59 protein-coding genes, 1 tRNA gene and 1 pseudogene (2 of these 61 only partly in view) are annotated in these 55,163 nt (G+C 63.0%); 49 read left to right on the plus strand and 12 right to left on the minus strand.

Annotated elements, in window-relative coordinates; genetic code table 11:
• The 3 genes from ACSQ3J_RS01645 to ACSQ3J_RS01655 all read left to right on the plus strand — a co-directional run.
• On the plus strand, positions 1-463 hold the 3' portion of the coding sequence (locus ACSQ3J_RS01645) for an AAA family ATPase (RefSeq protein WP_436038553.1). It extends 548 nt beyond the left edge of the window; the window shows 463 of its 1,011 coding nt (coding positions 549-1,011); the start codon falls outside the window, past its left edge; its stop codon occupies positions 461-463.
• Between the two features lie 52 nt (positions 464-515).
• Entirely contained in the window at positions 516-3,059 is a 2,544-nt protein-coding gene (locus tag ACSQ3J_RS01650; protein ID WP_436038554.1) for a S8 family peptidase, read from the plus strand.
• Positions 3,060-3,434: 375 nt separating this feature from the next.
• Entirely contained in the window at positions 3,435-4,046 is a 612-nt protein-coding gene (locus tag ACSQ3J_RS01655; RefSeq protein WP_436038555.1) for a hypothetical protein, read from the plus strand.
• 70 nt (positions 4,047-4,116) lie between these two features.
• On the opposite strand, the gene ACSQ3J_RS01660 is transcribed toward ACSQ3J_RS01655, so the two are convergent.
• The 5 genes from ACSQ3J_RS01660 to ACSQ3J_RS01680 form a co-directional block, all read right to left on the minus strand.
• Entirely contained in the window at positions 4,117-4,686 is a 570-nt protein-coding gene (locus tag ACSQ3J_RS01660; RefSeq protein WP_436038556.1) for a hypothetical protein, read from the minus strand.
• Positions 4,683-5,870, minus strand: coding sequence for a toll/interleukin-1 receptor domain-containing protein (locus tag ACSQ3J_RS01665; RefSeq protein WP_436038557.1), 1,188 nt, complete (start codon positions 5,868-5,870; stop codon positions 4,683-4,685). The genes ACSQ3J_RS01660 and ACSQ3J_RS01665 overlap by 4 nt, the downstream gene beginning before the upstream one ends.
• Positions 5,867-6,469, minus strand: coding sequence for a TIR domain-containing protein (locus ACSQ3J_RS01670; RefSeq protein ID WP_436038558.1), 603 nt, complete (start codon positions 6,467-6,469; stop codon positions 5,867-5,869). The genes ACSQ3J_RS01665 and ACSQ3J_RS01670 overlap by 4 nt, the downstream gene beginning before the upstream one ends.
• A 105-nt stretch (positions 6,470-6,574) precedes the next feature.
• Positions 6,575-7,051: a TIR domain-containing protein gene (locus ACSQ3J_RS01675; RefSeq protein ID WP_436038559.1), complete on the minus strand. Its 477-nt coding sequence runs from the start codon at positions 7,049-7,051 to the stop codon at positions 6,575-6,577.
• Positions 7,052-7,402: 351 nt separating this feature from the next.
• Complete coding sequence (locus ACSQ3J_RS01680; RefSeq protein WP_436038560.1) at positions 7,403-8,500, minus strand: GTP pyrophosphokinase; 1,098 nt, start codon at positions 8,498-8,500, stop codon at positions 7,403-7,405.
• 516 nt (positions 8,501-9,016) lie between these two features.
• Here ACSQ3J_RS01680 and ACSQ3J_RS01685 point away from each other — a divergent pair.
• Together ACSQ3J_RS01685 and ACSQ3J_RS01690 are read left to right on the plus strand one after the other, a co-directional pair.
• On the plus strand, positions 9,017-11,068 hold the full coding sequence (locus ACSQ3J_RS01685; protein ID WP_436038561.1) for a ParB/RepB/Spo0J family partition protein: 2,052 nt from the start codon (positions 9,017-9,019) through the stop codon (positions 11,066-11,068).
• A 135-nt stretch (positions 11,069-11,203) separates the two neighbouring features.
• Positions 11,204-11,620 (plus strand): hypothetical protein, encoded by a 417-nt coding sequence (locus tag ACSQ3J_RS01690; RefSeq protein WP_436038562.1) that lies wholly within the window; start codon positions 11,204-11,206, stop codon positions 11,618-11,620.
• Here the strand turns inward: ACSQ3J_RS01690 and ACSQ3J_RS01695 are convergent.
• On the minus strand, positions 11,598-12,155 hold the full coding sequence (locus ACSQ3J_RS01695) for an AAA family ATPase (protein ID WP_436038563.1): 558 nt from the start codon (positions 12,153-12,155) through the stop codon (positions 11,598-11,600). The two genes, ACSQ3J_RS01690 and ACSQ3J_RS01695, sit on opposite strands and share 23 nt — an antisense overlap.
• 929 nt (positions 12,156-13,084) lie before the next feature.
• Between ACSQ3J_RS01695 and ACSQ3J_RS01700 the strand changes: the two genes are divergently transcribed.
• The 20 genes from ACSQ3J_RS01700 (at position 13,085) to ACSQ3J_RS01795 (ending at position 31,350) form a co-directional block, all read left to right on the plus strand.
• A complete protein-coding gene (locus tag ACSQ3J_RS01700; RefSeq protein ID WP_436038564.1) occupies positions 13,085-13,408 on the plus strand; it encodes a DUF736 domain-containing protein in 324 nt (107 codons plus the stop codon).
• Positions 13,409-13,797: 389 nt separating this feature from the next.
• Positions 13,798-14,640: a DUF932 domain-containing protein gene (locus ACSQ3J_RS01705; protein ID WP_436038565.1), complete on the plus strand. Its 843-nt coding sequence runs from the start codon at positions 13,798-13,800 to the stop codon at positions 14,638-14,640.
• 299 nt (positions 14,641-14,939) lie between these two features.
• Positions 14,940-15,194, plus strand: a complete 255-nt coding sequence (locus ACSQ3J_RS01710; RefSeq protein ID WP_436038566.1) for a transcriptional regulator domain-containing protein — start codon at positions 14,940-14,942, stop codon at positions 15,192-15,194.
• A 46-nt stretch (positions 15,195-15,240) separates the two neighbouring features.
• Positions 15,241-15,732: a DUF2285 domain-containing protein gene (locus ACSQ3J_RS01715; protein WP_436038567.1), complete on the plus strand. Its 492-nt coding sequence runs from the start codon at positions 15,241-15,243 to the stop codon at positions 15,730-15,732.
• A 191-nt stretch (positions 15,733-15,923) separates the two neighbouring features.
• Positions 15,924-16,193 carry a helix-turn-helix transcriptional regulator gene (locus tag ACSQ3J_RS01720; protein WP_436038568.1) on the plus strand — a complete coding sequence of 90 codons (270 nt, stop codon included), beginning with the start codon at positions 15,924-15,926 and terminating at the stop codon, positions 16,191-16,193.
• Entirely contained in the window at positions 16,194-17,345 is a 1,152-nt protein-coding gene (locus ACSQ3J_RS01725) for a replication initiator protein A (RefSeq protein WP_436038569.1), read from the plus strand.
• The gene (parA, locus tag ACSQ3J_RS01730) at positions 17,342-17,995 is read left to right on the plus strand and encodes a ParA family partition ATPase (protein ID WP_436038570.1); all 654 of its coding nucleotides are present in this window, start codon (positions 17,342-17,344) and stop codon (positions 17,993-17,995) included. Before ACSQ3J_RS01725 ends, parA begins: the two co-directional genes overlap by 4 nt.
• Positions 17,992-18,246: a hypothetical protein gene (locus ACSQ3J_RS01735; RefSeq protein ID WP_436038571.1), complete on the plus strand. Its 255-nt coding sequence runs from the start codon at positions 17,992-17,994 to the stop codon at positions 18,244-18,246. Before parA ends, ACSQ3J_RS01735 begins: the two co-directional genes overlap by 4 nt.
• On the plus strand, positions 18,243-18,764 hold the full coding sequence (locus ACSQ3J_RS01740) for a DUF2840 domain-containing protein (RefSeq protein WP_436038572.1): 522 nt from the start codon (positions 18,243-18,245) through the stop codon (positions 18,762-18,764). Before ACSQ3J_RS01735 ends, ACSQ3J_RS01740 begins: the two co-directional genes overlap by 4 nt.
• Entirely contained in the window at positions 18,761-19,318 is a 558-nt protein-coding gene (locus ACSQ3J_RS01745; protein ID WP_436038574.1) for a S26 family signal peptidase, read from the plus strand. Before ACSQ3J_RS01740 ends, ACSQ3J_RS01745 begins: the two co-directional genes overlap by 4 nt.
• A gap of 68 nt (positions 19,319-19,386) precedes the next feature.
• Positions 19,387-19,722, plus strand: coding sequence for a DUF736 domain-containing protein (locus ACSQ3J_RS01750; RefSeq protein WP_436038575.1), 336 nt, complete (start codon positions 19,387-19,389; stop codon positions 19,720-19,722).
• A gap of 4 nt (positions 19,723-19,726) precedes the next feature.
• On the plus strand, positions 19,727-20,653 hold the full coding sequence (locus tag ACSQ3J_RS01755) for a lytic transglycosylase domain-containing protein (RefSeq protein ID WP_436038576.1): 927 nt from the start codon (positions 19,727-19,729) through the stop codon (positions 20,651-20,653).
• A 1,168-nt stretch (positions 20,654-21,821) separates the two neighbouring features.
• On the plus strand, positions 21,822-23,000 hold the full coding sequence (locus tag ACSQ3J_RS01760; protein ID WP_371414566.1) for a DUF3363 domain-containing protein: 1,179 nt from the start codon (positions 21,822-21,824) through the stop codon (positions 22,998-23,000).
• A gap of 191 nt (positions 23,001-23,191) precedes the next feature.
• Positions 23,192-23,881: a CerR family C-terminal domain-containing protein gene (locus ACSQ3J_RS01765; protein ID WP_436038577.1), complete on the plus strand. Its 690-nt coding sequence runs from the start codon at positions 23,192-23,194 to the stop codon at positions 23,879-23,881.
• Positions 23,881-24,894 (plus strand): secretion protein HlyD, encoded by a 1,014-nt coding sequence (gene hlyD, locus ACSQ3J_RS01770; RefSeq protein ID WP_436038578.1) that lies wholly within the window; start codon positions 23,881-23,883, stop codon positions 24,892-24,894. The genes ACSQ3J_RS01765 and hlyD overlap by 1 nt, the downstream gene beginning before the upstream one ends.
• Entirely contained in the window at positions 24,891-26,618 is a 1,728-nt protein-coding gene (locus tag ACSQ3J_RS01775) for an ATP-binding cassette domain-containing protein (protein WP_127966050.1), read from the plus strand. Before hlyD ends, ACSQ3J_RS01775 begins: the two co-directional genes overlap by 4 nt.
• Positions 26,615-27,742, plus strand: coding sequence for an ABC transporter permease (locus ACSQ3J_RS01780; RefSeq protein ID WP_127966051.1), 1,128 nt, complete (start codon positions 26,615-26,617; stop codon positions 27,740-27,742). The genes ACSQ3J_RS01775 and ACSQ3J_RS01780 overlap by 4 nt, the downstream gene beginning before the upstream one ends.
• Positions 27,742-28,863, plus strand: a complete 1,122-nt coding sequence (locus tag ACSQ3J_RS01785; protein WP_164876624.1) for an ABC transporter permease — start codon at positions 27,742-27,744, stop codon at positions 28,861-28,863. The genes ACSQ3J_RS01780 and ACSQ3J_RS01785 overlap by 1 nt, the downstream gene beginning before the upstream one ends.
• A 3-nt stretch (positions 28,864-28,866) precedes the next feature.
• A complete protein-coding gene (locus tag ACSQ3J_RS01790) occupies positions 28,867-30,276 on the plus strand; it encodes an efflux transporter outer membrane subunit (protein WP_164876625.1) in 1,410 nt (469 codons plus the stop codon).
• 183 nt (positions 30,277-30,459) lie between these two features.
• Positions 30,460-31,350, plus strand: coding sequence for a LysR family transcriptional regulator (locus ACSQ3J_RS01795; RefSeq protein WP_127966052.1), 891 nt, complete (start codon positions 30,460-30,462; stop codon positions 31,348-31,350).
• Here ACSQ3J_RS01795 and ACSQ3J_RS01800 read toward each other — a convergent pair.
• Positions 31,333-31,554 carry a helix-turn-helix domain-containing protein gene (locus ACSQ3J_RS01800; RefSeq protein WP_127966053.1) on the minus strand — a complete coding sequence of 74 codons (222 nt, stop codon included), beginning with the start codon at positions 31,552-31,554 and terminating at the stop codon, positions 31,333-31,335. The two genes, ACSQ3J_RS01795 and ACSQ3J_RS01800, sit on opposite strands and share 18 nt — an antisense overlap.
• A 206-nt stretch (positions 31,555-31,760) precedes the next feature.
• On the opposite strand from ACSQ3J_RS01800, the gene ACSQ3J_RS01805 reads away from it, so the two are divergent.
• From ACSQ3J_RS01805 to ACSQ3J_RS01815, 3 genes are all read left to right on the plus strand, one after another.
• Positions 31,761-32,060, plus strand: a complete 300-nt coding sequence (locus tag ACSQ3J_RS01805) for a DNA -binding domain-containing protein (RefSeq protein ID WP_127966054.1) — start codon at positions 31,761-31,763, stop codon at positions 32,058-32,060.
• Positions 32,061-32,177: 117 nt separating this feature from the next.
• On the plus strand, positions 32,178-34,169 hold the full coding sequence (locus ACSQ3J_RS01810; protein WP_127966055.1) for a conjugal transfer protein TraG: 1,992 nt from the start codon (positions 32,178-32,180) through the stop codon (positions 34,167-34,169).
• Between the two features lie 12 nt (positions 34,170-34,181).
• Positions 34,182-34,616: a CopG family transcriptional regulator gene (locus ACSQ3J_RS01815; protein ID WP_127966056.1), complete on the plus strand. Its 435-nt coding sequence runs from the start codon at positions 34,182-34,184 to the stop codon at positions 34,614-34,616.
• A 28-nt stretch (positions 34,617-34,644) separates the two neighbouring features.
• On the opposite strand, the gene ACSQ3J_RS01820 is transcribed toward ACSQ3J_RS01815, so the two are convergent.
• The gene (locus ACSQ3J_RS01820) at positions 34,645-34,974 is read right to left on the minus strand and encodes a hypothetical protein (RefSeq protein WP_127966057.1); all 330 of its coding nucleotides are present in this window, start codon (positions 34,972-34,974) and stop codon (positions 34,645-34,647) included.
• 201 nt (positions 34,975-35,175) lie between these two features.
• Here ACSQ3J_RS01820 and trbB point away from each other — a divergent pair, with 201 nt between their 5' ends.
• The 14 genes and pseudogenes from trbB to ACSQ3J_RS01890 form a co-directional block, all read left to right on the plus strand.
• Positions 35,176-36,192, plus strand: a complete 1,017-nt coding sequence (gene trbB, locus ACSQ3J_RS01825; RefSeq protein ID WP_127966058.1) for a P-type conjugative transfer ATPase TrbB — start codon at positions 35,176-35,178, stop codon at positions 36,190-36,192.
• Positions 36,189-36,521, plus strand: a complete 333-nt coding sequence (locus ACSQ3J_RS01830) for a TrbC/VirB2 family protein (RefSeq protein ID WP_127966059.1) — start codon at positions 36,189-36,191, stop codon at positions 36,519-36,521. The genes trbB and ACSQ3J_RS01830 overlap by 4 nt, the downstream gene beginning before the upstream one ends.
• The gene (locus tag ACSQ3J_RS01835) at positions 36,521-36,802 is read left to right on the plus strand and encodes a VirB3 family type IV secretion system protein (protein WP_127966060.1); all 282 of its coding nucleotides are present in this window, start codon (positions 36,521-36,523) and stop codon (positions 36,800-36,802) included. The genes ACSQ3J_RS01830 and ACSQ3J_RS01835 overlap by 1 nt, the downstream gene beginning before the upstream one ends.
• 13 nt (positions 36,803-36,815) lie before the next feature.
• Positions 36,816-39,254 carry a conjugal transfer protein TrbE gene (gene trbE / locus ACSQ3J_RS01840; protein WP_436038579.1) on the plus strand — a complete coding sequence of 813 codons (2,439 nt, stop codon included), beginning with the start codon at positions 36,816-36,818 and terminating at the stop codon, positions 39,252-39,254.
• Positions 39,251-40,024 carry a P-type conjugative transfer protein TrbJ gene (gene trbJ / locus ACSQ3J_RS01845; protein ID WP_436038581.1) on the plus strand — a complete coding sequence of 258 codons (774 nt, stop codon included), beginning with the start codon at positions 39,251-39,253 and terminating at the stop codon, positions 40,022-40,024. The genes trbE and trbJ overlap by 4 nt, the downstream gene beginning before the upstream one ends.
• A gap of 15 nt (positions 40,025-40,039) precedes the next feature.
• A complete protein-coding gene (trbK-alt, locus tag ACSQ3J_RS01850; RefSeq protein WP_127966063.1) occupies positions 40,040-40,378 on the plus strand; it encodes a putative entry exclusion protein TrbK-alt in 339 nt (112 codons plus the stop codon).
• Position 40,379: 1 nt separating this feature from the next.
• Positions 40,380-41,684, plus strand: a complete 1,305-nt coding sequence (gene trbL / locus ACSQ3J_RS01855) for a P-type conjugative transfer protein TrbL (RefSeq protein WP_127966064.1) — start codon at positions 40,380-40,382, stop codon at positions 41,682-41,684.
• Entirely contained in the window at positions 41,684-42,367 is a 684-nt protein-coding gene (trbF, locus tag ACSQ3J_RS01860) for a conjugal transfer protein TrbF (RefSeq protein ID WP_127966065.1), read from the plus strand. The genes trbL and trbF overlap by 1 nt, the downstream gene beginning before the upstream one ends.
• Positions 42,364-43,440 carry a P-type conjugative transfer protein TrbG gene (trbG, locus tag ACSQ3J_RS01865; RefSeq protein ID WP_127966066.1) on the plus strand — a complete coding sequence of 359 codons (1,077 nt, stop codon included), beginning with the start codon at positions 42,364-42,366 and terminating at the stop codon, positions 43,438-43,440. The genes trbF and trbG overlap by 4 nt, the downstream gene beginning before the upstream one ends.
• Entirely contained in the window at positions 43,437-44,690 is a 1,254-nt protein-coding gene (locus ACSQ3J_RS01870) for a TrbI/VirB10 family protein (RefSeq protein ID WP_419951263.1), read from the plus strand. Before trbG ends, ACSQ3J_RS01870 begins: the two co-directional genes overlap by 4 nt.
• Positions 44,687-44,929 (plus strand): DUF2274 domain-containing protein, encoded by a 243-nt coding sequence (locus ACSQ3J_RS01875; RefSeq protein ID WP_436038582.1) that lies wholly within the window; start codon positions 44,687-44,689, stop codon positions 44,927-44,929. The genes ACSQ3J_RS01870 and ACSQ3J_RS01875 overlap by 4 nt, the downstream gene beginning before the upstream one ends.
• 213 nt (positions 44,930-45,142) lie before the next feature.
• Positions 45,143-45,361, plus strand: coding sequence for a hypothetical protein (locus tag ACSQ3J_RS01880; RefSeq protein WP_436038583.1), 219 nt, complete (start codon positions 45,143-45,145; stop codon positions 45,359-45,361).
• Positions 45,362-45,507: 146 nt separating this feature from the next.
• On the plus strand, positions 45,508-45,906 hold the full coding sequence (locus ACSQ3J_RS01885) for an HVO_A0114 family putative DNA-binding protein (protein ID WP_127966070.1): 399 nt from the start codon (positions 45,508-45,510) through the stop codon (positions 45,904-45,906).
• Positions 45,903-46,943: pseudogene (locus ACSQ3J_RS01890) on the plus strand (recombinase family protein); the annotation flags it as partial. The gene ACSQ3J_RS01885 and the pseudogene ACSQ3J_RS01890, both read left to right, overlap by 4 nt.
• Positions 46,944-47,165: 222 nt before the next feature.
• Here the strand turns inward: ACSQ3J_RS01890 and ACSQ3J_RS01895 are convergent.
• Positions 47,166-47,378 (minus strand): hypothetical protein, encoded by a 213-nt coding sequence (locus ACSQ3J_RS01895; RefSeq protein ID WP_436038584.1) that lies wholly within the window; start codon positions 47,376-47,378, stop codon positions 47,166-47,168.
• 141 nt (positions 47,379-47,519) lie between these two features.
• Positions 47,520-47,609: transfer RNA gene (locus ACSQ3J_RS01900), tRNA-Ser, on the minus strand.
• A gap of 355 nt (positions 47,610-47,964) precedes the next feature.
• On the opposite strand from ACSQ3J_RS01900, the gene ACSQ3J_RS01905 reads away from it, so the two are divergent.
• Positions 47,965-48,144: a hypothetical protein gene (locus ACSQ3J_RS01905; protein WP_060503618.1), complete on the plus strand. Its 180-nt coding sequence runs from the start codon at positions 47,965-47,967 to the stop codon at positions 48,142-48,144.
• An 88-nt stretch (positions 48,145-48,232) separates the two neighbouring features.
• Here the strand turns inward: ACSQ3J_RS01905 and ACSQ3J_RS01910 are convergent, their stop codons facing one another.
• Positions 48,233-50,455 (minus strand): caspase family protein, encoded by a 2,223-nt coding sequence (locus ACSQ3J_RS01910; RefSeq protein ID WP_060503619.1) that lies wholly within the window; start codon positions 50,453-50,455, stop codon positions 48,233-48,235.
• Between the two features lie 330 nt (positions 50,456-50,785).
• Here ACSQ3J_RS01910 and ACSQ3J_RS01915 point away from each other — a divergent pair, with 330 nt between their 5' ends.
• The 4 genes from ACSQ3J_RS01915 to ACSQ3J_RS01930 all read left to right on the plus strand — a co-directional run bounded on the left by ACSQ3J_RS01915 (position 50,786) and on the right by ACSQ3J_RS01930 (position 53,481).
• The gene (locus ACSQ3J_RS01915; RefSeq protein WP_060503620.1) at positions 50,786-51,142 is read left to right on the plus strand and encodes a PilZ domain-containing protein; all 357 of its coding nucleotides are present in this window, start codon (positions 50,786-50,788) and stop codon (positions 51,140-51,142) included.
• Between the two features lie 97 nt (positions 51,143-51,239).
• Positions 51,240-51,653, plus strand: a complete 414-nt coding sequence (locus ACSQ3J_RS01920; protein WP_060503621.1) for a DUF2177 family protein — start codon at positions 51,240-51,242, stop codon at positions 51,651-51,653.
• 136 nt (positions 51,654-51,789) lie between these two features.
• Positions 51,790-52,224, plus strand: a complete 435-nt coding sequence (locus tag ACSQ3J_RS01925; RefSeq protein WP_244482033.1) for a PilZ domain-containing protein — start codon at positions 51,790-51,792, stop codon at positions 52,222-52,224.
• Positions 52,225-52,359: 135 nt separating this feature from the next.
• Positions 52,360-53,481 (plus strand): pyridoxal phosphate-dependent aminotransferase, encoded by a 1,122-nt coding sequence (locus ACSQ3J_RS01930; RefSeq protein WP_060503622.1) that lies wholly within the window; start codon positions 52,360-52,362, stop codon positions 53,479-53,481.
• A gap of 61 nt (positions 53,482-53,542) precedes the next feature.
• Here the strand turns inward: ACSQ3J_RS01930 and ACSQ3J_RS01935 are convergent, their stop codons facing one another.
• Positions 53,543-53,809, minus strand: a complete 267-nt coding sequence (locus ACSQ3J_RS01935; RefSeq protein ID WP_060503623.1) for an SEL1-like repeat protein — start codon at positions 53,807-53,809, stop codon at positions 53,543-53,545.
• Positions 53,810-54,348: 539 nt separating this feature from the next.
• Here ACSQ3J_RS01935 and ACSQ3J_RS01940 point away from each other — a divergent pair.
• Positions 54,349-54,690, plus strand: coding sequence for a DUF2147 domain-containing protein (locus tag ACSQ3J_RS01940; RefSeq protein WP_060503817.1), 342 nt, complete (start codon positions 54,349-54,351; stop codon positions 54,688-54,690).
• Positions 54,691-55,052: 362 nt separating this feature from the next.
• Positions 55,053-55,163 carry the 5' portion of a hypothetical protein gene (locus ACSQ3J_RS01945; protein ID WP_037107006.1) on the plus strand. 63 nt of this gene lie beyond the right edge of the window, so only the first 111 of its 174 coding nucleotides appear in the window; the start codon lies at positions 55,053-55,055; its stop codon lies beyond the right edge, outside the window.

Raw genomic sequence — 55,163 nt, forward strand, 5'->3', positions numbered from 1 at the left:
CGTTTATCTCCTTGATGAGTTCGACGCGATCGGTGCCCGCCGGGGAGATCCCAACGACGTGGGCGAGATTCGGCGCGTCCTGAACTCCGTCCTGGCGTTCATGGAGGAACCAAATTCGACTGATAGTCTCGTGTTGGCGGCGACAAATCATGTCGAGATACTGGACGAGGCCTTGGCCCGACGGTTCGACGAAGTGATCGAATACACATTACCGGATGCGGCCTCCGCTCGGGCCATCGTCGAGCGCCGCCTCGGAAAATTCAAGTTCGCAGCCAAATCGTGGGCGTCGCTTGATGCCGTGCTGGAAGGCCTCAGCCAGGGCGAACTGGTGCGGGCGGCGGATGCCGTCGTCAAGGACGCCATTCTTGAGGGCGCATCAAAGGCTTCTCCCGACGCGCTACGTGGCGCCTTGGAGAACCGCCAGACGCTGAAGGGAAAGTTCCGTCGTCAGCCCGGCCGGTAGGCAGGCTACACCGATCGGATTGAACGGAACGCGCATGAACAAGTAGGGACATATGGCGGAGCCTGATAACCACGACACGAGAAACCGTCCGCATATCCCGATCGATCTCTTCCGTGAGACAGCGGCCTATACTTATCCGGCCCGCAATCAAGATCGTAAGCCGCTTCGTGGCGACTATGCCGCGCACGCCACCCGACTTCTCGACCAGCTCAGCGCGGCTCTGGGTGACACGCCACAGGCCGGAGCGGATTCCCGTCTTTCTGTCCAGGGCCTGAAGCCAGGAACGATCGTCGAAATTACGACGCTTCCGCCGGCCGAAGATTCCCGAACCAAAGCCGTCAAAATTCCAACGGCTGTAGAGTTTCCAACGCAAGACGTGGTCGTGCTTCGTTCCGAGCGGAACGATGATCGCACGGAAAGCGCCTTACTCTTCGTGCCCGACGACGCGCGAAACTTTCTGCAAGGCCGGATTGCTGACTACGGTCGCGATCCGGGCAATCAACGCCGCCCCGATGTCGAACGCTTCGAGGTAGTTGAGGAAGTCCGCGCGATAGATACCGGTTCACTGTTTACCGGCGAAGTGGACCTGACGGCACCGGACATCATGTGGTGGGAACTTTGGGTCCGCCAGCCAGTGGCATTGGCAGATCGCATCGCGAGTGCCGCACGGGCTGCAAACGTCGACGTCCACGGCGACCGCCTCCTTTTCCCTGACACCACGGTCCTTTTCCTTCACGCCGCCGCCGCGAACGTCTTGGCCTTTGCGACAAGGGTGCCAGGCGCTATCACGGAAATCCGCCGAGCGACCGGAACGATCGAACCATTCCTCGATCGTGGTGCGACAGGCCTTGGCCAACACGATTGGGCCGACGAGTTGGCGCAACGCGTCGAGGAACCGGCAGCACATACACCTGTCGTCTGCACGCTCGACACCGGCATTGCCGCCGCCCATCCCTTGATCGCAGCCGGACTTCGCGGCGCGTGGGCTTACGATGCGGCTTGGGGCGCGGACGATGACCAGCCGAATGGCGGCCACGGCACACCGCTTGCGGGTCTAGTCCTCTATGGCGACCTTGAACCATTCATGAACGACACACGCCCGGTAGTGCTGACACATGGCGTCGAGTCGATGAAGCTGCTGCCGCCGCACGGTTTTCCGGCTACCAAGCCACCCAGCTACGGCGTCGTGACGCAAGGCGCCGTCGGCCTGGTTGAAATCGAAAGCCCGGACGTCCTGCGTAGTTTCTGTATCGCCACCTCCGCGACAGATTTTCCTCCAAGCCGACCATCGACCTGGAGCGGCGCGATCGATCAGATCGCCGCTGGCGCAATGCCTGGCGAGGCAGATGATAAGGTGCCGGCAGCCGAGCGGCCCAAGCGCTTACTTGTCGTGGCGACCGGGAACGTGTCTGGCGGGATGGCAATAGATGTTCTGCCGTCCCAGCCGCTGGAAGATCCCTCACAGAGTTGGAACGCCCTGACCATCGGTGGTTTCACCCGCAAGGAGCAATCACCGGCACCGCCGCCGGTGCTGAGTTCGGCTGTCCCAGCCAATCATCGCAGTCCATTCAGCCGTGGATCGCAATCCCTTCCCGACGACCTGACGCCCATCAAGCCCGAAGTCCTGTTTGAGGCTGGCAATATGATGTCCGATGCTACAGGATTTTGTGGTTGGGACCCGTCGGTGTCACTCCTCTCGGTGGGGTCGGATGTGGCGACGGAGCCGCTGGTGCCGTTCTGGGCAACCAGCGCGGCGGCAGGCATGGCGGGTAACTTCGTAGGAAGGTTGCAGGCGGCGCGACCCGATCTTTGGCCGGAAACGCATCGTGCGCTGACGGTGGATTCTGCGCGCTGGCCTGAACCGATCCGCAAGAAGTTCATCGGACGTGGCGCGCATTGGAAAACTGGTTCCAAGACCCAGAAGCAGCAGCATCTTCGCGAGTTCGGCTATGGCGTGCCCGACCTTGAGCGCGCGATCCTCTCGGCACAGAACGACGCGACCTTGGTCGCTCAAGCCGAGATCCAGCCTTTTGCCATTGGCGCGGACGGCAGGACCGGTGTCTTCAACGAGATGCACTTCTACGATCTGCCATGGCCAAGGGCCGCGCTGGAGAAGCTCGAAAACGAAATCGTCACAATGAAGGTTACGCTCTCCTATTTCATCGAGCCGAACCTGACCGGTAAAGCTGCAACAAGACCCGATACTTACCGCTCCTTCGGTCTACGCTTCGATATGAAGAAGCGTACAGAGACAGACGCCCGTTTCCGTAGCCGCATTTCGGCCAGTCAGGCGAAGGACGGCACGGAAGCCGATGGCGAGACGAGTTGCTGGCTGTTGGGACCGAAGGCCGTGCAAGCCGGTTCCTTACATTGTGATCTCTGGCGCGGGCGGGCGATCGACCTGGCTGGACATGATGCCATAGCCGTCTATCCCGTCGGCGGTTGGTGGAAGTCGCATGCTGGGCAGAAGCGCATCGCGGACAAGGCACGCTATGCGTTGGTGATTTCGATTTCCGCACCGGGACATAGCATCGACCTCTATTCGGAAATTACTACCTTGGTTGAAGCTAAGGAGATCGAGGTGCTGCTCGGCTGAAGCTGCCAACCGGCAGCAAGCACAATTTTGACTGCTGGCCACACCGATCCGTGTCGGTCTATTGGGTACAGGAACAAGCATGCGGCGTTTTCGAACATTGCCAGGAGATTTCGACGCGCGATGCTATGGCCTTGAACCTGTTCAGGATCAATGGGACGATCAGGTCAAAAAGCTTCACGGAGAGAACCAAGCTCGAACAATCGAGGGATTGAAGGCCGAGTTCGGTGTTTGGGGTTTCGAACGGAAACTGGCCGATTTTATCGCCATTGGCGTGAAACCATTCTCCGTCCAGAGTTACCACAACGCCTTCTTCGATCAGACGCGACGCGCTTTTGTTCAAGGGCCTACTATCCCGCACTTATCGGTGCATGCGCTTTGGGTGAGCGCATTCTCAACCACCTCGTCCTTGATCTGCGCGACGACTACTCTCACACTGCCGAGCACGCCGATGTCGCTTCGGATGCCAGCTTCTCGAACTGGCGACGGATGATTGTTGCCCTGTCTGCCTGGGGCGTCATTGATGCAGAGGTGGCGATCCTGTTTCGGACCCTGTCAGGGCTCCGGCACCGATCCGTTCATTTCAATCCCAAGACGTACGACAGCGTGCGCGAAGACGCTCTAAATGCGATCACCACCTTGCGCGATATTTTGCAGAAGCAGTTCTCGGCGTTCGGTCCCCAACCCTGGTTCATGCCGGGTACGCCGGGGGTTTGCTTTATCGCCAAGGACTACGAAGAAAATCCCTTCGTGAGGCGGTTCATTACTCCGAGTGCTGTCTATGTTGGACCACTGCATAACACTCGCATCACCGAGAACGGTTCCTGGCAGTTCGTCGATTGGCCGCCCGACGTCTATGGAGCCGGCGAAATTAGCGACGAGCAGTATCGACAGGTGTTCAACGACCGAACACCTGAGTCGCTTGTCCCCCTCGATGGTCCGCACGTCCCGGCAACCATTCTAGGGCCTGACGATGTCTTGCGACTGTGATTCTGCACCGGGGGAGCGGCTGCCATTTCCAGACCTTCCGGGGGCGAAAACCACCACAGATTTCCGGACGTTAGACGGACGGCAGGAGTTTCCGACGGAACAAACTGGAATAGGTCCGATCGCGCGCTAGGATCGGATCATATCCTCCCCTGTCGTAAACGATCTTGGCTGCGGCCCCCGTGGTTGAGAGCGGCAGCACAGCGGCGTTAGGGTGGCGCTCAACGAATAAGTCATTCTCTTCGTAGATGCCCTCCATGCCGCCGACGATCACTGCCGCGCTGAAACTGCGACTGTCGATCATTGCGCGCCTCATCGCCGTCAAGCTAGCCGTTCGGTCGTTCCCCACAGCGGGCACCATCTGGACATTGACGAAGTCTGCAAGTTCGGGGGGCAAACGCCCCGCAAACAGCTTGCTTTGATAGATTGCCAACCGGTCACGATCGAGGTTGGCCTCGCGGGCGAACAACGCCAGCAGTGGCGTAATCGCTGGATGGCCGCCGCATGTAATTCGTCCGATCGGCAAAACCACTTCGACCAGCGCCTTGATTGCCTCTCGGATGGCGAGAACGTCAGCGGTATCAAAAAACACTCGATCACGCTCAGGCAAGGGCACACTAGCAGACAGGAATATTTCAATCATATCAGCAGCTCCTTCAGCAGCTTCGGAGCCTTCGACATCTGCACGGCTCGGATTGGCAAATGGGAGTCAAGCCAGTCGAGATGAGATAACCACGTATTTAGTATGCCCCGGTTGTCGTAGATCATCCAGATCTCTCTTGTCTCAACAGCGGGATCGGTGATTGCCTCGAATACTTCGTTGATCCGGTCGGAAGTGGGAATTCCTACAGCTGGTACAATCGCGAGCGTCCGACTGGCTGCGGCCTTGAGAGCAATCCAGCCTTCAACCTGGACAGTGGGATCAAGCCCTTCGTCGCGCGCAGCGTCGCAAAAATTATCGACGAGGTATCGATGGCGCGCAGCAATTGCTGGAGCGCGCAATCGTTCGACCTCGTCGCAAATTCTCGTCACCAGCGCTTTGGTTGCCCAGCGCCCCCGCATTGGAAGAAATCCAACGAAATCGCTCCGCCGAAGTTTCATAAAGTGGCTGAAGGACGAAGCAGGATCTTCCTTTTGCCCCGGCCACAGTAAGTGCAGGATTTGAACATTGGTCGCGTTTGCGCGTGCCAGCTCTTCTGCGGTCCAGCGGCCTTCTCGAAATCCGGGCGTGTCGATCAGCACCACGACATCGGAATCCGACATTCTGTGCCAGAGCTGCGATTGGAAGTCTGCGGCCGGAGGCACCGATCGCACGTCGATAAAGACATCAAAGCCTCTGGCATCGAGCGCGTCATACAGCCGATCAGCCAGCGGCTGAGACCCCGTTCGCTTGTAGCTGATGAACAATCGCCGCTCACGCCGCAGCAGCCGGAATGTCTCAAGGATGAGCGTGACAAGCCGGTCGATGCCTTCGTCATTGGGTCCCAATACGATCGCATTGACATGCCTGAGCTGCGGCGGAATTTCTGCATGTACCACGGACAAATCCGAGACGACCGGAGCGATCACTATCGAGTCGCCGATCAACTCAGTCACAAGCCCGGTATCAGCGATGTTTGCCGGTGAGCCAAAAAAGACCGCCATCGTTGGCGCATTTAGGCTGCGGGTAGAGGCGTCTACATGGTTGAGGAATTTGATCGCGTTCGCCGAAATTCCGAGGCCCTGAAGCGCCAGCTCGACGCTACGGCGCAGGCGAGAACCATGTCTGTCGGCTGCGCCCAGCATGACGACTTGGTAGGGTGACGTTATGCCGGAAACATTGCTCATCGGCCGGCCAATCCGGCAGCAGTTTCAATCCAGCCGCCAATGTTACTCCTGCCATTCTGGCCTGAGAAGTCGTAGCTCATGCAGTGGGTTGAGAGCTGGACGACAGTGCTGGTTTTCGGCGCGTCGAACCAAAGATCTCCTTCAGGAATCGCAAGTGTGTAATCTGCGTAGGCGACCCACTTTCCACCCTTCCATTCGGCGAGATATATGCCGCGATCGGTTTTATAAAGTCCCATCTGCGCCAGAGGATCGGCACCCTTCGTAGATGTCTCTTTATCTTTATTCTGGACGCCGTGGATGTAAACGGTAAGCAAGCCGTTGCCCTTGATGATGCTGCGAGCAATCTCGTAGCGCACCCACCGCCGCGACCATGTGTCAGTCCCAGCAAGTACACAGGTGACGGAGGTATTTTCCAATCCCTTGCGGAGAAAGGTTTTCAGCGCGTCATCCCCCTCCTTTTTCGAGGCTTCGAACACGCTGTTGTCAAAGAAACCCCGACTTTCCTCATCGGCTTCTCTCACGACCCAACTGTTGCGGACATTCCACGCGCGCCAGACATCCGGGACATAGTGGAAGGAAAAGAATGTTTTGCGCGGCATTTAACCCTCAACCTGCTTAATTATGCCCGTCCCAACTCGGCCCCAATCCAGGCGCCGCCCCGATACGCGACTTCCGACGCTGGGGACGACGCCCGCTCAACTGGTTCAGCGTGCTTTCACGGCGTCGCTCACCCAAGTTTCGATGTTTGTCTTGATGTGGTCGTACACATTCGTGCTGGTGGTGTATGGCGGATCATACACTTTGCCAGTCACAGCCACCCCATCAACAGTAAGGCCTGTGAACGGATTAGATCCCTTCGACGCCTGGTTGCCGTCCGAGTCCTTCAGATTGTGGACATGAATGGCCAGAACGCCCAGTCCATCTTTCCAAGCTTTCTTGATCTCGTGCTTGACCCACCGACGACCGGCCGTCTTCTCCCCGACGAGCACGACAAGGCATTCCTTGCCTTTCATGTTGTCGGCTATCCATTTTTCAATGGCGTCGTCGCCCTTCTTCTTGATCTCTTCCCATTTATTCGATTCCAGCAATGGCTGTTCTTCGATGGCCCCGATCTGCCGGACCTGTGATACACGCCAGCTATCCGGCTTGTAATGAAAGCTGAGAAAACACTTCTTCGCCATAACGCCTCCCTTTTTTCGTTTGAACATCGAGAGATAGCACCTTGGGTTGAGATTTGCGACCCGCTGCGCAACGGAAATCGACCGTTCTGGCGCTATGGGCGTTCAATGTTGTGGATCACTTTACTCATCAACCGGCCGCAGCACGAATGTAACCACGCTGATTCAAGTACTTTCGGCGATAAAACTAAAAACCATGGCCCATATCCACGCTGCTAATATCGTTATTTAAGCGATTACCCGTTTGATTAAATAAGGGGTGAGCTTAAGTAAGCGCGATTTATTATAATTCGCCCTAGTCAGCGGCCGGATATGCAAGCTCGGCTTTTAAGGCACGACAGTCACACCACCATGTCAGCCGACCTCAACGGCGGGTTCGTGGTCCGCGCGCCAGACATCGAAGCTTTCGCGTGCCCTGTCGGTCAGAAGCGATGCAAACACGTCGGGATCGCCTGCATAGAGACAATGCCGCATGACCGTAAACGGATTGAGCGGAGTACCCTCGGGGCGAGCCTCGAAGTCGGCTTTGTAGCGCCGCACCTCGCCAATCGTCTCACGGAGGTAGAAGTTGAACTTGCCCCGGCTGATATCGGGCTTGAGGTCGATGACCTGCTGCGTGAAGCCATCCACCTTGTGCGGCTCGAAATCCTGCCCAGGGAAAAAATGCTTCGCAATGCGCAGCAGGCTGAAGGCGTTAAGCGGGGAATATTTACGAGGCGCGGCATCAACGACAGCTTCCGGCTCGGCAGGAACGACGGCCGACTCTTCCTCGATCTCGGCATAGGCATCGGTCCGCTCGATCTCTTCGGCCGTCCCGTCGCGAATGGCGCGGAACTCCCGATCAGCCAGTTCGAACAGGGCGGCGAGCGTGTTAATGCGACGTTTCAAACCATTCGGGATCGACTTCTTATATTTGATCTTGTGATCGAGAATGCTCCAGGAATCCTGAACCACTGTCCGAATCTGAAGTTCAAATGGATAGTCGGCATAGGCGGCATATTCCTTCAGCGTCCTTCGACCCTCGCTCAGGCGCAGATCGAGATGCAGACCCTTGTATCCGAAGGCATCCGCCGTTTCCTCCATCTGCGCTGTCTTGTCGGTGACACCCAGCACGTCGAACTCGGCCGATATGAGAGATTTCACCCGCTCGACATCGTCCTCATAGAAACAGACGATGCGCAGCCCGATCAGATCGGAGATGTGGTCGCGTATGGCATAAGCCGTCTTCGTGCTTTCCAGCCCCGTCTGATACTTCAGCCGGAACTTGCTCAGGCATTCCTCACGTTCCTTGATCCGCCCTTCGACCTTAGCGCCCGCAATCGCTGCATCCGTGGCGAGAAGGGAACCTATCATGGTGATGAAGGCGTTCCGGGCCGCTTCCATCGTATCCCACGAGGCGTCGTAGAATTCGCGAAAGACGACTTTCTCGGTTTCGTAGTCCTGCGACGCCATCTCACCCCCAAGTGTTGTTGTGATAACCCTACGTTGAGATCTGCCCGACGCAAATCCTCCGCCGCGATTAATCATCATGATTGAGGGGGAAAGCCTTCCCCTGCGGTCGAGCCAGGGTCTCGTCCGACCCCTTCTGCGGGGACACCCCGCAACGCCCCGAGACGATACGGCGATCAGGGTCTCATGAGTTTGGGCATCGAAGGCCTCGCACCCTGATCCAGTTTTTCTCCCGGCTCCCGCTGACGCTCACGCCGGGCGGTTTGCTTGGGGGCGCTGCCCCCTGGCGCGGTCAAGGGTAAAGCGCCGGCGAGCCGGCGCCGTCCGGGGTGGTCTCCCCAACCTTCCGCGCGGATGCGATGTTCAGCACATCCGTCATGACGGACATCCGCTTGTGCAGGTCGGGTGATCCCCCTCCACCCCGGCCGCCCTTGCCCTTGCACCCCCCGGTCTCGCCGACGGGCAGGGTTTCAGCGCGGCGCTTCGCTGCGCGAAACCCAAGCCCATAGGAGAAAGACCATGACGACCCCTGCCAATGAGACGACCGCCATCCCCGTTGCCGTGACCGGCGCGGAGGTGTTCATCCCGCTCAACAAGCTCAAGAAGCACCCGAACAACGCCCGCAAGACGCCGCACAGCGAGGCGTCCATCGAAGCGAAGGCGGCGAGCATCCACGCCAAGGGCATCCTGCAAAACCTCGTGGTGGAGCCGGAGGTTGACGCCGAAGGAGCCGCGACCGGCTTCTATCTGGTCAGCATCGGTGAAGGCCGCAGGCTGGCGCAGTTGCTGCGTATGAAGCGCAAGCAGATCAAGAAGACGGAACCGATCCGCTGCGTCATCGACACCGTGAACGACGCCAGCGAAATCAGTCTGGACGAGAACGTCACCCGCGAAGACCTCTCGCCCGCCGATCAGTTCGAGCGCTTCCGCGAGCTGGCCGAGACGCGCGGTTGGGGCGCGGAGGAAATCGCAGCCCGCTTCGGCGTGACGGCCCATGTCGTGCGCCAGCGGATGCGCCTTGGCGCTGTCAGCCCCAAGCTGATGCAGGTCTATCGCGACGGTGGCCTGACCTTGGAGCAGTTGATGGCCTTTGCCATCGTGGACGATCCGGCCCGGCAGGAGCAGGTCTATGAAAACCTGTCGTGGAACAAAGACCCGTCAACCATTCGCCGCGACCTGACCCGGATGCACATCGCGGCGACGGATCGGCGGGCGGTCTTCGTTGGCGCGGAGGCGTATACCGAAGCGGGCGGCGTGATCCTGCGCGACCTGTTCACCGAGGATCGCGGCGGCTTCTATGAGGATGCCCCGTTGCTCGACCGGCTGGTCATCGAGAACCTCCTCGAAATCGCGGAAAGCGTGAAGGCCGGGGAAGGCTGGAAGTGGGCGGAGGTCCATATCGACTATCCGCATGGCAACGGTCTGCGCCGCACCTATCCGCATCCGGTGGCGCTGTCGGGGGAGGACGAGGCCGCCTATGCCGCCGCGCAGGCCGACTATGACGCGCTGACCGAGCAGTATGACAGCGCCGAGGAACTGCCCGATGACGTGGATCAGCGGTTCGGGGAGTTGGAGGCCGAGATCGAGCGTATCGACGCGCTTCGCCATGCCTATGAAGCGGACGAGATCGCGCGGGGCGGTGTGTTCGTCATCCTCTCCCATGACGGCGAAGCCCGCATCGAGCGCGGCTTTATCCGGGCCGAGGACGAGAAGCCGGAACCCGAAGGTGATGTGGACGGTGACAGCGGCAGCGTGGTGGACGGCGTTCGCGTCAACAGCGATGGCGAGATCATCGAGGATGGCGACCATGACGAGGACGGCCACTCGGTTCCCGTGTCGGAGGCCGAGGACGAGGACGCCGGGGATGCGGGCAAGCCGCTGTCGGACCTTCTTATCCGTGACCTGACCTCGCACCGGACGCTGGGCCTTCGCCTTGCCTTGGGCGAGCAGCCGGACATGGCGCTGATCGCCGTCACCCATGCGCTGGCGGCGCAGACCTTCTATCGCGGCGTGGATGCCGCCTGCCTCGAAATCCGCCCGACCAGCAGCTTCCTTGCATCCCATGCGGACGGGATCGAGGACACCGCGGCGGGGAAGGCGCTGGCGGATCGTCACGCCGGATGGGCGGCGGACATGCCGCGCGATGTGGCGGACCTGTGGGACTTCGTTGCCGGTCTGGACCATGCCAGCGTCATGGCGCTGTTCGCCCATTGTGCCTCGCTCACCGTCAACGCGGTCAAGCAGCCTTGGGAGCGCAAGCCCCACGCCCATGCGACGGCGGACAAGCTGGCGACGGCGGTGGCGCTCGACATGACGGCGCACTGGACGCCGACCGTGCGAACCTATCTCGGTCGCGTCACCAAGGCGCACATCCTCGCCGCCGTGCGCGAAGCCGTCAGCCACGCGGCGGCGGAGCGGATCGCGGGCTTGAAGAAGACGGACATGGCGGGGGCTGCCGAGCAGCTTCTGGCCGGAACCGGCTGGCTTCCCGCCGCCCTGCGAACGGCGCGGCCCGCGTGGCTGAACGAGCAGCAGCTGGACAGTGACACTTTCCAGATCGCCGCCGAGTGAGGACCGGGCCGGGATCGCATCAGCGGTCCCGGCCTTTCACCCGCCAAAATTCCGGTCGCGCGGTGTCCACCGCGCGACCGGCTGACCTCGACTGTCCGATGACGGCGACCGTCATCGGGGCTATGGAGAACCATCATGATCGCCGTGATGTTGATGAGCGTGGCGCTGATCGCGGGACTGTGCGTCCTGGCCTATACGCTCGCCGTCTATGCGCTGCCCTTCATGCTCGCCGTGGAAGCGGCGCGTTTCGCATACGCCACCGGCTCCGGCCTGATCGGCGCGGGTCTCGTCGGCCTCGTCATCGGTGCCGTCGCCTATGGCCTGCTGGTGTTCGCCTTCACCTCGCTGCGCTCGCCGGTTCTGCGCCTGATCGTGGCGCTGGTCTTCGCCGCGCCCGCCGCCGTCGCGGGATACGCCCTTATCCACGGCATCACGCGCGAGGCCGTGCCGTCCGAAATCTGGCGGCAGATCTTCTGTATCATCGGCGGCGGTGTCGTCGGCGTGTCGGCGCTGTTGCGGTTGGCGCCACCTATGAACGGACCGCCGACCTGATACCGGACGAAAGAGACGCCAGAACGAAATCGGCGCGAGCCGACACCGAAGTTTTCGGCAGGGTGACGACCTCGTATCCCAAGGCCGGTATGACCATCGCGAGCCGTCGATACTCGGCCAGCCCCGTCTTGAAGCCGTGTTGGCGCTCGCTGTCGGCTTCGTAAATCTCCGGCCATGGCGGGGCCATGAAAACACGCCGATGATACCGATGCGCCGCGCAAAGCGTTTCCAGAACGGTATCGCCCGTCAAAGCATCGAGAGCCGACGCCGCATCGATCAGCCCACGGTCGAAAAAGACCCAGCCCGAAAGCGCGCGTGCGGACTGCCGGTCGGCCAGCGCCATCTCGATCGCGCGACGGGCGAAAGCTGCCGGATCGGCCCATGGGAGCGCCTTACGGTCGCCCGCCAGTTCCTCGCTCACGATGCGGCGGCCGGGCTCTTCGACGACATTATGTCCGCGCGCGCAAAGCTCCGCCAGAAGAGTCGATTTTCCGCCACCCGAGCAGCCGGAAAGCAAGACGAAATTATCAGCCAATGTGGATTCCCCTTTCCATGATGCTGGCAACCGGCGGCGCAGTAGAGCTGTTGCGCGGTTATTTGACGGTGGGAGATGCGCTCGGAGTTTCCTCGACAAGCGTGCTATAAGGTAACGCCTTACTTCGATGGTCGCAATCCAGGCAACACCAGACAAGTCGTCCGAATACGAGAAACGTCGATAGCGAGGGCGTTGCCCTGCGGGCCGCGCTTTCGGCAGCGCCGGAACCCCGCCTTCGTCGAGTTTCCGCCATTCGGCTTCAATCGCTAACGCGAAGAGCGGCGGTCGGCGGCCCCTTTCCGATGATGAAGCCCCGCTCGGGGGAGCGCGGGTGCGGCGGTAGCCGTTCACAGCGGCGGCGGCAGGACCATGACGGCGGTCTCTCTGTTCTCGGCATCGACACTTTCGGCCGGGTTGCGCGCGTAGAATCGGAGATCGCCCGTTGGCGAGAGCGGTCCCGTCACTGCGGCAGGTGATCGTCTCCGGCCTTCCGAAGCCGGCGTTATGAAGACGGGGGAGGATCGGGACGCGCAGCAATCCGCCGGTGAACGATGGACGGGCCTTGCCGTCGAAGGTCAGGGGTAAGGTTGACGCGGCCGGAGGTTCACCACCGATTTCGGGTATGGCGCGGAGGCCGACCGCCACCAGTGCCGTGTTCCTCGGATTTCCCTGTCAGCCACGCCCACGGCGTCCTCGAATGGATTGGGTCTGACCGAAGACCGGCTGCGCCTCGCTCGTCTTCCCGCAACGTCCCCCGCCAGCTTTTTTCCGCCGCGCGCGGGCGCGCTTTGCATCGCGAAGCAAAAAAGCTGTCGCCGGCCGCCGTCCATTGCATTTCCGCCCTTCGGGTGCGGGGCCGAGCGTCCCCGGTCGCACGACCACCATCGAGGCCGCGATAGGCGCGGCCGGATGCGAAAAGGAACACGACAATGGCGACCATCGGCACCTTCACCAAGAACGAAAACGGCTCGGCTGGCTTCACCGGCGCGGTCAAGACCCTGACCCTCAACGTCAAGACCGTGAAGTTCGTCCCCACCGAGGGCGACAGCGAGCGCGGCCCCGACTTCCGTATCTTCGCCGGGGCCACGGAATTTGGTGCGGCCTGGAAGAAGACGGCCCGCGAGACGCAGCGCGAATATCTCTCCGTCAAGCTGGACGATCCGAGCTTCCCCGCACCGATCTACGCCAGCCTGGTCGAGGGCGAGGATGGCGAAGCCCATAACCTCATCTGGTCCCGCCGCAACGGCGACTGAGCCGGACACGTCCCGAAGCCTCGCTCACCCGAGCGGGGCTTCGTCATGGTCATGGCCACCACCGCCTGTCAGGGAATACGGCGATCAGGATGTGCTATTTTCAGGGTTTGCGGCTTGGCACATCCCGATCAGATCCTGATGCCCGGCGCCCGCTGGCGCTCATGCCGGGCGGGTCTGGCTAGGGGCGCTGCCCCCGCGCGGTGCAAGGGATCGCTGACGCTCGTCCGGGCCGGTGTCCCCGGCCTTCCTCCACGTCGTTCCTCCGTTCCGTGCAGGCCGGGTGATCCCCCTCCGGCCCGGCCGCCCTTGCACCTTGCTACCCCGGTCTCGGCGACGGCCAGGGTTGCAGCGCAGCGCTGCGCTCCAACCCAGACCCACGGAGACAGATCATGTATCATCAACTCGCCACCCGGTTCGGCCGCAACAGCCACCAGATCAGCGGGCGCGAAGCCCTCAACAACGACGCCCTTTACCGCCACGTCCCGTCCGTGTTCGCCCGCGAGGCCCATGACAGCCGGTCGGACCGCTATGTGTACGTCCCCACCATCGAGATCGTGGAGGGGCTGCGGAAGGAAGGATGGCTTCCGTTCTTCGCCGTGCAGTCCGTGCCGCGCGACGGGAGCCGCCACGGCCACGCCAAGCATATGCTGCGCCTTCGCCGGGATGACGGCATCGGCAAGCCCGAGGCGGCGGAGGTCATCATCGTCAATTCCCATGACGGAACGTCGGCCTATCAGATGTTCGCAGGCGTGTTGCGGTTCGTCTGCACCAACAGCATGATCGCGGGCGAGCGCTTCGAGGAGGTCCGCGTCCCCCACAAGGGCGGCATACAGGATCAGATCATCGAAGGCGTCTATACGGTCGCCGAGGACTTCCCGCGCCTGATCGACGCGACCGAGACGATGAAGGAGACGCGCCTGTCGCCGGATGAACAGCGCGTGTTGGCCGAGGCCAGCCTTGTTGCCCGCTATGGCGAGGACGAAAGCCCCGTCTGCCCCGATCAGATCATCGCCCCGCGCCGCCGCGAGGATGTCGGGCAAAGCCTGTGGAGCACGTTCAACGTCATTCAGGAGAACATGATACGCGGCGGGCTGGAGGGGCGGCGCACCAATGCCGAGGGCCGTATCCGTCGCAGCCAGACTCGCCCCATCAACGGCATCGACCAGAATGTCGGGCTGAACCGCGCGCTGTGGACGCTGGCCGAAGGGATGCAACGCCTGAAACGCGGATGATCGTGGAGCCGTGCAGCCGGGTTTCCGGTTGCACGGCTTTCGTCATCTCCGGCTATCCGATTTTCCGCCGATCCGTGGCCCCGGATCGGCGGCGCGGCCGTGTCGTCGCCACGGCCGCCGCTCGCCGGGCTGCGCCCGGCTCGCCAGATCGACTTTTCCATGTTAAGTAATCATTAGCCAATATTGATCGTATTGCGCGATCTACATATGCGATAACGCTGACTTCAAAGCATATCCCAAGTTGTGGACACTTCGTCTTTCCAGCGCTGATCCCATGCTGGAAGAAAAGAGGTGACGCCATGCCGAGTTCTGATTGGCGCTCGCCGGCCGCCTATGGACATGCCCAGAGCATTCCTGCCGCCGGCTTCGCTTGGGAATATCTCCGTCGCGACGACGAGTATCGCCGCGACTTCCATCGCCTGAAGCGGAAATCCCGCCACGACACCGAGGCGCAGACCGCGTTCTCCAACCGCTGGGGGTTGCGATTTCGCGGCGGACCCGGACCAGCCCGCCGATCGCGCATCGCTTTTCTGGACGCCGTCGCTTCAGCCTGACGCCTTCGAACTTCGCCCCTCAGGCGATCCGCCCGGTGACTTCGCCATGCCCGTCGTGCTGCCGGGGCTTTCCGGTCTCGCGGCACGATCGGCCATCGACGCCGACTGGCACGGTCTCTGGCACGCATCGGGCGGGGAGCATCGCTTCTGGCTCGCTCAGCCGCCATCATCTGGACCGACGACCTTCGTCGTCATCCTGCCGCTCGACACCCTGTTCGAGTTGCGCGCCGAAGCGGCGTTGCGCTTCTGGCTGGCGCTGTCCGGCCGCCCGCCCGGCGACCGGCGGCACGACCTTCCGCCGCAAACCCGCGACCGGCACATCCTGATCCTGCGCGCGCTCGACGCAAAACTGGCCGGGGCCAGCTATCGAGTCATCGCCCAAGCGCTGCTCGGCTTCCAAGGCCGGTCGAAGAACGATTGGGAGGTCAGCCCGCTGAAGAACAAGGTCCGCCGCCTCGTTGCGGACGGCCTGTTCTATATGCGCGGCGGCTATCGCGAGCTGCTCCATTATCCCGTCCGCGTGCCACGCCGCCGCTGATGAGCGACCTGGCCTTGGCTTGATCCGACACCTCCGGGGTGCCGGATCGTCACCCCTCTGTTTCCGGCATCGGGTGCCGGATTCACACCTCCCTGATTCCGGCACGCTGCAAGCCGCCGATCCTCCGCCACGGTTCGCCATAGCCCGCTGTCGCCGCCGACAGCCGCCGAACCCGACCCGGAGGTCCAATCATGATCGACCCGAAGACGGGGCTGCCGCCCCGATTCCTGCGCACGCCCGATGCGGCCCGCTTTCTCGGCATCTCGCTGCGGACGCTGGAGAAGCACCGCACCTATGGCACCGGCCCGACCTATCGCAAGATCGGCGGGCGCGTCGTCTACGCGCTGGAGGATCTGCAAGCCTGGACCGCGGTCGCCGCCCGCAAATCCACCACCGACCAGGATGCCGGCCGGGTGTTCCCGGCACGTCCCCTGACGCCCGCCGAACGGGGCGCACGCTGAATGTCGGGCGGTCCATCCCCGGACGCTGGACGGCGCGCACAGCGCCTTGCCGGCAGCGAGCGGGCGCGGCTCGACCCCTTCGTCGTCGCGACGGGTGACGCCAGCCCGCGCGACCAGCGCGACCTGATGGAGCGCCCGTTCTTCTCGCTGTCGAAGACACCGCGCACCAAACCCATCCTCTACAAGTCCGCCGATATCGAAGTGCAGGTGCTCGGTATGCCCGAGCACGGCATGGCGACCATCTGGGATGCCGATGTGCTGATCTGGGCGGCCAGCCAGATCGTCGAGGCCGAGAACCACGGCCTGCGCACCTCGCGCTTCTTCCGCTTCACACTGTACCAGCTCCTGCGCGGCATCGGCCGCGATACCGGCAATCGCCAGTACCAGTTGCTGAAGGCGTCGCTGGCGCGCCTGCAATCGACCGTCATCGCCACCACCATCCGCAACGGCGTGCATTGGCGACGGCGGCAGTTCTCCTGGATCAACGAATGGGAGGAGATGACCACCCATGACGGCCGCGTCGAGGGCATGGAGTTCGTCCTGCCCGAATGGTTCTACAATGGCGTCGTCAACCGCTCGCTCGTTCTGACCATCGACCCCGATTACTTCCGCCTGACCGGCGGCATCGAACGCTGGCTCTATCGCGTCGCTCGCAAACATGCCGGTCGCCAGCCGCACGGCTGGCTGTTCGAGATCGCCCATCTCCACGAAAAGTCCGGCAGCCTGGCGCGGATATCGGATTTCGCGCTGGACCTCCGGCGCATCGCCGCCCGCCAGCCGCTGCCCGGATACCGCCTCGACATCTGGCGTGAAGGACGGCGCGAACTCCTGCAAATCCGGCCCGTCGAACAATTCACAGTGCCTGTGGATAAGGCTGTGGAAGCCATCGGCACATCAGGCGCAGACGGTATCGGTACATCAGGCGCAGCCCTATCGGCACATCAGGCGCACGGACCGCAGTTAAACCTTTGGCCCGAAACGCGGAATCCGACTGCTAACTTAGAGTCTAATAAAGAATCTAACTCTTTATCTTTGATGCGCGCGGGCGCGAGCCATGGTGCCGGTGCCGCCAACGGTGCCTCGAAACGTGGACTGGTTCAGGATTCCGCGAGCACGCGAACCATCATTCGCCCGAACCGGGGGCGGCTATGATCGTCGCCTTGCTCAATCAGAAGGGCGGTGTAGGCAAGACCACGCTGGCCCTGCATCTCGCCGGCGAGTGGGCGAAGACCGGCAGCCGTGTCACTCTGATCGATGCGGACCCGCAGGGCTCGGCGCTGGACTGGTCGCAGCAACGCGCCCGTGAAGGCTGCCCAAGGCTGTTCGGTGTCGTCGGCCTGGCCCGCGATACGCTGCACAGGGAAGCGCCCGAGCTGGCCCGCGACGTCGATCATATCGTCATCGACGGCCCGCCGCGCGTCGCCGGCCTGATGCGCTCGGCACTACTCGCTGCCGACCTAGTGCTGATCCCGGTGCAGCCGTCGCCGTTCGACGGCTGGGCCTCCGCCGAGATGCTGGCGCTGCTGACGGAAGCCCGCATTTACCGGCCCGAGCTGGCCGCGCGCTTCGTGCTCAATCGCTGTGGCGCGCGCACCGTCATCGCCCGCGAGACGGCCGAGACGCTGGCCGATCACGATCCGCCCTTGCTCGCCGCCACCATCGGCCAGCGCGTCGTCTTCGCCGACGCCGCGCAGTCAGGCCGACTGGCCTCGGAGATCGACGCCGACAGTCCGGCCGCGCGCGAGATTGCGGCGCTGGCCACCGAGATCGGCCGCCTCAACATCGGAAAGATCGCGCCATGAGCGAGCGATCCCCGAAACGCGGTTTCGCGGCGCGTCCCGGCGATCCCGAGAGCTGGATCAAGGCCAGCGAACCGCCACCGGCCCGCACGGGCGACGGTGCTGCGTTCACCGCCCGGCTGACGATCGACATCACGCCGGAGCTGCGCGGCCGGATCAAGATCGTCGCCTTCCAGCGCGGCGTCACCGTCGCCGACATGCTGCGAGAGCTGCTCGCGCGCGAATTCCCACCCACCGAAGGAGATACCCCATGACCGGCAACGCGGCTCCCCGCGTGCGCGGCGGCCCCGTGCCGTCAGCGCATCCCTCCGACAATCTCACCCATGTCGAACTGATCCATATCGAAAAGAAGATCGAGCATTGGGTTCGCTTCGGTCCGCTCGCGGCGGAAACCATCATCGACCGGCGGCGGCGCATCTTCGCGTTCCGGCCCGGTGCGATCTTCGCCTTCGTCCGCTGGGCGTCGAACGACTTCGGCACGATCATTTCCCGCATCGACATCGTGCGCGCCGTGGAGCCGCACGAACCCTATCAGACGCTGCCCTTCGTGCGGCCCGGTGGCGACATCCTGCTCAAGATCGAAGGCTGGCCCAAGGTCGAACAGGTGCTCCGCCACATCGACGCCATCCAGGCGATCGGCATCGATCCCGAGGATGTTTCGCCCGACCATTGGCGGCACGTCCATAACCGTCTGACCGCCAGTCACGAGCCGCGCGCCTACACCGCCGACCAGCACCGGGCGTTCCTTCTGCGCCGGAGCGTCGCACCATGACCCGCTTCGGCTATGTGATGGTGACGTATTTCTCGATCATGGGCGTCGCCATTGCGTCCTTCATCCCGACGCCGACCCGGCTGGTCTGGAACGTCTCCGCCAGTGCGCCGATCGGTCTCTACGATATCGACCCGCCTGGCGATCTGACCCTCACCGATCTGGTCGCGGTCGATCCGCCCGAACCACTCGCCGACTTTATGGTGGAGCGCGGCTATATCGGCCGCGGCGTGCCACTGTTGAAGCGCGTCATGGGACTGCCGGGGCAGGAAGTCTGCCGCGTCCGCCGCACGATCACGGCCGATGGCGTGGAACTCGGCACGGCGCTCGACCGCGACCGCTTGGGCCGGGAACTGCCGGTGTGGAACGGTTGCCGCCGCATCGGCGGTGACGAGATCTTCCTGATGAACGCCGATGTCCGCGACAGTCTGGACGGCCGCTATTTCGGCCCGATTCCGGTCAGCGCCGTCATCGGTCGCGCGACGCCGATCTACACCGATGAAGCTGGCGACGGCCGCTTCGTCTGGCGCGCCAAAGCCGCAGCAGCGACGCGCTGACCGTCCCGATTCCGGCGGGCATGGCGCGCGCCGGCTTTCGCCCCACCACCAGCATCGAGGAAATTACCATGCCGCAGATCAGCCAGTTCACGCGCGAGACGACGGGGTTCGTCGGGCGCGTCCACACGCTCACCCTCTATCGCGAACTCACCATCGTCCCGACCGAGCCGTCCGATGCCGAGAACGCGCCGGACTATCGCATCCATCACGGCGGCGACGACGGGCCGGTGATCGGCGCGGGCTGGAAACGCACCGGCGAGAAGGCCGGTGACTACGTCTCGCTGCTGATCGACGATCCCGCATTGCCGCAACCGATCCGCGCCAATCTGTTCCGCGACGATGACGGCGGGGCCGCCTGGTCGCTGCATTGGACGCGCCCGGTCAAGCGCGGCGAGCGGGAGTGACGCCATGCAATCGATCATCAGGATCGCGTGCGGGATTGTGCGAACAAGCCCCATCCCTTTGTTCGCGAACAGGCCGTCTCATCCCTTCGTCCCGCTCGACGATCCGTCGGCCGGCGCGCGCAGCGAAGGTCCAGGGCGATCGAAGATCCGCGCTTTGCGCGAACCCTTGACCGCAGCGAGCACGCTGGCAGGCTGGCGTCGGTGCGGAGACAGAATGCCCGTCAGATCGGCGGTCCTTCTGCTCTCCATTGTGCTCGCCGCCACGATGCCGTTGCCCTGTCAGGCGCAACCGGAGCCGGTGCAGCGCCAATCCCAGGCCGATCCTCATGCCGCGCATATCGCCGAGGCGGCGCAGCGCTTCGGCATCCCGGCAGCGTGGATCAGGGCCGTCATGCGCGTCGAGAGCGCCAATGATGTGCGGGCGATCTCGCCGAAGGGTGCGATGGGTCTGATGCAGATCATGCCGCCGACCTGGGCCGATCTGCGCACTCGGCATCGACTCGGCGGCGATCCCTACGATCCGCGCGACAACATTCTGGCAGGCGCGGCGTATCTGCGCGAGTTGCATGACCGCTACGGATCGCCGGGGTTTCTGGCCGCCTACAATGCCGGTCCCGGTCGATACGAAGAGCATCTCGCGGGCCGTCCGTTGCCAGCGGAAACGCGCGCCTATGTCGCCACCCTCGCACCGCAGATCGGCGGCCGCGCGATCAACGCGCCGGTCGCCGTCGTGTCGGCCGATCCCCGGTCCTGGACCCGCGCGCCGCTGTTCGTCGCGCAGGCCGATCGCACGTCGTCTGTCGATCCTGTGCCACCCGTCGCGCGATCCGACGACACTCCGGATGCAACGCCGGTGCCCGATCTCTCGGCAATCGCGCCGCAGTCGGGCGGTCTGTTTGTTGCCCGCGCGGAAACGGGAGGGCCGCGATGAGCATGGTGCGGCGGCATCCCCGGCGGTCCATTTCAGTGTGCAACTTGTCTGGGTGGGGTCAGGCTGAAACAGGGTCAGGACGGGCAGAAGAGGTAGGAAGGCGGGAGGGCAAGATTAAAGCGGACGGCACCCCATGGGTCCGATCCGGGGGGCAAGCCTTTGTCTGCACACTGTTTGGGACGGCACCGTCATCCGGGCACCATGGTGCCGCCTGTTGCCACAATTCCAGCAGACGCCGCGTTTTCGGCGGCACTCTCCCCAGAAACCGGCGCTTTCGGGCGGGTTGCCGCCGATGAGCGCCGACGACGACAACCGCTTCCGCCCGAAGCCCGGCCGCATCCGCTCCGATGCGTCGAAGGCCGGACAGGCGAAGAGCTTCCTCACCAAGGTCAGGAAGATCGCCCGCCAGCATGGCGCGGACTCCGGTCGAACCTCGCGAAGCGGCAGCGTCGGAGGTGGCGGCAAGCCAGGGCGGAACGGTGCGGTCGCTTCCGGCCGGGGCGTCAAGCGCGGGCGCGGCGCGGCCTTCGTCCGATCCCGCAATCTGTCGAACGCCTGGAGTCATCGCCAAGCTGGCAGCCGCCGCGTCATCGTCAAGTCGCGTTCCGTCCGTGCGGCTGGCAAGAGCGGCAAGGCCGCCGCCCATCTGCGTTACATCCAGCGCGACGGCACCTCGCGCGATGGCGAGCGCGGCCGGCTCTATTCGGCGACCGAAGGTCGCGCCGATGGCGATGCTTTCCTCGATCGCGGCAAGGACGATCGCCACCAGTTCCGCTTCATCGTCTCGCCTGAAGACGCCGCCGACATCGAAGACCTGACCGGTCACACCCGTGACCTGATGGCCCGCGTCGAAGCCGATCTCGGTACGAAGCTGGATTGGGTCGCGGTCAACCACTTCAACACCGGCCATCCTCATGTCCATGTCATCGTCAACGGACGCGACGATATGGGCGAGGATCTGGTCATCAACGGCGACTATCTCGCCAACGGCGTCCGCGAACGGGCGAGCGAACTGGCGACGCTGGAACTCGGCCCCGTCACCGAGATCGAGCAGCGCCGCAAGCTGACCGCCGAGATCGACCAGGACCGCTTCACCCGCATCGACCGGGCGATGGTGAACGAGGCCGCCGAGGATGGACGGCTCGACCTGCGCCATGCGCCGGAGAACATGCGAGGCCAGGAGGATCGGACGCTCCGGCTGCGCCGTCTTGGCAAGCTGGAGAAGATGGGCCTCGCAACCGAACAGTCACCGGGCGTCTGGGAACTTGGTGATCGCCTGGAGTCGACCCTGCGCGACCTGGGCGAGCGCGGCGACATCGTGCGTACCATGCAGAAGGCGATGCGAGCCGAGGGCCATGACCGCGATCCGATAAGTTTCCAGATTTACGACACTGCGCCCGCAACGCCGGTCGTTGGCCGCGTCATCGACAAACACCTCTCCGACGAGCTGGGTGAGAACTTGACGCTTGTGATCGACGGCACCGACGGCCGCACACATCACATCTCCGGCGTCGATCAGGCGAAGGTCGCGGATGTCCGCATCGGCAGCGTTATCGAGATCGGCGCGACCGACGCCGGATCGCGCCCGTCCGACCGCACGATCGCCAGCATGGTCGAAGATGGCATCTACCGGCCCAGCCGCCATCTGGAGCAGGCCCGGTTCAATGGTCGCGTGCCCGGCAGCGACTATGATGGCTTCGTCGATGCCCATGTTCGCCGCCTGGAGGCGCTGCGCCGCGCCGGCATCGCCGAGCGAATCGACGCCGACCAGTGGCGCATCCCGCAGGACTTCGAGGCGCGCGCCGCTGCCCATGATGCGGGCCGAGGTCGCCAGCTCAATATCCGTGTTCTCTCGACCTTCGATCTGGAGAAACAGATCATGGCGGACGGGGCGACCTGGCTCGACCGGAAGCTGGTCGGGCGCGGTCCTTCCGATATTGCGCAAGCGGGGTTCGGGCAGGACGTGAGCGAGGCTATGGGCCGCCGCCGCGAGCGCTTGGTCGAACAGGGTGACGCCACTCGCCAGCAGAACGGTCGCGTTCTCTATCGTCGCGATCTGCTCACCACGCTGGAGGCGCGCGAGGTGGCGCGCGCCGGGGCGGAGTTGACGGCGACAAAGCCGATACCGTTCCGTGCGGCCGGCGACGGCGAGACGGTCAGCGGCACCTTCACCGGGACGGTCCAGCTCGCCAGCGGCAAGTTCGCCATCGTCGAGAAGAGCCACGAGTTCACGCTGGTCCCGTGGCGGCCGGTCATCGACCGCCAGCTCGGCCGCGAGGTGATGGGTGTCGTGCAGGGCCGATCGGTGTCGTGGCAGCTCGGGCGGAAGATGCAATTGGGACTGTAGTCCTGTTCGGGCGACGTGCTGGCAACGCAGCGCACGCAGCGTCGTCGATTAACTAAACCAAACTAAATCATGTGATTGATTTAATATCTTACCGGCGCTAAAGCTGGCCGTGGGATAGGGGTCAGCAAGCGCCGCGAGCAAGCGGATGGGCGGCTTCCGGCTCCCAGGATGAAGGATGGAGCACGGGCCTCATGTCGGGACGAAGGATCGAGCGCGGCGATCAAACTCGCGAGAAACTGCTTATCGCAGCCATCGACGTTTTCGGGCGTGTCGGTTTTGATGCCGCGACGACACGGATGCTTTCCGAGGGGGCCGGAGGAAACCAACAAGCAATTGCCTACTACTTCGGCAGCAAGGAAGGTCTATACCTTGCTACGGCCGCCTCCATCGCGGACGGCATAAACGATCACATCGCCCCGCTGCGAAGCCTCGTCTTCGCCCGTGTCGAAGCGGCCCGCTCGGGGACAGCGCCACTCAGCACGGACGAGGCGCGTCGCCTGCTGTGCAAGATCATTCAGCGGATGGCGGCGCTATTCGCCAGCAGCCGCTCCGAGCCTTGGGCGCTCTTCATTATTCGCGAGCAGTCGCAGCCCACTGCGGCCTTCCGTCAGCTCTACGACGGCGTAATGGGGCCGCTTCTTCAAATATGTCACCATCTGGTCGGAATTCTGCTCGACGAAGATCCCGCCTCCCAACACGTACGTCTCAGAACCGTCTCTCTGGTCGGAAGCGTCCTCGTGTTTAGGATGGCGAATGCCGCAGTCCTCTCGACGCTCGATTGGGAAGCGATAGACGACAAGGGCCTAGCGGCGATTGAGGCTCTGGCGGTCGAACTTGTCGCGTCCATTGCGCCTGTTTCTCCGATTGTGGGGACGCGATAGTGTCCCGGCGCATCATCATCCTGGTGGTCATCATCGCCTGCGCTGCTGGCGCGGCAATCTACACCCGTGGGTTCGGCCTTTGGGACAAGCCCGACGAGGGGCTGGTTCTCTATGGCAATGTCGATATTCGTCAGGTGAATCTCGGATTCCGCGTCGGAGGACGCATTGCCGAGATGCCGGTTGATGAAGGAGCTTCGGTCGACGCGATGGCAACGCTGGCACAGCTCGACCGCCAGCCTTTCATCGACGCGCTGACGGGGGCGGAAGCGCAAGTCGCTGCCGCTCAGGCTGAACTCGACAAGCGGCGCAGCGGAAATCGACCTCAGGAGATCGCCCAGGCGGAGGCTGCGGTCGCCGTCCGAAGGGCTGACATGGTGCGGACTCGCGAAGCCTACGAGCGCCGCCGAGCGCTGGTCGCTACGGGCGCTGTGTCCCAATCCGTTTTCGAGGCCGCCGAGGCTGAATACCGCGCCGCCGAGGCTCAGCTTCGGGCGGCGGAGGAAGCATTATCGCTGCTTCGCGCTGGCTCACGCATCGAAGACATAGCGGCTGCGGAGGCGCAGCTCGCGGCAGCAATAGCGGAACGCGACAGGGCCAGAACCAGCTTGGCCGATACGACGCTTCAGTCGCCGGACGCGGGCACAATCCTTACGCGAGCTGCCGAACCCGGAGCCATCGTCCAATCCGGCGCAACCATCTTCACGCTCACCATCAACCGGCCGATCCGGGTGCGCGCCTACGTCGCCGAACCTGACCTCGGCCGGATCGCTCCCGGCATGACCGTGCTCGTGACCACCGACGGTAATCCCAAAGCCTATCGTGGTGTCATCGGCTTCATCTCACCAACCGCTGAATTCACGCCAAGGACCGTCCAGACCGAGCAACTGCGGGCCGATCTTGTCTATCGGCTGCGGATCAACGTCACCGATCCCGATGACAGTCTCCGTCAAGGTCAACCCGCAACCGTGAGGCTCGAACAGAGCTCGGAACCAGCGGCAGGGTCAGTGAAATGACGGAGGTAGTCGCTCGCGCTGTTCGTGTCACCAAGCGCTTCGAGGCCAATGCGGCTCCAGCGCTCGATGCCGTGAACATCGAGGTGATGGCCGGCCTGATGACAGGCTTGGTCGGTCCTGACGGCGCGGGTAAAACGACTCTGATCCGTCTGCTCGCCGGATTACTCGACCCGGATGAAGGGGAAGTCACCCTTCTTGGCGAGCCCGCTGTCGCGGCCGACAGGTCAGCACTAGGCTATATGCCGCAACGCTTCGGACTCTACGAAGACCTATCCGTCATCGAGAATCTGTCGCTCTACGCCGATCTTCGCGGCTTACCCCCAGGGGAGCGCGCAGAGCGGTTTTCTCAACTTCTGTCTTTCACCGATCTGGAGCGATTTCGGCCTCGATTGGCTGGCCAACTCTCGGGCGGCATGAAGCAGAAGCTGGGCCTCGCCTGCGCGCTGGTGCGGCCCCCTCGGGTGCTGCTGCTTGACGAGCCCGGCGTTGGCGTCGACCCCGTGGCCAGGCGCGAACTATGGGCCATGGTTCGCCAGCTCACGACTGAAGGCATGGGTGTCGTCTGGTCCACCGCCTATCTCGACGAAGCCGAGAAATGCGATACGGTATTTCTGCTGAACGAAGGCAAGTTGCTGTTCAGTGGACCGCCGAAGCAACTGACATCCCGCGTCGCTGGACGGACGTATCGCCTATTTGGTCCGACCGAAAGCCGGCGGTCTCTGCTCGCCAGCCTTGTTCTTCGAGATGAAGTAAGGGACGCCACCATCCAGGGCGCGTCCATTCGTGTGCTCATGGATGAAGGCGTTGCTGCACCGTCCCTCGAACTGCTCGGACTGTCGCGCGGCGACCGGATCGAAGCCGTGCAGCCGCGGTTTGAGGATGCGTTCATTGACATCCTCGGCGGTGGGCCGAGAGGAGCCAGCCAACTCGCGGCAGGATATCGGCCCATCGAAAAGTCTGACGCACCGGCGATCGAGGCGCGAGGACTTACCAAGAAGTTTGGAACGTTTACGGCGGCGGGCGACATCACCTTCTCCGTGCCGGAGGGGCAGATATTCGGCCTCCTTGGGCCGAACGGTGCCGGCAAGTCCACGACCTTCAAGATGCTTTGCGGCCTTCTCACGCCGACAGCGGGCGACGGTCGCGTTGCGGGCCATGATCTGCGCAGCGCTAGAGCGGAAGCACGTCAGTCGCTAGGCTACATGGCGCAGAAATTCTCCTTGTATGGCGATCTCAGCGTCAAACAGAATCTGGACTTCTTCGCAGGAGCCTATGGCCTGGATCGACGCGCACGGTCGGAGGCGGTGGCGCGCGTCGTCGATATTTTTCAGCTTGAACGGCATCTGCCGGTGAACAGCGGGACGTTGCCGCTGGGCTTCAAGCAGCGGCTCTCCCTTGCCTGCGCCGTGCTTCATCAACCGCCGGTGCTTTTCCTGGATGAGCCGACATCAGGCGTGGACCCCATCACCCGCCGCGAGTTCTGGCTACACATCAACGGGCTCGTGCAACGCGGCGTGACGGTGCTCGTCACTACCCACTTCATGGAAGAGGCGGAGTATTGCGACCGAATAGCGTTGATCTATCGCGCACAGGAGATCGCCGAAGGCACGCCCGAAGACCTCAAGACCCGCGCGGCTGAAATCGGCGGTGGCACGGACCTGACGATGGAGGATGCCTTCATCGCACTGATCGAGGACTCGGATCGGAAGCGGAAGGCCGCATGACCGATCGCTTCGACGCTCGACGCTTCGCCGCGCTGCTTCGCAAGGAGTCGCTACAGATTCTTCGCGACCCCTCTACCATGCTGATCGCCTTTGTGCTGCCGCTGCTCCTGCTCTTCCTGTTTGGTTACGGCGTGTCTCTCGATACGGCTAGGACGCGAATTGGCCTGGCTGTTCAGGACTCCAGTGAAGCAGCGGCCAGCCTGGCGGGTGCCTACCGATCATCCCGGTGGTTCGAGGTTGAAGCTCGGCGCGACGTGACTTCGCTAAAGGATGAGCTGATCGCGGGACGCACCCGGGGTATCGTGGTCATTCCGAGTGATTTCGGCCAAAGGATCGCAGCCGGGAGCGACGCGCCGGTCCAAGTCATCACCGATGGCTCGTTGCCGAACACGGCCGCCTTCGTTGCCGCCTATGCCGAAGGTGTGCGAGCCACCTGGGCAGAAGGCCGCGCATTGGAGCGTGGCGTGCGATTGCCTCCCTCGATCGTTCCTTTGCCCCGGTTCTGGTTCAATCCCGGTCTCGAAAGTCGTTTCGCCCTCATTCCGGGCTCGATCAGCATTGTGATGACAATGATCGGGACGCTTCTGACCGCGCTCGTCGTCGCGCGGGAATGGGAGCGCGGCACCCTCGAAGCATTGATGGCGACGCCCATCAGCATGGGCGAATTCCTGGCGACGAAGATCATCCCCTATTTCGTGCTCGGGCTGGGCTCCATGACGCTCTGCGTCGTCGTGGCCGTCTTCCTGTTCGGCGTGCCGTTCAGGGGGTCGATTATCGGCCTGTATGCGCTCGGTGCGGCCTTCCTCATGCCAGCGTTGGGCCAAGGATTGCTCATTTCGGCGGCGACGAAGAATCAGTTTGTAGCCAGCCAGGTTGCGCTGCTGACGGCCTTCATGCCGGGTCTGCTGCTGTCGGGATTTCTATTCGAGATCGGCTCAATGCCGAAAATCCTTCAAGGGATAACCTATGCAGTCCCCGCTCGCTACTTCATCCCGCCCCTGACCAGCGTGTTCGTCGTGGGCGATCTCTGGCCCATGTTCATTCGCAGCATTCTGGCGATGCTGGGTTTCGGTCTGCTGTTCTTCGGCCTCGCTTTTCGGGTGACGAGACGGAGGATTGCCTGATGGGTTCCTCCAGTTTCGCGCGTCTTTCGGCGATCATCGTCAAGGAACTATGGGCGGTCTTTCGCGATCCCAAAGCCCGTATCACCCTTATTGCACCCCCCTTGCTTCAACTCGTCCTGTTCGGTTTCGCGGCGACGCTGGAAGTGCGCAACTTCGACGTAGGCGTCCTCGACCGCGATTCCGGCATCTGGAGCCATGAAGTTGTTTCAAGAGTAGCGGGCAGCCCTAACGTCGGTCGCGTCGTGCCGCTCGCATCGCCTGCCGACATGCGGGAGGCAATCAACAATCAGCAGGTCATCGCCGTTTTGAATTTCGATTCCCGCTTCAGCGCGGCTATCGAGAGCGGACAGACTGGAGAGGTCCAGATCATCCTCGACGGGCGTCGCTCGAACGCATCGCAGATCGTTTCCTCATACCTGCAACAGATCGTTGGCCAGGTTGCTGCGGAAGCCCGTCCCGCCGCAATTGCAGTCCAGCCGACTTCCCGAACTGTCGTCACCAACTGGTTCAATCCCGCGCTGATCTACCTCTGGTTCGTGATGCCTGCATTGCTTGTGACCCTGGGCGCAACCGGCACCTTGTCGATCACAGCGCAGTCCGTCGCGCGAGAGCGGGAGCTAGGCACTTTCGATCAGCTCATGGTCTCACCTTTGAGGGTCCACGAAATCCTGATCGGCAAGATGGCGCCGCCTCTGCTGATCGGCTTTTTCAATGCCACGCTCTACATGATCCTTATCCCAACGGTCTTCGGAGTGCCGCTTACCGGCTCCGTGACCGCGTTCTATTTCTCTCTGTTCTTCTATCTGGTTTCGCTGATCGGCGTCGGGATGCTGGTATCCACGTTGTCGCAAACCCAGCAACAAGCCTTCCTCGGCATGTTTCTGGTGACGGTGCCGCTCATCCTGCTGTCTGGATTCGCCACTCCCGTCGACAACATGCCCGGCTGGCTACAGGTCATCGCCTACGCCAATCCCTGTCGGCATTTTCTCGTCGTCTCCGAGGGCGTGTTTCTCAAGAACATGCCGGCGGCGGTCATTCTCGCCAACACTTGGCCGCTGGCGGTTATCGCGTCCGTCACGCTGACCGTCTCGGCGATTCTATTCCGCGCGCGGATGGAGTAGCCCATGCAACGATCACCGTTTCCCGCATTGCTTGCATCTATGAGCGTCGCTGCCTGCACTGTCGGACCAAGCAATGTCGAACTGCGCCCGGCGGTAGCGCCCGGCTGGATGTCCGCTGCAAATCCGCATCCAATAGATGACGACTGGTGGCATTCGTTCGACGATCCGCAACTCGTCGAACTCGTTGAGCTGGCAGTAAGGAACAACCACGATGTTAGAGAGGCCGAAGCGCGCCTACGCGAGGCTCGCGCATTGCGTGACGCCGCACGCGGCCGTGCCGGCCCAGATGTAGCATTCACCGGCGCGGCCACCGAGAACCGGGTCAGCGAAAACGGTCAGTTGCCGGTCGCCAGCGTTCCGGGGTTGGATCCTCGATTTTCCCTTTTCGATCTCGGATTTGATGCGTCGTGGGAAATCGACCTGTGGGGCCGCGCACGGCGTAGCGTCGAGGCGGCCGACGCACGTGCAGAGGCCATGCGGGAAGCGCGGCACGGCGTCATCCTACAGGTGATCGCCGAGGTCGTCCGAAGCTATGTCGATCTACGCAGCGCCCAAACTCGGCTGGTGATTGCGCGCGCGGACGCCGACGCGCAGCAAGGCATTGCAACCCTGGTCGAAGAACGATTCCGATCCGGTGAGGCATCGCTCTTCGACTTTGCCCGTGCCGATACCCAGGCGAAGGCGACAAGCATAAGTCTTGACGGCATCGAGGCGGACGCGCACGCGGCAGCCTACCGTTTGTCCTTGCTAACTGGTCAAGCACCGGGAGCGACCGCGCTCCGGCTGTTGAGCCCTGGACCGCTTCCATCTGATCCATCACAGGTCACGGCTGGGCTGCCATCGGAGCTTCTGAGGCGACGCCCGGATATCCGTCAGGCGGAGCGCGAATTGGCGGCCTTCACCGCCGACGTTGGCGTGGCGACGGCCGATCTCTTCCCGCGACTGTCGCTCATTGGTTCGATTGGTCAGCAAGCGCAGAACGCGGGTGATCTCGCCTCGGGGACGAGCACACGATTTCAGATTGGGCCTAGCCTGCACTGGCCCATATTCTCCATGGGACGCATCCGGGCGCAGATTCGAGCTGCCGATGCCCGCGCCGAAGCGGCGCTAGTGCGCTACGAGCGGACCGTGACGGGTGCGCTTACCGACAGTGAAACAGCGCTCAATCGGTATGCCGCAGCGCGAAGCATGCGTCAGAAAGCGGATGGAGCAACAGCACAGGCGGCCGTCGCGGTCGATCTTGCGCGACAGCGCTACCATGCTGGCGAGGACGCCCTGACCATCTTGCTGAACGCACAATCCGCATACAGCGTTGCGGAGCGCGCGAGCCTTGATGCCCGCGTCGGTGAGTTGATGGCCGTTGTCGCTCTCTACAAGGCGCTAGGGGGTGGGTGGGAGGCCGTCATCGCATGATCGGTCTGCCACTCTTACGATCACAGGTTTATCGCGTTTCCGCCATCCGGCGCGAAGGTTGCCGCCGAACGACCGAGCGCGGGTAGAGCGATGCGGCGGCGGCGTTCGGCACCAATAATCGACCGCCAACCCAAGAGTGCGGCTGTAAACCAGCCACCTCAACTGCTGGGCGGTCGAATTCCGATGACATCTCTTCTTCAAACGCTCGCCGTTGCCGAGTATCTGAACTTCCGCCATGCGGCGAATGCCATGGGCGTCAGCCAGTCCAGTGTCAGCGCGCGCGTAAAGGCGCTGGAAGAAGACCTTGGCGTCCAGCTGTTCGAGCGCCACGCGCGCGGTGTGCGGCTGACGGAAGCCGGCCGGCATTTCGTCGAGCGGGTGACGACCGGCATCGACCAGCTCGACCACGCAGTCAGGACGGCTGGAATGGTGGCGCGCGGAGAGCACGGCCGGCTGCGCGTAGGTATCCATGCCCTCATCCCCGGCAGCTTTCTCGCCATGCTGATCGAACGCTACCGGGAGCAATATCCTGGCATAGAGGTCGAGATCGCCGAAGGCAGCGCCCGCGATAGCGTCATGCGGCTTCGGGCCAACAGACTGGACCTGACGTTCGTGGCGGGCTCGCCCGAGTTTCCCGACTGTCATGCACGGAGGATATGGAGCGAACGGCTTCTGGCCGCGCTGCCCTCGCGCCATCCGCTCGCCGATGGCGTGGGCGTGACCTGGGCCGATCTGGCAGGCGACACCTTCATAGTTCGTGAAGGCGGCAGCGGGCCACAGGTGCATGACCACATCGTCATGCGCTTCGCTGGCAGTTCGCCGGACCTGTCGATCCTGCGTTTCGACGTTGAGCGCAGCACGCTGCTGTCGATGGTCGCGCAAGGTTATGGTGTCACCATTGCCGGCGAGGCGACAATGCTTCTGCACGTGCCCAGCGTGACGTTTCTGCCGATCCTCGACGAGTTCGAACCTTTTGCGTTTTCTGCCGTCTGGTCCCCGCACAATCGCAGCCCAGCGCTCAGGAACCTCCTCGACCTCGCAGCCGAGATGGGCAGGTCAGCGCGATCCGGCTGACGATTTTAGAAGCTCGCCCGGTTCCACGCTCAAGGCGTCGGCAATCTGCCCGAGAACCGTAACGCTAGCCGACACGTCGGCACGCTCGATCGCCCCGATATAGCGCGCGCTCAGGCCGGAGCGATCCGCCAGTTCCTCCTGCGTCAGTTGCTTGCCATGACGTATCCGACGCAGATTGACCGCCATGACCTCTTTGAGATCCATGACGTGAGCGGAGCCTGAGTAGGAATGATCGTTCCAGGAACGATAATTCCGATTCGTTGCGCGATGTGATATTTACCGGATAGCTTCGACTATCGGGGCGGTTGAATGCTTGGCGGAACTACACCGCCAGACATCAACGGTCTCACCTGAGAAGCAAAAGTGAGGTAATTATCAATCCGAGCCGCGGTGCCGGAAGGAGGCCGCAGATGCGCGTCAAACCCGAACTCGATCCCCATGTCGATGATTTGGCTCCGATGGAGCCGGACATAACCCTCTACGACGAGGCGCATTTCGTCACCTATCTGCGCCTGCTGGATGCCGAGACCGATGGCGCGGACTGGATGGAGGTGGCGCGGATCGTGCTGCATCGTGATCCGCTGGCAGAGCAAGACCGAACGCGGACGTGCTGGGAAAGCCATCTCGCCCGAGCGCAGTGGATGACGAAAATCGGCTACCGGCGCATTCTGGAACAAGCCGTCGAAGAAGCCCGCAACACACGGCACTGACCCGTCCGATTTCTACGCCATGGTATCCGGCAGCACGCTCGCTGTTCTTTCCTGTTGCCTATCGTGAAACCGCCTATTCTCTGATCGGCTCCGCCTCTTTTGCCGATTGGAGCCTGTATGTCGGGAAGCCGTGTCCTCTGGGGCCAGATCACCATCGTCGTCGTCATCGTGCTGGCGGCGATCTGGGGCGCGACCGAGTGGACGGCGTGGAGGCTCGGATTTCAGGGGCAGCTTGGCACACCATGGTTCGAGCTGGGCGGCTGGCCGTTCTACTATCCGCCGGCCTTTTTCTGGTGGTGGTACTCCTACGATGCCTATGCGCCCGCGATCTTCGTCGAAGGAGCGATCATCGCGGCTTCGGGCGGTTTCCTCTCCATCGCCGTCGCCATCACCCTGTCGATCATCCGCGCGCGTGAGGCCAAGAACGTCGCCACCTACGGTTCGGCGCGTTGGGCCTCGGCCGAGGAGGTGAAGGCGGCCGGATTGCTCGGCCCGGATGGCGTGGTGCTGGGCAGGCTGGACCGCGACTATCTCCGCCACGATGGGCCGGAGCATGTGCTGTGCTTCGCGCCGACCCGTTCCGGCAAGGGCGTCGGCCTTGTCGTGCCGACATTGCTGACCTGGCCGGGCAGCGTCATCGTCCATGATATCAAGGGCGAGAACTGGGGCCTGACGGCGGGATTCCGCGCCGGGCATGGCCGCGTGCTGCTGTTCGATCCGACGGATGCCAAATCCTCCGCCTACAATCCGCTGCTGGAGGTCCGGCGCGGCGACTGGGAGGTCCGCGACGTCCAGAACATCGCCGACATCCTGGTCGATCCCGAAGGCGCGCTCGACAAGCGGAACCATTGGGAGAAGACCAGCCACTCGCTGCTGGTCGGCGTGATCCTGCATGTCCTCTATGCCGAACCCGACAAGACGCTGGCCGGGGTCGCCAACTTCCTCTCCGATCCGAAACGTCCCATGGAGGCGACGCTGCGCGCCATGATGTCTACGCCGCATCTGGGCGAGGTCGGCGTGCATCCCGTCATCGCCTCGTCGGCCCGCGAGTTGCTCAACAAATCCGACAACGAGCGATCGGGCGTACTGTCCACCGCCATGTCGTTCCTCGGTCTCTACCGCGATCCCGTGGTGGCGAAGGTGACGGCGCGCTGCGACTGGCGCATCGCCGATCTGGTCGCGGGCAACCGGCCCGTCAGCCTCTACCTCGTCGTGCCGCCTTCCGATATCGCCCGCACCAAACCGCTCATCCGCCTGATCCTCAATCAGGTCGGGCGACGGCTGACCGAGGAGTTGAACGCCGCCAATCGCCATCGGCTGCTGTTGATGCTGGACGAGTTTCCGGCGCTGGGGCGGCTCGACTTCTTCGAGTCCGCGCTGGCCTTCATGGCCGGCTACGGCATCAAGAGTTTCCTGATTGCGCAGTCGCTGAACCAGATCGAGAAAGCCTATGGCGCGAACAATTCGGTGCTCGACAATTGCCATGTCCGCGTTGCCTTCGCTACCAATGACGAGCGCACCGCCAAGCGCGTGTCGGACTCGCTGGGCACCGCGACCGAGATGCGTGATTCCACCAACTATGCCGGCCACAGGCTATCGCCCTGGCTCGGCCATCTCATGGTCTCGCGGCAGGAGACGGCCCGGCCACTTCTGACCCCCGGCGAGGTGATGCAGCTTCCACCGACCGACGAACTGCTGCTGGTCGCGGGCGTGCCGCCAATCCGGGCGAGGAAGGCGCGCTACTACGAAGACGCGCGCTTCAAGGAGCGGCTGCTGCCGCCGCCGGACCTGTCCACCGGGGCCAAAGCCTCGAAAGCGCCATCGGGTGACGACTGGTCGGCCCTGACGACACCAACGCCCACCGCACCATCCGCGCCGCCAACGCACGACGCCGCCGCGACCGATCCCGCCAATGCAGGTATCCGCCGCGAGCCGGAACTGCCCGAGCATGAGGAGATCGTGCCCGACGCACATCCGGTGGTCCGCGAGTTCGATGTGCTCGACGACGAGCCGGACGTGGACGCCGCCAAGGCCCGCACCATCCGCCAGCAGGTCAGGTCCGTCGCACGCCAGGCGACGATGGACCCGTCCGACGGCATCGAACTGTAAGGAGCCGTCGCCATGCAGACCAAATCCCGCATGAATGTCTATTTCGAGCCAGACCTTCTGAAGAAGGTCGAGGCGTTGGCGCTGCGCCGCAACGTGTCCAAATCAGCCGTGATCGAAGCGGCGGTCGCGTCCTTCTTGTCCGCCGACGCGTCCGAACGGCTGGAGGCGGTCTTCGCTCGCCGCATGGACAAGCTCGGCCGACAGGTCGAAGGACTGGACGAGGATCTGGCCATTCTCGGGGATACGCTCTCGCTGTTCATCCGCTTCTGGCTGACCGTGACGCCACCTTTGCCCGACAGCGCGCAGGCGTCGGCACGGGCGAAGGGCGCGGAGCGATTCGACGGCTTCCTGCAATCGCTCGGGCGGCGGCTGGCGACCGGCGATCGATTTCTGAAGGAGCTGTCGCGGGACATCGACGCAGCACGAAATAGTAGCGATACGCAATAGGACGGACGCCGCTGATCGTCCTCACGACCTATGATCGGTCGATCGCGACATAGCTTTTCGCGAACTCGCCCTCCAGCGCCTGCGATTCCTCCCATGTCATCGGGTTCTTGTTCGCCTTCTCCCAGATGCTGACCGCCTTGTCGGCGTGCTTCATCGACTGGCCGATGCCCGACAAGCCCGGAAACAGGACTTCCGCCTCAGCACGCGCTTTCCTGCCGACTTCGCCACGCGCCTCACGCCATGTGCGATAGGCGGGATGATGCGCCTGCTTATACTCGTCCAGCGCTCGATCTCGATCTTCGCGCTCCCGCTTGACCCATGGAGCAGGCTTGCCCTTTTTGCCTGGATTATTGCTCATCGCGCTGCCTTTTCTGATTCCATTCAAGATGGGCATAGCTGATCACTATCGATCGCGGGCTTTTCAATCCCGCCGATTGCCGCCTTTTTTTCGCCATGGCCGTCGGCTGTTAGATACTTGTTGAATCAGCCAAACTTCCGGCTCTTTTAATCATCCCGGTCCGGGAGCGTCTGTTTTGTCCCTGGCGAGATCGGGGATCAGATGGCGGCTTCACACCAGATTTCGGAGAGCTTGACGCGGGGCGCGCGGATGCTGCGCACCGCGCTCGGCCCCGCCATCGCGCGATTTCTGGAAGACCCGGCCGTCGTCGAGGTGATGCTAAACCCCGACGGGCGGCTCTGGATCGACCGACTGTCCGAAGGTCTGTCGGATACGGGCGAGCGGCTGTCGCCCGCTGATGGCGAGCGCATCGTTCGCCTGGTCGCGCATAATGTCGGCGCGGAAGTCCATGCCGGTGCGCCGCGCGTCTCCGCCGAACTCCCCGAAACCGCCGAACGGTTCGAGGGGTTGTTGCCGCCCGTCGTCGCCGCGCCGGCCTTCGCCATTCGCAAGCCCGCCGTCGCCGTATTCACGCTCGACGACTATGTCGCCGCCGGGATCATGTCGGCGACACAGGCCGAAGCGCTGCGTTCCGCCGTCGCGTCGCGCGCCAACATCCTCGTCGCCGGAGGCACGTCCACCGGCAAGACGACGCTGACCAATGCGCTGCTGGCCGAGGTAGCGAAAACCGCTGATCGCGTCGTCATCATCGAGGATACGCGCGAGCTGCAATGCGCCGCGCCCAACCTCGTCGCCATGCGCACCAAGGATGGCGTCGCCTCGCTGTCCGATCTCGTCCGCTCGTCGCTGCGGTTGCGGCCCGACCGCATCCCGATCGGCGAGGTGCGCGGCCCCGAAGCCCTCGACCTGTTGAAGGCTTGGGGCACCGGCCATCCGGGCGGCGTCGGCACCATCCATGCGGGCAGCGCCATCGGCGCGATCCGCCGCCTCGAACAGCTCATCCAGGAAGCCGTCGTCACCGTGCCTCGCGCGTTGATCGCCGAGACCATCGATCTCGTCGCCGTGCTCGCCGGACGCGGTTCGCAGCGCCGGCTCGTCGAACTCGCCCGCGTCGAAGGCCTCGGCCCCGACGGCGATTACAGCGTCGTGCCTGCCGTCACCGACGGCGGCGACATCCAGTCCGTCCTCAGTCTTGAATCCAAAGGAGATATCCGATGATCCGCACGTTTTCGCGCGGTTGCCAGCACATGGCGACCGCAGCCCTTGCCGTATCCATCAGCATGATGCTGGCGCCCGCCGCCCATGCTTCCGGCTCTTCCATGCCGTGGGAAGCGCCGCTGCAATCCATCCTCCAGTCGATCGAAGGCCCGGTCGCCAAGATCATCGCCGTGATCGTCATCATCTCGACCGGCCTGGCGCTGGCCTTCGGCGACACGTCGGGCGGATTCCGTCGTCTGATCCAGATCGTCTTCGGTCTGTCGATCGCGTTCGCCGCGTCGAGCTTCTTCCTGTCGTTCTTCTCGTTCGGCGGGGGGGCGCTCGTCTGATGGCCGGCCTTGTCGAACAGGGCGGTGACGTGCCGGGGTATTCCGTGCCGGTCCACCGGGCGCTGACCGAGCACATCCTGCTCGGCGGCGCGCCGCGTGGCCTCGCCATCCTCAACGGCACATTGGCGGCGGCGCTTGGCCTCGGCCTGCGGCTCTGGCTGGTCGGTCTCGCCATCTGGGCGGTCGGCCATCTCGCCGCCGTCTGGGCGGCCAAGCGCGATCCGATGTTCGTCGATGTGGTGCGCCGCCATCTGCGCATCCCCGGCCATCTCGGCGTTTGAGGAGGCCGATCCCATGATGAACCTCACCGAATATCGCCGCACCGCCACCCGCCTCGCCGACTTCCTGCCCTGGGTCGCGCTCGTGGGTGAAGGCGTCGTCCTCAACAAGGACGGCAGTTTCCAGCGAACGGCGCGGTTTCGCGGCCCTGATCTGGACTCGGCCGTGCCCGCCGAGCTGGTCGCCGTCGCCGGGCGATTGAACAACGCCTTCCGCCGCCTCGGATCGGGATGGGCGATCTTCGTCGAGGCGCAGCGCCATGAGGCGGCGTCCTATGCCGTCAGCCGCTTTCCCGATGCCGCCTCCGCGCTGGTCGATGCCGAGCGCAAGGCGGACTTCAAGGAAGCGGGTTCGCATTACGAATCCAGCTATTTCCTGACCTTCACCTACCTGCCGCCGGCCGAGGACGCGGCACGCGCCGAGACCTGGCTGTACGAGGGTCGCGAGCGCTCCGGCGTCGATGGGCGCGAGATGCTCGCGGGCTTCGTCGATCGCACCGATCGCGTGCTGCAACTGGTCGAAGGCTTCATGCCGGAATGCGTCTGGCTCGATGACGCGGAGACGCTGACCTATTTGCATTCCTGCGTTTCGACGCAGCGTCATCGCGTCCGTGTGCCCGAGACGCCGATGTATCTCGATGCGCTCGTCGCCGACCAGCCGCTGATCGGCGGTCTCGAGCCACGATTGGGATCGTCGCATCTGCGCGTCCTGACCATCGTCGGCTTTCCGACCGCGACCACGCCCGGCCTGCTCGACGAGTTGAACCGGCTCGCCTTTCCCTATCGCTGGTCCACCCGCGCGATCCTGCTCGACAAGACCGATGCGACGAAGCTGCTGACCAAGATCCGGCGGCAATGGTTCGCCAAGCGCAAGTCGATCGCCGCGATCCTGAAAGAGGTGATGACCAACGAGGCCTCGGCCCTCGTGGACACGGACGCCGCCAACAAGGCGGCCGACGCCGATCTGGCGTTGCAGGAGCTGGGCGCGGACTATGCCGGTCTCGCCTATGTCACCGCGACGATCACGGTTTGGGACGACGATCCGCGTATTGCCGACGAGAAGCTTCGGCTGACGGAAAAAATCGTCCAGGGCCGCGATTTCACGGCGATGGCCGAGACGATTAATGCGGCGGACGCCTGGCTCGGCAGCTTGCCGGGCCATGTCTATGCCAATGTCCGACAGCCGCCGATTTCGACTTTGAACCTCGCCCACATGATTCCGCTTTCGGCGGTATGGGCGGGTCCGGAACGGGACGAGCATTTTGCAGCGCCCCCACTGCTCTTCGGTAAGACCGAAGGCTCGACCCCGTTCCGGTTATCCCTTCACGTCGGCGATGTCGGCCATACCCTCGTCGTCGGGCCGACTGGTGCCGGCAAGTCCGTGCTGCTGGCGCTCATGGCGCTTCAGTTTCGGCGCTACCCGCAAGCGCAAGTCTTCGCCTTCGACTTTGGTGGCAGTATTCGCGCCGCCGCGCTGGCGATGGACGGCGACTGGCACGATCTCGGCGGTGGCTTGAGCGACGGCAGCGACGAGAGCGTGTCGCTCCAACCGCTGGCCCGCATCCATGACGTGCCGGAGCGCGCCTGGGCGGCCGACTGGATCGTGGCGATCCTGACCCGCGAAGGCGTCGCCATCACCCCGGAGGTGAAAGAATACATCTGGACCGCGCTGACCTCGCTCGCCAGCGCGCCCGTCGGCGAGCGCACGATCACCGGCCTTGCGGTCCTGCTTCAGTCCAATGACCTGAAACAGGCGCTCCGGCCTTATTGTGTCGGCGGCGCCCATGGCCGGCTGCTCGACGCCGAGGCCGAGCACCTCGGCTCCGCCACGGTCCAGGCCTTCGAGACCGAGGGGTTGATCGGCACAGAGGCAGCGCCCGCCGTGCTGGCCTATCTGTTTCACCGCATCGGCGACCGGCTCGACGGTTCGCCAACGCTCATCATCATCGACGAAGGGTGGCTGGCGCTGGACGACGAAGGGTTCGCCGGCCAGCTCCGCGAATGGCTGAAGACGCTGCGCAAAAAGAACGCCAGCGTCATCTTCGCCACGCAGTCGCTGTCTGACATCGACGGCAGCGCCATCGCGCCCGCCATCATCGAAAGCTGCCAGACCCGGCTTCTGCTCCCCAACGAACGGGCGATCGAGCCGCAGATCACGGCCATCTATCGCCGCTTCGGCCTCAACGACCGCCAAATCGAGATCCTCGCACGGGCGACACCGAAGCGCGATTATTACTGCCAGTCGCGGCGGGGCAACCGGCTGTTCGAGTTGGGTCTGTCCGATGTGGCGCTGGCGCTCTGCGCCGTCTCGTCGAAGACCGACCAGACCGAGATCGCCCGCATCGTCGCCGATCATGGCCGCGACGGCTTCCTCACCGACTGGCTGTGCCATCGCGGTCTCGCCTGGGCGGCCGACCTTATCCCCGACCTTACCAACCTGGAGATCCCATCATGACCACTCGTCGTTCCCTTGGCCGCCGCTTCGCCGCTGTCTTGCTGGCCGCACCCATCGCGCTGTCGCCGATCCTCGTGACGACGCCCGCCCAAGCGCAGTTCGGCGGGATCGTGTTCGACCCGCGCAATTACGTGGAAAACGTCCTGTCGGCCGCACGCTCGCTCCAGCAGATCAACAACCAGATCACCTCGCTTCAGAACGAGGCCCAGTCGCTCATTAATCAGGCTCGTAACCTTACCAGCCTGCCATATTCATCGCTGCAACAGCTTCAGCAGTCGGTCCAGCGCACCCAGCAGCTTCTGCAAGAGGCGCAGAACGTCGCCTATGACGTCCAGCAGATCGACCGGATGTTCAGCCAAAAATACGGCAACGTCTCGCTATCGGCCTCCGACAGCCAGCTTGTCTCCGACGCCCGCTCGCGTTGGCAGAACACCGTCGGCGGTTTGCAGGACGCGATGAAGGTGCAGGCCGGCGTCGTCGGCAATATCGAGACCAACCGGTCGCAGATGTCTGCGCTGGTCGGATCGAGCCAATCCGCGACCGGCGCGCTTCAGGCAACGCAGGCGGGCAACCAGCTTCTCGCGCTCCAGGCCCAGCAGCTCGCCGATCTCACCGCCGTAGTCGCCGCCAACGGCCGCGCGCAAGCGCTGACCGAGGCCGAGCGCGCGGCAGCGGCCGAACAGGGCCGCGAGCAGCGCCGCCGCTTCCTGACGCCGGGCACCGGCTACCAGCCCGGCAGCGCGCAGATGTTCAATAACGGCAACAACTGAGCGGGGAGACGCGCCATGGAAGGCAAGACGCTCGCCCGCATCGCAGCCGCCGTGTTCGCGGGCGTCGCCATCACCGCGACCGCGATCGAGATGACCCGCGAGGAAGAGACGTCGGCAGATCCGACGGCGGCCGTGATCGCGCCGGCCGCGCCAGACCCGCTGCGCGAGGGGCAGCGCCGATGCCAACGTCTCGGCGAGGCAGGTACGCGCGACGCGGAATGCCTTCGTGTCTGGGCCGAAAGCCGCGACCGCTTCCTTGGTCTCGATAGGCAACGCCCCTCCGTACCGTCGAACGACGATCCCGCGACCAAGCAGACCGCGCCGGCCGAGCCGAGCACGACCGAGGAACGATAATATGGGCGGCACCGGCGTCATCGACCAGTTCCTGGCCGTCTTCACCCGCTACATCGACAGTGGCTTCGGCTTGCTGTCGGGCGAGGTCGCCTTCATCGCAACCACGCTGATCGTCATCGACGTGACGCTGGCCGCGCTGTTCTGGTCGATGGGTGGCGAGGACGACATCATCGGCCGCCTCATTAAGAAGACGCTGTTCGTTGGGGTGTTCGCCTACATCATCGGCAACTGGAACAACCTCGCGCGCATCGTCTTCGAGAGCTTTGCCGGCCTCGGCCTGAAGGCATCGGGCACGGGGTTCACGACCGCCGATCTCCTGCGCCCTGGCAAGGTGGCGCAGGTCGGTCTCGACGCGGGGCGACCGCTGCTCGAATCGATCTCCGGCCTGATGGGCTGGATTTCCTTCTTCGAGAATTTTATCCAGATCGCCTGCCTGCTGTTCGCCTGGGCGCTGGTGCTGCTCGCCTTCTTCATCCTCGCCATCCAGCTCTTCGTCACCCTGATCGAGTTCAAGCTGACGACGCTCGCCGGGTTCGTGCTCATTCCGTTCGGCCTGTTCGGCAAGTCCGCCTTCATGGCCGAACGGGTGCTGGGCAACGTCATTTCCAGCGGCATCAAGGTGCTGGTACTCGCCGTCATCATCGGCATCGGCTCGACGCTGTTCAGCCAGTTCACTGCCGGGTTCGGCGGGACCGCGCCGACGATCGACGACGCGATGGCGATCGTGCTCGCCGCGCTGTCGCTGCTGGGCCTCGGCATCTTCGGTCCCGGCATCGCCAACGGTCTCGTCTCCGGCGGACCGCAGCTCGGCGCGGGCGCAGCAATCGGCACCGGTCTCGCGGCGGGTGGCATGGTGGCCGCCGGAGGTGCGGCCATCGGTGCCGTCGCATCCGGCGGTGCAGCTCTCGCCGGAGGGGCCGCCGCTGCCGCCCGCGGCGGTGCGACCCTGGCGGGCGGTGCGACCGCCGCCTATCGGGCCGGAGGCGCATCGGGGGTCGCCAGTACCGGCGCGTCCCAGGCCGGGTCTGCCATCGCCAGCCCGTTCAAGCGCGCCGCCGCCTCCATGAAGGACAGCTTCCAGACCGGCGAACGGACCGTCGCTGGCGGAGCCGCGTCGAACGAGGCTGCTGATGCCACGTCTGACTCTTCGTCGTCCGCCGCCAGCAACGGCCCGCCTGCCTGGGCCAAGCGCATGAAGCGCGGCCAGCAAGCCTCCCACGGCATTCAGGCCGCCGCCCATGCCGTCAAATCCGGCGACAGCCATGGCGGCGGCTCTTCCGTCAACCTCTGCGAAAGCGACCGCTGATGTTCAAACGACCCTCAACCCATTACGGCAAGACGCCGCAACCCGAGACGCCATACCAACGCGCCGCCCAGGTCTGGGACGACCGCATCGGCTCGGCCCGCGTCCAGGCCAGGAACTGGCGGCTGATGGCGTTCGGCTCGCTGATCCTATCGGCCGGGCTGTCCGGCGCGCTGGTCTGGCAATCCGCCAACGGCTCGATCGTGCCGTGGGTGGTGCAGGTCGATAAGCTCGGCCAGGCCCAGGCCATCGCACCCGCCATCGCCGACTATCGCCCGACCGATCCGCAGATCGCCTGGCATCTGGCCCGCTTCATCGAGCAGGTCCGCTCTATCGCGGCCGATGCGATCATCGTGCGGCAGAACTGGCTCCGCGCCTACGAGTTCACGACGGATCGCGGGGCGATGGCGCTGAACGACTATGCCCGCGTCAACGACCCTTTCACCAAGGTCGGCAAGCAGCAGATCTCTGTCGAGGTGTCGTCCGTGATCCGAGCCTCACCCGACAGCTTTCGCGTCGCCTGGGTGGAGCGCCGCTATCAGGACGGGAGCCTCGCTTCCACCGAGCGCTGGACCGCCATCCTCACCATTACCGTCGCGCCTCCGCGTGACGCCGAAAAGCTCCGGGCCAATCCGCTCGGAATCTACGTTAATGCCATCAACTGGTCGAAGGAGCTCGGACAATGATCCGGCCGTCTCAACTGACCGCCGGACATCCGGCGAACCCTGTTCACACCATTACGCCTGCACGGAGAGTTGGAAAGGCGGGTTTCCGTAAAGTCGGACTTGCGGTTTTGCTGCTCTCAGCAACGGCGCTGGCCGGCTGCGCCACGACGCAGAAGCCGCCCGAGATCGCCTATGACGATGCCGCACCCGCCGTGCGGACGGTCGATGCGCCAGCGCCCGTCACTGTCGTCGAACTGCCGCGTCCGTTGCCGTTGCCCGGCCAGATGAAGCCGGTGGAGCAATCCCGCCGTGCGCCCGAGCCGACCGATCCGGCCGCCCGCGTCAATCAGGCGAACGCCGCCGCCCGCATTCAGCCTGTCCGCGACGGCTTCATCAACGCCATGCAGGTCTATCCCTACACCGGCGGGGCGCTCTATCAGGTCTATACCGCCGTCGGGCAGATCACCGACATCGCGCTCCAGCCCGGCGAAACCCTCGTCGGCTCCGGTCCCGTCGCTGCCGGCGACACCGTGCGCTGGATCATCGGCGACACGCTCAGCGGTTCGGGGGCGACTCAACAGGTGCATATCCTGGTCAAGCCGACGCGCACCGAGCTGATGACCAACCTCATCATCAACACCAATATGCGCACCTATCACATGGAGCTGCGCTCGACCGAACGGACCTATATGGCGTCGGTATCCTGGCAATATCCGCAGGATCAGCTCATCGTCCTACGTCGTCAGAACAGCCAGGCCGAGGCCGCGCAGCCCATCGCCAGCGGCGTCGATCTCGCCAACGTCAACTTCCGCTATGCGATCGAGGGCGACCGCGCCCCGTGGAGGCCGCTTCGCGCCTTCGACGACGGCCGCCAGGTCTTCATCGAATTCCCGCGTGGCATCGCGCAGGGCGAGATGCCGCCGCTGTTCGTCGTCGGCCCCGAAGGCAACACCTCCGAGCTGGTGAACTACCGGGTGCGCGGCCGTCATATGATCGTCGATCGGCTGTTCGCTGCCGCCGAACTGCGCTTCGGCACGGGCGATACCCAGCGCCGCGTCCGCATCACCCGCACTGACGGGAGGCCGGCATCGTGAGCGAGATCGATCCCGATAAGAGCGCGAAGCCAGAACCGACGCCGGAGCCGTCTGACGACGATGCCCGCCCGCTGACCGGCGAACCCGTCGTACCGATGCGGCTGCGCGCCGAACCGCCGCGCGTCACCCGGTTGTCGCGGAAGGTTCTGGCCGGTCTCGGTCTGGTCAGCAGCCTCAGTATTGGCGGCGCGTTGATCTATGCGCTCCAGACCCGCGATGGCGGCGGCGGAAACACCGAACTCCATTCGACCGAGAATCGCGCGACCGCCGATGGTCTCGCCGGCCTGCCCAAGGACTATACCGGTCCTGTCCTCGGCCCGGCTTTGCCCGGCGATCTCGGTCGGCCGATCCTCGATGCGCAGAACCGTGGCCAGCCCGTGCCCGGGCCGGGTATCGGCACACCAGCCGCGACACCGCCGGGCCTCAGCGCCGAGGAACAACGCAGGTTACAGGAGATCGAAGCGGCGCGGACCGGGCGGCTCTTTGCATCGACGGAGACGCGGAATACCGGACAGCCAGCCACCACGACCCCCAATGCCACAGCGCCCATGCCGGACCTGACCAGCCTAGGTCTCGCGCCGCAGCCGACGACGCCCACAGCTCAGGACCGGCAAACAGCCTTTCTCGACCAGGGGGCCGATCGGCGCACCGTTGCGCCGGATCGCGTTGCCGCGCCGGCGTCGCCGAACATCCTTCAAGCCGGCGCGGTCATTCCGGCCGCGCTCATCACCGGCATCCGTTCCGATCTGCCGGGCCAGATCACCGCCCAGGTCACGGAGAACGTCTATGACAGCCCCACGGGCCGCATCCTGCTGGTGCCACAGGGCACGCGGTTGCTCGGCCAGTATGACAATGGCGTCGGCTTCGGTCAGCGCCGCGTCCTGCTGGCCTGGAACCGCCTCATCATGCCCGACGGCCGCTCGATCGTGCTGGAACGCCAGCCGGGTGCGGACGCCGAAGGTTATGCCGGGCTGGAGGATGGCGTCGATTATCATTGGGGCGAACTGTTCAAGGCGGCGGCGCTTTCGACATTGCTCAGCATCGGCGCCAACACGGGATCGTCCGGTGACGAGAGCGATCTCCTCAGCGCCATCCGCGACGGCGCATCCGACAGCATCGGTCAGACCGGCCGGCAGATCGTCCAGCGCCAACTCAACATCGCCCCGACACTGACCATCCGGCCGGGTTTCCCCGTCCGCGTCATCGTCACCCGCGATCTTGTGCTCGAACCCTATGGAGCCACGCCATGACGAAGCTGAAGCTCGGCCCGATCACTGAGACCAAGCCGGTGAAGGTGACGGTGGAACTACCCGCTGACCTGCATCGGGATCTAACCGCCTATGCCCACGTGCTCGGCCGCGAGAACGGCCATCCGCCGACCGATCCCGTCCGCCTGATCGTGCCGATGCTGGAGCGGTTCATCGCGACTGATCGGGCATTTGCGAAGGCGAGGCGGACCACGCCGTTGGCCGCAGGCGGGCAATCATGATTCCGACGCTCGCCGTTCTTCGCCGGACCGATAGCCAAACACGATCATGGTTTCGGATCACGCCGTCTTCACAGTCCGCGCGATCCGTTGATGCTGGAAGAATTGCGCGGCGTCGTGGCGAAGGATCGAGCGTCTTTACGGTTGGTCATTTCACAGAATGCGGTTCCCATGTCCCGGCGCAGCACTGATCGCCCGCGACGCCGGCTCCGTGTCGTGTCCGGCGCTCTGCCCGACGACCTCTACGACTATATCCCGCCGGACGAGATCGGGAGGCCAGCCCCACCCATCGGCCGCCCGCCCAAGCACGATGTCGAATCCTGGACCGTGACCGACGACTGGCCGGAGCGCGTTCCAGTGACGGAGGCCGAGATCGACTTGTTCGAGGCATGGTTCGGCGACATCTTCGACGAATTGTTCGGGCCGTCCCGCTGAGCCGTGATCGGTTTCGGTGAAACTCATACGAACATGATCCGTTTGATTTAGTTGCGTTGTGATGATAACTATAAGCGGTGATTAGTCGATCCGCCGCCCGATGCTTTTGCCCGGCCCGGCGAATGCCAGGACGGAGGCAAAACGCCATGACGACGCTGAAGGTTGGCATCGCCGATCCCGACGAAATGAAGGCCCGCTCGCAGCGGATCGCGCGCGGAGAGGAGAGGCCGCGCGAGGCCGACCCCAAGATCTGGTTCGCCTCGACCGAATCTTTCGCCCGCATTCTTTCCGCGCCCAATCGCGAGATGTTGCGCATTATCGCAGAGCAGGCCCCGGGCTCGCTCGACGAACTGGCGGTGCTAACCGATCGGGCCAAATCCAACCTCTCACGCACCCTGAAGACGATGACCGGCTACGGCCTGATCCGCATGGAGCGCAGCGGCCGAAAGCTCGCGCCGAAGCTCGTCCACGATCGCGTCGTCCTGGACCTGCCGCTGAGACAATCGCGGAAGCGGACCATCACGGCAGAGGGAGACCCATCATGAACGCTGAAACACCCAGCATTGCCACGCGCGCCGCCCTCTATCTCCGCGTCTCGACGACCCGGCAGGCCGAGCATGACGTCTCGATCCCCGACCAGAAGCGCCAGGGCGAAGCCTACTGCGTTTCGCGTGGCTACCAACTTATCGATACCTTTGTTGAACCCGGCGCGTCGGCCACCAACGATCGCCGTCCCGAGTTCCAGCGCATGATCGAGGCGGGCACGTCCAAGCCCGCGCCCTTCGACATCGTCGTCGTCCACTCGTTCAGCCGCTTCTTCCGCGATCATTTCGAGCTGGAGTTCTACGTCCGCAAGCTGGCCAAGAACGGCGTCAAGCTGATCTCCATCACCCAGGAGATGGGCGATGATCCAATGCACGTCATGATGCGCCAGATCATGGCGCTGTTCGACGAGTATCAGTCCAAGGAGAACGGCAAGCACGTCATGCGCGCCTTGAAGGAGAACGCCCGGCAGGGCTTCTGGAACGGCGCGCTGCCGCCGATCGGCTACCGCATCGTCGCGGCCGAACAGCGTGGGGCCAAGACCAAGAAGAAGCTGGAGATCGATCCGCTGCACGCCGACACCGTGCGGCTGATCTACCGGCTGGCGCTGGAAGGGAACGGCACCTCCGGCCCGATGGGCGTCAAGGCGATCGTGTCCCATCTGAACGCGCGCCGCATCTTCACCCGCGACGGCGGGCGCTGGGGCATCGGCCAGCTTCACCGCATCCTGACGCGGCGCACCTATATCGGCGAGCACGAGTTCAACAAGCGCTCCAAGACCAAGGAACTGAAACCGATCAGCGAGATCGTCACGGTTCCTGTGCCGCCGCTGATCGACCTTGGGACTTTCGACGCCGTTCAGACGCATCTGAAAGCCCGCAATCCCAAGGTCACGCCGCCGCGCGTGGTCAGCGGGCCGACCCTGCTCACCGGCATCTGCTTCTGCGCCAAGTGCGGCGGGGCCATGACGATCCGCACCGGCAAGGGCGGGCGCTACCGCTATTACACCTGCTCGATCAAGGCGCGGCAGGGCGAGACCGGATGCTCGGGCCGTTCGATCCCGATGGAAAAGCTCGACACCATCGTCGCCGGCCATATCGAGGATCGGCTGCTCCAACCCGATCGGCTGGAGGAGGTGCTGTCGTCCGTCCTCGACCGCCGGCACGAGCGGGCCGAACGTCGGCAGGAGCATATCGGCGAGTTGAACCGCCGGGCGGCCGAGACCGACCTTCGCCTCAAGCGCCTCTATGACGCGATCGAATCAGGCGTCGCCGATATCTCCGATCCGGCGTTGAAAGACCGCATCGCCGGGTTGAAGGCGCTTCGCGACCAGGCGCAGGTGGATGCCGAGCGGGCGCAAGCCACGCTTGAAAGCTCCGGCAATCAGGCGGTCACGCCGGCTACCGTGCGCCGGTTTGCCGACGTGGCGCGCCAGCGCCTCCGCCTCGACGGGGGCGGTTATCGGCGGGATCACTTGCGCGCCTTCGCCCAGCGCGTCGAGGTCGCAAAGACCGAAGTTCGCATCATGGGATCGAAAGGAGAGCTACTCCGCACGCTTGCGGCCGTTTCCGGAGGGAAATCGGCGGGAATCGGCGTGCCCAGCTTGGGACTGAAGTGGCGGAGAAGATGGGATTCGAACCCACGATACCCTTCCGGGTATACTCCCTTAGCAGGGGAGCGCCTTCGACCACTCGGCCACCTCTCCGTTAGCGCCTGACTAGAGTCAGGAGCCTTTCATTGCAAGGAGTTTTTGCGGTTTCCCGCGACAAAGTTGTTTTTCCATGCCCGTTTCAGGACATGATGGACCGCAAACTCGCTTGATGAGCAACGCACCGGCCATATGAAATGTCCAGCACTTCCGTTCCCGCAAGCTACAGCAACAGCTACGGTGGGGACAGTGGCGTCCGCCGGGATGATGCGACTGCCGAGGGAGAAGGCTTACATCATTGCCGATTGCCCGATGCGGGACTGTTGCGCTAATTCATGTCTCTATAAAGATCATTAAAGCCATTCCGCCGTCATCATGCGGGCGGCATGCAACAACAGGTTCGGAATCCATCATGAGCAATGACAGCAAACCGGAAACCAAGGTGACGATCGAAAAGCTGCGCAACGGGCGGTGGGCTTTCGTGCTCAAGCGCGGCACGGTCGTCTATCCAGCCCACGGCCAGTTCTCCAACCAGATCGAGGCCATCGCCGCCGGACAGGCCGCACTCAGGGCGCTGGAAAGCAACCGCTAAGCCGATCTGCTTACTCCTTACATAAAGGGCCGGACCTGTCTCACAGGTCCGGCCCTTTATGTTTCCTGTCATTTCCGCTGCCGGCACCTCAGCTCTTTTTCGCCAGCCGGTCGATCGCGTTCTGTGTGGCGGCACCGAAATCACCATCCAGTGGGCCGCTGTAATAGCCGCGATCCTTGAGCAACGCCTGGATTTCCTTGCGGAAGGCGGGCGTGAAATTATCCGGGGATGTCTTCAGTTCTTCAAGTTTGGCCGGATCGCCGCCCTCGACGCTGGCCGCAGCCCAGCGCACTGCCTCTTTTGGATCCGCCTTCGTACCCAACCCCCAGTCATAGAGGCGGCTCAGATTGCCCATGGCATAAGCGCTTCCGGCGTTGGACGCCATTTCATACCAGTTGCGAGCCTGCGCATAGTCCTGCGGCACGGCCTTGCCGTCATCATAGAACCAGCCGAGCAGTGCCATCGAATAGGCGTCGCCGACATTGGCTGCCTTTTCGTACCAGACCTTTGCCTGGGTATAATCCTGTGGCGTGCCGAGACCATTCTGATAGGCCCAACCGAGCGACGACATCGCATTGGCATCGCCGCCTTCGGCCGCCTTCTGGTACCAGGAGAGCGACTGGTCGAGATCTTTTTCAACCCCGTTGCCCTCGCGATAGAACCAGCCAAGGGTCGCCATGGCATTGGCGTAGCCCTGATTGGCCGAGAGTTGGTACCATTTCAGCGATTCCGCGTAATCCTGCGGAACGCTGCCATAGCCATCGCGATAGAGCCAGCCGAGCGATGCCTGGGCGTAGGAATTGCCGTTATTGGCGGCGTGCTCGAACATTTCCTTGCCCTTGTCGACATCGACGGGACCATCGGTGCCGTAGATCGAGAACCAGGCGAGGTTCGTCAGTCCATACATATTGCCGCCGTCGGCTGCCTTTTGATAGTTGCTGCGGGCATCGACGTAATTGCGCCCGGCGTCCTGGGCACGGCCGAGCATGTTGACGAGCATCATATCGTCGGGGTTTTCGTTGACCGCCTGGGCGCAGGCGGTGAGCGCGCGCGCCGAATCGATCTTGAGGAAATTGACGCCGAGGAAGCCAGGCATCGATTGCGGTTCGCCGGCGAGCAGATAGCAATCACGCGAAGCCTGCGTATCCTTGCCTGTCCGGGAAATATTCAAGCCCTTCTTCGGCTCGAGCGCCGCGATTTGGGTCTCCGCTTCCACTCTGTGCTTGCTGTCCGGATACCGTTCAACGAAACGGGTGAGCGCTGCTCCATCGGTCGACTGCTTGAGCGCCTCCCAGGCGATTTCATCCGGCGTCACCGCGGTCTGCGCTGCCTCATCCAGCAGCTTCAGCTTCTTTTCCGCCAGCATCTTGTAGACCGGATCAGTGCCATGCTTGGCCAAAAACACCTCGATCAGGTCTTTATCGGCAAGATCGCGGATATTCTGCCAGTCCGCCGCCGCAGCAGACTGGCCGTTCGGCGAGACTTCCTGCGTGTTGCCGTTATTGGTGATGTTGATGTTCACTTCCTTGATATTGAGGAAGATCTGCGCGCCGCCGAGCGATCCATAGACGAACGGCTCCTGTTCGCGGTTGGTCGCCGTCACCACGTCATCACGAACCTTGCCGAGCGCGATGCGCACATCAACGCCGGGTTCGGTCAGATATTTCGCCAACGCTGTCGCAAACGGGCTGTTCTTTCCCTCTCCGTCCATCGCCACCGTACCGGCCTTCGAGGCGAAGGCCACCAGGAGGTCGGCCGATTCAGGCTCAACACGTGCCAGACCACGGCTGACGGCGCGGGTGGAGATCGAGCGGCTCATCGATTGTTCGAAGGGATTGTTGCGGCAGGCGTCGAGAATAACCAGTTTCAGACGTGTCGCGCCTTCCAGCGAGCGCTGCACGCGGTCGAGCGGGATTGCCTCGTCTTCGACATCCTTGTCGGTCTTCAGGCTGACATCGACCGGAAGCAGAAAGTTCTCGCCGTTCATCTCCATGCCGTGGCCGGAATAATAGATGATGGCGACATCAGCGCCGGCGGCAGTGTCCTCGAAGTCGCGCAGTGCACGGACCATCGAGGCGCGGTCGAGATCGTGCACCGCCGTCACCATATCGAAACCCGCCTCTTCGAACGAAGCCTTCATCAACTCGACATCGTTGGCCGGGTTGTTCAGCTGCGATGTCGCCTCGTATTTCTCGTTTCCGATCAGAAGCGCGACGCGTTTTGCCGCTTCGGCAGAACCGGCCTGAAACACGACAACCGACAGCGCCAGAACGAAGATGGGCAGCCAGCCGTGGAAATAACGCTTGAACATGATTTTCCCCTCCGCGCTCGTGCAGTCTGCCGGGGTGTAATGCACCCTTTGAAACTGCGCAAACATGATCCCTGCTTCACCGGGTATTTTCGTTGCCGGCGCGCCTTGCATGAAAGTATTACGTATGGGCTGGTGGGTTTCAATGTCCGGTTTCAGGCTTTTTTTAAGCACGCACGAAGACGGAGTTGCGTGACCGCAAGCTCAGAGCAAGGATGGCGACGGAAACTGCGGCCATAGCAGCATGCGGCGTGGCGAAACGCAGCGCGAACCTGACCCAAAGTTCCAGCATCCAGCAAAACGGCGCGTAGCCGCAGATTTCCGGAGTTTCCCATGTCGATGGTGATGCATCTCGCCGAGGCAAAACCGGGTCAACTGACCACCAGCTACAAGCACTATTATATAGAGCGTCCGTGCCGCATCCTTGTGGTCGGGCAGCACCTGAAGACGAAGACGAAATATCAATGCCTGCTGCGCCATATCTCGATCGGCGGCGCCATGGTGGATTTCAACGCCAATATACTTTTGCCAAAACATTTCTTCCTGCAGATCGACGGCTTCCAGGAGGAGATCGGTTGCTCGCAGGTTCATCGGCACCGGAGCGAACTCGGCGTGCGCTTCAACATGCAGCTGGCGCCGGAATTCCTGAGCCGCCTGATTCGGCTGAACTTTACCAGTGGCCTGATCTGAAAGCGGGCCGCTGACCGCAAGGCTTCTCCTATTATCGCTCACCGGCAATCCAGACAGGGCTACCAGCCGTAGTAAGGGCGAAAGAGGATCGAGCGTCATGAAAACTGTTTTGATCGCCTACGCGGGAACGCTGGTGTCCCTGATGATTGCCGACGCCATCTGGCTGGGGCTGGTCGCAAGGGCATTCTATCGAGATCAGCTCGGCGAACTCATGCTGCCATCGCCAAATTTCGCCATCGCCTCGATTTTCTATGTGTTTTTCGCGATGGCCATCGTTCTCCTGGCCGTCCTGCCAGGAGTGCGGGCCAGCTCTCTCCTCACCGCGCTCGGATATGGTGCTGTTCTCGGCCTTGCTGCTTACGGCACCTACGACATTACCAATCTGGCGACATTGAAGGGCTGGCCGCCGATTGTCAGTCTGGTCGATATGGCCTGGGGAACCTTTGTCACCGCGTTTTCGGCAAGCTGTGGCCTGCTAACCTGCAGCTATCTTGCCGATCCGATGTCCTGATTCGTGACGCAGTGACCGGCAGAATGCATCAATTTCTACCCTCATTAAAACTTTAGGGAATGTTTTCAAAGGATTGCAATATCCCTGACCGATCCTGCATTCATCGCACACTGCCCTCATGAGGAGGATAAGAGCGGTGAACGCAAACGATGCGGCAGATGTGGATCAATCATCCAGGCCGATCGCTATCGAGGGAGTGACGATGCAGAACTCGACGATGTATTCGGTGGTCAGTTCCAAGCTGTACGAACAGCGTTTCGAACGTTTTGTGATCGGACAGGCCGGTACGTTGATGGCAGTCAAGCCTGGGCTCGGCGGCGTCTCGACCCGAACCTGCAAGATGACAGAGATTTCTCGCGGGGGCGCCAGCTTCGTCGTCAATACGACGATCGGCCTTCCCCAGCACTATTATCTGACCATCGTCGGAACCAAGAAGCGAATCGGCTGTGCTGAGGTCTACCGGCGCGACAACCGGATTCAGGTGCATTTCATCAAACCGATCGATGAGGAATTCCTGCATCAGATCGTCCGTTACGAATTCTTCACCGGCGGCGAAGTGAAGAAGCACTAGCACTAGCGCCAGCGCCAATTCGAGCATGCCTTGCCAGGAATGTGGTCTCTCGCGCGATGGATTTGGTTTCCATGACTGCGAATCCTCGCTAATCTCCGCCACGATTTCATTCGTCGTCAGGCTCGATATTCAGCAATGTCCGCATTCTCCAGATTTACCCCGCTCGTCACCTCGCTTCCCTCCACCATTCCCTTTGTCGGGCCTGAAGCGATCGAGCGTCAGCGTGACCGCCCGATCGCAGCGCGAATCGGCGCCAATGAGAGCGGCTTTGGCCCGGCTCCATCGGTGCTGTCGGCGATGGCGGCGGCCGCCGCAGGGGTCTGGCAATATAATGACCCGGAAAATTTCGAGCTGAAGAAATCGCTTGCCGCCCATCTGGGTACCGGGGCGGAAAACATCGCCATCGGTGAAGGCATCGACGGCCTGCTCGGGCAGATCGTTCGCATGGTGATCGAGCCCGGAATGCCGGTTGTCACCTCGCTTGGCGGCTATCCTACATTCAATTTCCATGTCGCGGGGCATGGCGGCCGGCTGGTGACGGTTCCCTATGTCAACGACCGCGAAGATCTCGACGGGCTGCTGGCCGCCGTCAAACGCGAAAATGCGCCGTTGGTCTATTTCGCCAATCCCGACAACCCGATGGGCAGCTGGTGGGACGCAGACAGCGTTATTGCCTTCGCAAGAGCCTTGCCCGAGACCTGCCTTCTCATCCTCGACGAGGCCTATGGCGAAACCGCCCCGGCGGGCACCATTCCCCCGATCGCCTCATTGATCGACATGCCGAACATCGTCCGTACCCGGACCTTCTCCAAGGCTTATGGCTTGGCGGGAGCCCGTGTCGGGTATGTCATCGGTACGCCGGGAACCGCACAGGCCTTCGACAAGATCCGCAACCATTTCGGCATGAACAGGATCGGGACCGCTGCGGCTATCGCAGCGCTGGCGGACAAGGACTATCTGGCCGAGGTTCTGGAAAAAATTGCCGCCTCACGCGGCAGGATCGCCGAAATCGCTGATAGCAACGGACTGAAGCCCCTGCCTTCGGCAACGAATTTCGTGACGATTGATTGCGGCAAGGATGCCGTCTTTGCCCGCGCCATCGTTGACGGGCTTATGGCCGACCACGGCGTTTTCATCCGCATGCCGGGTGTTGCGCCCCTGAACCGTTGTATCCGCATCAGCACCGGGCCGGAGGCGGACATGGCGCTTCTGGAGGAAGCTTTGCCGAAAGTTCTGGAATCGCTCGGCAGGCAGTAGAAACCGCGCCCCATCTTCGGAGGTCTCGGTCCCTACCGCCTGTCGTCGATGCAATCCTGTTTCAATGCACTGTCATCCATTCGCGGGCGGCGCGCAGGGCCGTGGCGAGGTCGGTCTTGTTCATGGTCATCGCCAGATCGGCACGCAGCGCTGCTGCCCGGTCCGATCCCTTGATGGCCGCGATGTTCAGCCATTTGTGCGCGGCGACGAGATCGACATCGCAACCACGTCCGGTTGCATACATCAAGCCCATTTCACAAAAGACGTCCGCGCGGTTTTCGCCACCCATTGTGGCATCCGAAGCATTCTGAATGTCAAAGCGTGCCATTGTCTCTGTCCCTGTTTACCTGGTTTGTTACGTCGGTAGTCCCTGTTTTATCTGCCTTTTTGAGGCTCCTTTAAGGGGCCGCCGTCTTGTGCGGCTTTGGCCCCCTGAAGGATGTCGGCGGGGTGTTTTTCCCTGCTCGTCTTATGGGTCTGAATATGCAGCAGCGGTTTCAATACACGCTTAAAATGCATGATTAATGTGAGGCAAACAAAGTTCAAACGATTGGTAAACTTGGGTTTTTGTTAAACATCGGACTGACCGGAAACGCTGGCTTTTGCCTCAATCTTTACGGAAAATTCAGACGCCGATTTCAACCAATCGCTAACCACGCAAAACGGTCGCATGTTGGGCCTTGCGGAAAGAGACGGCGCAACAAGCCGCATTTTGCTCGATCCCTTCATCGCAAAACCAGTGACTTCCGTATTTACGTTTACGTCCGCGTAAGTTATTTTCCGGAAATTGAGCGGTGAGGAGACCGACTCTGACAACCTTTCGCCCGGAACCATCGGGTGTCCGGCGAATTTTACGGGAGGGACATGATGATTCGTACATTGATACTTGCGGTAGCCATGACAATGGCCACGGCAGCGTCCGGCTTCGCCGCCGAACCGATTGTCGGCAATTGGAAGACGGCCAGCGGCGAGACCGCCGTCATCACGTCCTGCGGCGGCAGCTATTGCATCACGTTGAAGACGGGCAAACATGCCGGCAAGCGCATCGGCAGCATGAGTGGCAGCGGCGACAGCTATTCCGGCGAGATCACTGATCCCGCCAACGACAAGACCTACAGTGGCAATGCATCGATCAGCGGCGCCTCGCTGAAAATGCAGGGCTGCGTTCTCAAGGTTCTCTGCAAGTCGCAGACCTGGACACGGATGTAATCAAGCTGGACATCCGGTGGCCACGCTGGATTCTGCTCTTGATCTTCGGCGCGCCGCCGCGTCCGGCGCGCCGCCTAGCTGAACAGAATTGTTTCGGCTGGCCGCCTGCAGGCACTTGTTCTTCCTTCTCCCAAATCAGCAGACCTTTTCTGAACAGCGATGTTCATAATCAGCGCCCGATTCTGCTCCTTTGACGCCAGTATGGCTGCCAAACGGCTTTAAGCACCCCTTGAGCGGTTCAGAACGCCGCGAAGATGAACGGGAGATGAACCGAGGTCTCAGGAAGAGTTCAGTTTGCTTGTGCGAAAACGTCATCATCGAGTTGAACCCCGATCGACACACCAGATCAAACGGACATAGCCATGGACATTCTCGCCCGCCGCCTCACCATCATCAGCATGCTTATGGTCGTTTTCGCATTGACGCTCGCAGCCGCTGTCAGCGCCGATAGCCAGCGCCGCCGTCACAACTAT

Source organism: Rhizobium sp. LjRoot98 (assembly GCF_964252935.1).
Classification (GTDB): domain Bacteria; phylum Pseudomonadota; class Alphaproteobacteria; order Rhizobiales; family Rhizobiaceae; genus Pararhizobium.

Coding starts and splice junctions, on each gene's coding strand:
- ACSQ3J_RS01650 (WP_436038554.1), top strand. CDS start 516: ATGGCGGAGCCTGATAACCACGACACGAGAAACCGTCCGCATATCCCG.
- ACSQ3J_RS01660 (WP_436038556.1), bottom strand. CDS start 4,686: ATGATTGAAATATTCCTGTCTGCTAGTGTGCCCTTGCCTGAGCGTGAT.
- ACSQ3J_RS01665 (WP_436038557.1), bottom strand. CDS start 5,870: ATGAGCAATGTTTCCGGCATAACGTCACCCTACCAAGTCGTCATGCTG.
- ACSQ3J_RS01670 (WP_436038558.1), bottom strand. CDS start 6,469: ATGCCGCGCAAAACATTCTTTTCCTTCCACTATGTCCCGGATGTCTGG.
- ACSQ3J_RS01675 (WP_436038559.1), bottom strand. CDS start 7,051: ATGGCGAAGAAGTGTTTTCTCAGCTTTCATTACAAGCCGGATAGCTGG.
- ACSQ3J_RS01680 (WP_436038560.1), bottom strand. CDS start 8,500: ATGGCGTCGCAGGACTACGAAACCGAGAAAGTCGTCTTTCGCGAATTC.
- ACSQ3J_RS01685 (WP_436038561.1), top strand. CDS start 9,017: ATGACGACCCCTGCCAATGAGACGACCGCCATCCCCGTTGCCGTGACC.
- ACSQ3J_RS01690 (WP_436038562.1), top strand. CDS start 11,204: ATGATCGCCGTGATGTTGATGAGCGTGGCGCTGATCGCGGGACTGTGC.
- ACSQ3J_RS01700 (WP_436038564.1), top strand. CDS start 13,085: ATGGCGACCATCGGCACCTTCACCAAGAACGAAAACGGCTCGGCTGGC.
- ACSQ3J_RS01705 (WP_436038565.1), top strand. CDS start 13,798: ATGTATCATCAACTCGCCACCCGGTTCGGCCGCAACAGCCACCAGATC.
- ACSQ3J_RS01710 (WP_436038566.1), top strand. CDS start 14,940: ATGCCGAGTTCTGATTGGCGCTCGCCGGCCGCCTATGGACATGCCCAG.
- ACSQ3J_RS01715 (WP_436038567.1), top strand. CDS start 15,241: ATGCCCGTCGTGCTGCCGGGGCTTTCCGGTCTCGCGGCACGATCGGCC.
- ACSQ3J_RS01720 (WP_436038568.1), top strand. CDS start 15,924: ATGATCGACCCGAAGACGGGGCTGCCGCCCCGATTCCTGCGCACGCCC.
- ACSQ3J_RS01725 (WP_436038569.1), top strand. CDS start 16,194: ATGTCGGGCGGTCCATCCCCGGACGCTGGACGGCGCGCACAGCGCCTT.
- parA (WP_436038570.1), top strand. CDS start 17,342: ATGATCGTCGCCTTGCTCAATCAGAAGGGCGGTGTAGGCAAGACCACG.
- ACSQ3J_RS01735 (WP_436038571.1), top strand. CDS start 17,992: ATGAGCGAGCGATCCCCGAAACGCGGTTTCGCGGCGCGTCCCGGCGAT.
- ACSQ3J_RS01740 (WP_436038572.1), top strand. CDS start 18,243: ATGACCGGCAACGCGGCTCCCCGCGTGCGCGGCGGCCCCGTGCCGTCA.
- ACSQ3J_RS01745 (WP_436038574.1), top strand. CDS start 18,761: ATGACCCGCTTCGGCTATGTGATGGTGACGTATTTCTCGATCATGGGC.
- ACSQ3J_RS01750 (WP_436038575.1), top strand. CDS start 19,387: ATGCCGCAGATCAGCCAGTTCACGCGCGAGACGACGGGGTTCGTCGGG.
- ACSQ3J_RS01755 (WP_436038576.1), top strand. CDS start 19,727: ATGCAATCGATCATCAGGATCGCGTGCGGGATTGTGCGAACAAGCCCC.
- ACSQ3J_RS01760 (WP_371414566.1), top strand. CDS start 21,822: ATGCGAGGCCAGGAGGATCGGACGCTCCGGCTGCGCCGTCTTGGCAAG.
- ACSQ3J_RS01765 (WP_436038577.1), top strand. CDS start 23,192: ATGTCGGGACGAAGGATCGAGCGCGGCGATCAAACTCGCGAGAAACTG.
- ACSQ3J_RS01775 (WP_127966050.1), top strand. CDS start 24,891: ATGACGGAGGTAGTCGCTCGCGCTGTTCGTGTCACCAAGCGCTTCGAG.
- ACSQ3J_RS01780 (WP_127966051.1), top strand. CDS start 26,615: ATGACCGATCGCTTCGACGCTCGACGCTTCGCCGCGCTGCTTCGCAAG.
- ACSQ3J_RS01785 (WP_164876624.1), top strand. CDS start 27,742: ATGGGTTCCTCCAGTTTCGCGCGTCTTTCGGCGATCATCGTCAAGGAA.
- ACSQ3J_RS01790 (WP_164876625.1), top strand. CDS start 28,867: ATGCAACGATCACCGTTTCCCGCATTGCTTGCATCTATGAGCGTCGCT.
- ACSQ3J_RS01795 (WP_127966052.1), top strand. CDS start 30,460: ATGACATCTCTTCTTCAAACGCTCGCCGTTGCCGAGTATCTGAACTTC.
- ACSQ3J_RS01800 (WP_127966053.1), bottom strand. CDS start 31,554: ATGGATCTCAAAGAGGTCATGGCGGTCAATCTGCGTCGGATACGTCAT.
- ACSQ3J_RS01805 (WP_127966054.1), top strand. CDS start 31,761: ATGCGCGTCAAACCCGAACTCGATCCCCATGTCGATGATTTGGCTCCG.
- ACSQ3J_RS01810 (WP_127966055.1), top strand. CDS start 32,178: ATGTCGGGAAGCCGTGTCCTCTGGGGCCAGATCACCATCGTCGTCGTC.
- ACSQ3J_RS01815 (WP_127966056.1), top strand. CDS start 34,182: ATGCAGACCAAATCCCGCATGAATGTCTATTTCGAGCCAGACCTTCTG.
- ACSQ3J_RS01820 (WP_127966057.1), bottom strand. CDS start 34,974: ATGAGCAATAATCCAGGCAAAAAGGGCAAGCCTGCTCCATGGGTCAAG.
- trbB (WP_127966058.1), top strand. CDS start 35,176: ATGGCGGCTTCACACCAGATTTCGGAGAGCTTGACGCGGGGCGCGCGG.
- ACSQ3J_RS01830 (WP_127966059.1), top strand. CDS start 36,189: ATGATCCGCACGTTTTCGCGCGGTTGCCAGCACATGGCGACCGCAGCC.
- ACSQ3J_RS01835 (WP_127966060.1), top strand. CDS start 36,521: ATGGCCGGCCTTGTCGAACAGGGCGGTGACGTGCCGGGGTATTCCGTG.
- trbE (WP_436038579.1), top strand. CDS start 36,816: ATGATGAACCTCACCGAATATCGCCGCACCGCCACCCGCCTCGCCGAC.
- trbJ (WP_436038581.1), top strand. CDS start 39,251: ATGACCACTCGTCGTTCCCTTGGCCGCCGCTTCGCCGCTGTCTTGCTG.
- trbK-alt (WP_127966063.1), top strand. CDS start 40,040: ATGGAAGGCAAGACGCTCGCCCGCATCGCAGCCGCCGTGTTCGCGGGC.
- trbL (WP_127966064.1), top strand. CDS start 40,380: ATGGGCGGCACCGGCGTCATCGACCAGTTCCTGGCCGTCTTCACCCGC.
- trbF (WP_127966065.1), top strand. CDS start 41,684: ATGTTCAAACGACCCTCAACCCATTACGGCAAGACGCCGCAACCCGAG.
- trbG (WP_127966066.1), top strand. CDS start 42,364: ATGATCCGGCCGTCTCAACTGACCGCCGGACATCCGGCGAACCCTGTT.
- ACSQ3J_RS01875 (WP_436038582.1), top strand. CDS start 44,687: ATGACGAAGCTGAAGCTCGGCCCGATCACTGAGACCAAGCCGGTGAAG.
- ACSQ3J_RS01885 (WP_127966070.1), top strand. CDS start 45,508: ATGACGACGCTGAAGGTTGGCATCGCCGATCCCGACGAAATGAAGGCC.
- ACSQ3J_RS01905 (WP_060503618.1), top strand. CDS start 47,965: ATGAGCAATGACAGCAAACCGGAAACCAAGGTGACGATCGAAAAGCTG.
- ACSQ3J_RS01910 (WP_060503619.1), bottom strand. CDS start 50,455: ATGTTCAAGCGTTATTTCCACGGCTGGCTGCCCATCTTCGTTCTGGCG.
- ACSQ3J_RS01915 (WP_060503620.1), top strand. CDS start 50,786: ATGTCGATGGTGATGCATCTCGCCGAGGCAAAACCGGGTCAACTGACC.
- ACSQ3J_RS01920 (WP_060503621.1), top strand. CDS start 51,240: ATGAAAACTGTTTTGATCGCCTACGCGGGAACGCTGGTGTCCCTGATG.
- ACSQ3J_RS01930 (WP_060503622.1), top strand. CDS start 52,360: ATGTCCGCATTCTCCAGATTTACCCCGCTCGTCACCTCGCTTCCCTCC.
- ACSQ3J_RS01935 (WP_060503623.1), bottom strand. CDS start 53,809: ATGGCACGCTTTGACATTCAGAATGCTTCGGATGCCACAATGGGTGGC.
- ACSQ3J_RS01940 (WP_060503817.1), top strand. CDS start 54,349: ATGATTCGTACATTGATACTTGCGGTAGCCATGACAATGGCCACGGCA.